At 54.8% G+C, this 57078-nt stretch carries 54 protein-coding genes and 3 pseudogenes (2 of these 57 running past the window's edge); 27 read left to right on the top strand and 30 right to left on the bottom strand.

Annotated features, from left to right (window positions below):
• Nucleotides 1–121 carry the 3' portion of a VOC family protein gene (locus CWR52_RS22670; protein WP_104950832.1) on the top strand. 266 nt of this gene lie to the left of the window's left edge, so only the last 121 of its 387 coding nucleotides appear in the window; the start codon falls outside the window, past its left edge; its stop codon occupies nt 119–121.
• A 2-nt stretch (nt 122–123) separates the two neighbouring features.
• On the opposite strand, the gene CWR52_RS22665 is transcribed toward CWR52_RS22670, so the two are convergent.
• Nucleotides 124–1176, bottom strand: coding sequence for an NADP-dependent oxidoreductase (locus tag CWR52_RS22665; protein ID WP_104950831.1), 1053 nt, complete (start codon nt 1174–1176; stop codon nt 124–126).
• A gap of 88 nt (nt 1177–1264) precedes the next feature.
• Between CWR52_RS22665 and CWR52_RS22660 the strand changes: the two genes are divergently transcribed.
• Complete coding sequence (locus CWR52_RS22660) at nt 1265–1807, top strand: TetR/AcrR family transcriptional regulator (protein ID WP_104950830.1); 543 nt, start codon at nt 1265–1267, stop codon at nt 1805–1807.
• 169 nt (nt 1808–1976) lie between these two features.
• Here the strand turns inward: CWR52_RS22660 and CWR52_RS22655 are convergent, their stop codons facing one another.
• Complete coding sequence (locus tag CWR52_RS22655; RefSeq protein ID WP_104950829.1) at nt 1977–2813, bottom strand: MBL fold metallo-hydrolase; 837 nt, start codon at nt 2811–2813, stop codon at nt 1977–1979.
• Between the two features lie 80 nt (nt 2814–2893).
• Here CWR52_RS22655 and CWR52_RS22650 point away from each other — a divergent pair, with 80 nt between their 5' ends.
• Nucleotides 2894–3823 carry a LysR family transcriptional regulator gene (locus tag CWR52_RS22650; protein WP_104950828.1) on the top strand — a complete coding sequence of 310 codons (930 nt, stop codon included), beginning with the start codon at nt 2894–2896 and terminating at the stop codon, nt 3821–3823.
• Here the strand turns inward: CWR52_RS22650 and CWR52_RS22645 are convergent.
• Nucleotides 3801–4730 (bottom strand): LysR family transcriptional regulator, encoded by a 930-nt coding sequence (locus CWR52_RS22645; protein ID WP_104950827.1) that lies wholly within the window; start codon nt 4728–4730, stop codon nt 3801–3803. The genes CWR52_RS22650 and CWR52_RS22645 overlap by 23 nt on opposite strands.
• A 118-nt stretch (nt 4731–4848) precedes the next feature.
• On the opposite strand from CWR52_RS22645, the gene CWR52_RS22640 reads away from it, so the two are divergent.
• Nucleotides 4849–5778, top strand: a complete 930-nt coding sequence (locus CWR52_RS22640; protein WP_104950826.1) for an aromatic alcohol reductase — start codon at nt 4849–4851, stop codon at nt 5776–5778.
• An 11-nt stretch (nt 5779–5789) separates the two neighbouring features.
• On the opposite strand, the gene CWR52_RS22635 is transcribed toward CWR52_RS22640, so the two are convergent.
• The gene (locus CWR52_RS22635; RefSeq protein ID WP_104950825.1) at nt 5790–6668 is read right to left on the bottom strand and encodes an AraC family transcriptional regulator; all 879 of its coding nucleotides are present in this window, start codon (nt 6666–6668) and stop codon (nt 5790–5792) included.
• A 161-nt stretch (nt 6669–6829) separates the two neighbouring features.
• Here CWR52_RS22635 and CWR52_RS22630 point away from each other — a divergent pair, with 161 nt between their 5' ends.
• From CWR52_RS22630 to CWR52_RS22620, 3 genes and pseudogenes are all read left to right on the top strand, one after another.
• Entirely contained in the window at nt 6830–7585 is a 756-nt protein-coding gene (locus tag CWR52_RS22630) for an SDR family NAD(P)-dependent oxidoreductase (RefSeq protein ID WP_104950824.1), read from the top strand.
• A 114-nt stretch (nt 7586–7699) separates the two neighbouring features.
• Nucleotides 7700–8110: pseudogene (locus tag CWR52_RS22625) on the top strand (arsenical pump-driving ATPase); the annotation flags it as partial.
• Nucleotides 8111–8246: 136 nt separating this feature from the next.
• Complete coding sequence (locus CWR52_RS22620) at nt 8247–8783, top strand: GNAT family N-acetyltransferase (RefSeq protein ID WP_104950823.1); 537 nt, start codon at nt 8247–8249, stop codon at nt 8781–8783.
• On the opposite strand, the pseudogene CWR52_RS22615 reads toward CWR52_RS22620, so the two are convergent.
• The 4 genes and pseudogenes from CWR52_RS22615 to CWR52_RS22600 all read right to left on the bottom strand — a co-directional run.
• Nucleotides 8773–8988 (bottom strand): annotated as a pseudogene (locus tag CWR52_RS22615) (arsenical pump-driving ATPase); the annotation flags it as partial. The gene CWR52_RS22620 and the pseudogene CWR52_RS22615 sit on opposite strands and share 11 nt — an antisense overlap.
• A complete protein-coding gene (locus CWR52_RS22610) occupies nt 8973–9266 on the bottom strand; it encodes a hypothetical protein (protein WP_104950822.1) in 294 nt (97 codons plus the stop codon). The gene CWR52_RS22610 and the pseudogene CWR52_RS22615, both read right to left, overlap by 16 nt.
• The gene (locus CWR52_RS22605; RefSeq protein ID WP_252152174.1) at nt 9263–9580 is read right to left on the bottom strand and encodes a FimD/PapC C-terminal domain-containing protein; all 318 of its coding nucleotides are present in this window, start codon (nt 9578–9580) and stop codon (nt 9263–9265) included. The genes CWR52_RS22610 and CWR52_RS22605 overlap by 4 nt, the downstream gene beginning before the upstream one ends.
• 41 nt (nt 9581–9621) lie before the next feature.
• Nucleotides 9622–11238 carry a peptide ABC transporter substrate-binding protein gene (locus tag CWR52_RS22600; RefSeq protein WP_104950821.1) on the bottom strand — a complete coding sequence of 539 codons (1617 nt, stop codon included), beginning with the start codon at nt 11236–11238 and terminating at the stop codon, nt 9622–9624.
• A 185-nt stretch (nt 11239–11423) separates the two neighbouring features.
• On the opposite strand from CWR52_RS22600, the gene mpaA reads away from it, so the two are divergent.
• Entirely contained in the window at nt 11424–12137 is a 714-nt protein-coding gene (gene mpaA / locus CWR52_RS22595; protein WP_104950820.1) for a murein tripeptide amidase MpaA, read from the top strand.
• On the opposite strand, the gene ycjG is transcribed toward mpaA, so the two are convergent.
• Nucleotides 12128–13093 carry an L-Ala-D/L-Glu epimerase gene (ycjG, locus tag CWR52_RS22590; protein WP_069719076.1) on the bottom strand — a complete coding sequence of 322 codons (966 nt, stop codon included), beginning with the start codon at nt 13091–13093 and terminating at the stop codon, nt 12128–12130. The two genes, mpaA and ycjG, sit on opposite strands and share 10 nt — an antisense overlap.
• Nucleotides 13094–13200: 107 nt before the next feature.
• Between ycjG and tpx the strand changes: the two genes are divergently transcribed.
• Both tpx and CWR52_RS22580 read left to right on the top strand, forming a co-directional pair.
• A complete protein-coding gene (gene tpx, locus CWR52_RS22585; protein WP_023335907.1) occupies nt 13201–13707 on the top strand; it encodes a thiol peroxidase in 507 nt (168 codons plus the stop codon).
• A 275-nt stretch (nt 13708–13982) separates the two neighbouring features.
• Nucleotides 13983–15191, top strand: a complete 1209-nt coding sequence (locus CWR52_RS22580; protein ID WP_104950819.1) for an aldose 1-epimerase family protein — start codon at nt 13983–13985, stop codon at nt 15189–15191.
• Nucleotides 15192–15228: 37 nt separating this feature from the next.
• Here CWR52_RS22580 and tyrR read toward each other — a convergent pair whose 3' ends face one another.
• From tyrR to CWR52_RS22565, 3 genes are all read right to left on the bottom strand, one after another.
• A complete protein-coding gene (gene tyrR, locus CWR52_RS22575) occupies nt 15229–16770 on the bottom strand; it encodes a transcriptional regulator TyrR (protein ID WP_104950818.1) in 1542 nt (513 codons plus the stop codon).
• Between the two features lie 112 nt (nt 16771–16882).
• Entirely contained in the window at nt 16883–17935 is a 1053-nt protein-coding gene (locus tag CWR52_RS22570; RefSeq protein WP_104950817.1) for a YcjF family protein, read from the bottom strand.
• Complete coding sequence (locus CWR52_RS22565; protein ID WP_104950816.1) at nt 17932–19329, bottom strand: YcjX family protein; 1398 nt, start codon at nt 19327–19329, stop codon at nt 17932–17934. Before CWR52_RS22565 ends, CWR52_RS22570 begins: the two co-directional genes overlap by 4 nt.
• 155 nt (nt 19330–19484) lie before the next feature.
• On the opposite strand from CWR52_RS22565, the gene CWR52_RS22560 reads away from it, so the two are divergent.
• The gene (locus CWR52_RS22560) at nt 19485–20495 is read left to right on the top strand and encodes a LacI family DNA-binding transcriptional regulator (protein ID WP_104950815.1); all 1011 of its coding nucleotides are present in this window, start codon (nt 19485–19487) and stop codon (nt 20493–20495) included.
• A 34-nt stretch (nt 20496–20529) separates the two neighbouring features.
• On the opposite strand, the gene CWR52_RS22555 is transcribed toward CWR52_RS22560, so the two are convergent.
• The 15 genes from CWR52_RS22555 to pspA form a co-directional block, all read right to left on the bottom strand.
• Nucleotides 20530–21444 carry an OmpG family monomeric porin gene (locus CWR52_RS22555; RefSeq protein WP_104950814.1) on the bottom strand — a complete coding sequence of 305 codons (915 nt, stop codon included), beginning with the start codon at nt 21442–21444 and terminating at the stop codon, nt 20530–20532.
• Nucleotides 21445–21510: 66 nt separating this feature from the next.
• On the bottom strand, nt 21511–22593 hold the full coding sequence (locus tag CWR52_RS22550; RefSeq protein ID WP_104950813.1) for an ABC transporter ATP-binding protein: 1083 nt from the start codon (nt 22591–22593) through the stop codon (nt 21511–21513).
• 13 nt (nt 22594–22606) lie between these two features.
• A complete protein-coding gene (gene pgmB, locus CWR52_RS22545) occupies nt 22607–23272 on the bottom strand; it encodes a beta-phosphoglucomutase (protein WP_104950812.1) in 666 nt (221 codons plus the stop codon).
• Entirely contained in the window at nt 23262–25541 is a 2280-nt protein-coding gene (locus tag CWR52_RS22540) for a glycoside hydrolase family 65 protein (RefSeq protein WP_104950811.1), read from the bottom strand. Before CWR52_RS22540 ends, pgmB begins: the two co-directional genes overlap by 11 nt.
• Nucleotides 25535–26593 (bottom strand): Gfo/Idh/MocA family protein, encoded by a 1059-nt coding sequence (locus CWR52_RS22535; protein WP_104950967.1) that lies wholly within the window; start codon nt 26591–26593, stop codon nt 25535–25537. The genes CWR52_RS22540 and CWR52_RS22535 overlap by 7 nt, the downstream gene beginning before the upstream one ends.
• Nucleotides 26594–26604: 11 nt before the next feature.
• Nucleotides 26605–27393, bottom strand: a complete 789-nt coding sequence (locus tag CWR52_RS22530) for a sugar phosphate isomerase/epimerase family protein (protein ID WP_104950810.1) — start codon at nt 27391–27393, stop codon at nt 26605–26607.
• A gap of 17 nt (nt 27394–27410) precedes the next feature.
• Nucleotides 27411–28463 (bottom strand): zinc-dependent alcohol dehydrogenase, encoded by a 1053-nt coding sequence (locus tag CWR52_RS22525; protein ID WP_104950809.1) that lies wholly within the window; start codon nt 28461–28463, stop codon nt 27411–27413.
• Nucleotides 28464–28491: 28 nt separating this feature from the next.
• Nucleotides 28492–29334 carry a carbohydrate ABC transporter permease gene (locus tag CWR52_RS22520; RefSeq protein WP_008501243.1) on the bottom strand — a complete coding sequence of 281 codons (843 nt, stop codon included), beginning with the start codon at nt 29332–29334 and terminating at the stop codon, nt 28492–28494.
• On the bottom strand, nt 29321–30202 hold the full coding sequence (locus tag CWR52_RS22515; protein ID WP_045908871.1) for a carbohydrate ABC transporter permease: 882 nt from the start codon (nt 30200–30202) through the stop codon (nt 29321–29323). The genes CWR52_RS22520 and CWR52_RS22515 overlap by 14 nt, the downstream gene beginning before the upstream one ends.
• A 22-nt stretch (nt 30203–30224) precedes the next feature.
• Complete coding sequence (locus CWR52_RS22510; RefSeq protein WP_104950808.1) at nt 30225–31517, bottom strand: ABC transporter substrate-binding protein; 1293 nt, start codon at nt 31515–31517, stop codon at nt 30225–30227.
• 14 nt (nt 31518–31531) lie between these two features.
• Nucleotides 31532–33229: a sugar phosphorylase gene (locus CWR52_RS22505; protein WP_104950807.1), complete on the bottom strand. Its 1698-nt coding sequence runs from the start codon at nt 33227–33229 to the stop codon at nt 31532–31534.
• Nucleotides 33230–33425: 196 nt separating this feature from the next.
• Entirely contained in the window at nt 33426–33650 is a 225-nt protein-coding gene (gene pspD, locus CWR52_RS22500) for a phage shock protein PspD (protein WP_023312043.1), read from the bottom strand.
• Between the two features lie 12 nt (nt 33651–33662).
• Nucleotides 33663–34022, bottom strand: coding sequence for an envelope stress response membrane protein PspC (gene pspC / locus CWR52_RS22495; protein ID WP_023617934.1), 360 nt, complete (start codon nt 34020–34022; stop codon nt 33663–33665).
• Nucleotides 34022–34246 (bottom strand): envelope stress response membrane protein PspB, encoded by a 225-nt coding sequence (pspB, locus tag CWR52_RS22490; RefSeq protein WP_023312045.1) that lies wholly within the window; start codon nt 34244–34246, stop codon nt 34022–34024. The genes pspC and pspB overlap by 1 nt, the downstream gene beginning before the upstream one ends.
• A 49-nt stretch (nt 34247–34295) precedes the next feature.
• Nucleotides 34296–34964 (bottom strand): phage shock protein PspA, encoded by a 669-nt coding sequence (pspA, locus tag CWR52_RS22485; RefSeq protein ID WP_104950806.1) that lies wholly within the window; start codon nt 34962–34964, stop codon nt 34296–34298.
• A gap of 165 nt (nt 34965–35129) precedes the next feature.
• Between pspA and pspF the strand changes: the two genes are divergently transcribed.
• From pspF to CWR52_RS22440, 10 genes and pseudogenes are all read left to right on the top strand, one after another.
• Nucleotides 35130–36107: a phage shock protein operon transcriptional activator gene (pspF, locus tag CWR52_RS22480; RefSeq protein ID WP_104950805.1), complete on the top strand. Its 978-nt coding sequence runs from the start codon at nt 35130–35132 to the stop codon at nt 36105–36107.
• A gap of 76 nt (nt 36108–36183) precedes the next feature.
• A complete protein-coding gene (locus tag CWR52_RS22475) occupies nt 36184–37065 on the top strand; it encodes a hypothetical protein (protein ID WP_104950804.1) in 882 nt (293 codons plus the stop codon).
• A 91-nt stretch (nt 37066–37156) separates the two neighbouring features.
• Complete coding sequence (locus tag CWR52_RS22470) at nt 37157–37372, top strand: hypothetical protein (RefSeq protein ID WP_104950803.1); 216 nt, start codon at nt 37157–37159, stop codon at nt 37370–37372.
• A gap of 193 nt (nt 37373–37565) precedes the next feature.
• Nucleotides 37566–37763, top strand: a pseudogene (locus CWR52_RS23475) (site-specific integrase); the annotation flags it as partial.
• Nucleotides 37764–37829: 66 nt separating this feature from the next.
• On the top strand, nt 37830–39470 hold the full coding sequence (gene sapA / locus CWR52_RS22465; protein WP_045908875.1) for an ABC transporter substrate-binding protein SapA: 1641 nt from the start codon (nt 37830–37832) through the stop codon (nt 39468–39470).
• Nucleotides 39467–40432, top strand: coding sequence for a putrescine export ABC transporter permease SapB (gene sapB, locus CWR52_RS22460; protein ID WP_008501230.1), 966 nt, complete (start codon nt 39467–39469; stop codon nt 40430–40432). Before sapA ends, sapB begins: the two co-directional genes overlap by 4 nt.
• The gene (gene sapC, locus CWR52_RS22455; protein ID WP_045908876.1) at nt 40419–41309 is read left to right on the top strand and encodes a putrescine export ABC transporter permease SapC; all 891 of its coding nucleotides are present in this window, start codon (nt 40419–40421) and stop codon (nt 41307–41309) included. The genes sapB and sapC overlap by 14 nt, the downstream gene beginning before the upstream one ends.
• Nucleotides 41309–42301: a putrescine export ABC transporter ATP-binding protein SapD gene (gene sapD, locus CWR52_RS22450; protein ID WP_008501228.1), complete on the top strand. Its 993-nt coding sequence runs from the start codon at nt 41309–41311 to the stop codon at nt 42299–42301. Before sapC ends, sapD begins: the two co-directional genes overlap by 1 nt.
• A gap of 1 nt (nt 42302) precedes the next feature.
• Entirely contained in the window at nt 42303–43109 is an 807-nt protein-coding gene (gene sapF, locus CWR52_RS22445; RefSeq protein WP_008501227.1) for a putrescine export ABC transporter ATP-binding protein SapF, read from the top strand.
• A 148-nt stretch (nt 43110–43257) separates the two neighbouring features.
• The gene (locus CWR52_RS22440) at nt 43258–44199 is read left to right on the top strand and encodes an ATP-grasp fold amidoligase family protein (protein WP_104950802.1); all 942 of its coding nucleotides are present in this window, start codon (nt 43258–43260) and stop codon (nt 44197–44199) included.
• Here the strand turns inward: CWR52_RS22440 and CWR52_RS22435 are convergent.
• Nucleotides 44180–45244 carry an ATP-binding protein gene (locus CWR52_RS22435; protein WP_104950801.1) on the bottom strand — a complete coding sequence of 355 codons (1065 nt, stop codon included), beginning with the start codon at nt 45242–45244 and terminating at the stop codon, nt 44180–44182. The two genes, CWR52_RS22440 and CWR52_RS22435, sit on opposite strands and share 20 nt — an antisense overlap.
• Nucleotides 45241–45945, bottom strand: coding sequence for a response regulator (locus tag CWR52_RS22430; protein ID WP_104950800.1), 705 nt, complete (start codon nt 45943–45945; stop codon nt 45241–45243). The genes CWR52_RS22435 and CWR52_RS22430 overlap by 4 nt, the downstream gene beginning before the upstream one ends.
• 247 nt (nt 45946–46192) lie before the next feature.
• On the opposite strand from CWR52_RS22430, the gene CWR52_RS22425 reads away from it, so the two are divergent.
• The 6 genes from CWR52_RS22425 to pdeR all read left to right on the top strand — a co-directional run bounded on the left by CWR52_RS22425 (nt 46193) and on the right by pdeR (nt 56337).
• Nucleotides 46193–46603 carry a transporter gene (locus CWR52_RS22425; protein WP_104950966.1) on the top strand — a complete coding sequence of 137 codons (411 nt, stop codon included), beginning with the start codon at nt 46193–46195 and terminating at the stop codon, nt 46601–46603.
• A gap of 95 nt (nt 46604–46698) precedes the next feature.
• Nucleotides 46699–49794, top strand: coding sequence for a multidrug efflux RND transporter permease subunit (locus CWR52_RS22420; RefSeq protein ID WP_104950965.1), 3096 nt, complete (start codon nt 46699–46701; stop codon nt 49792–49794).
• A gap of 270 nt (nt 49795–50064) precedes the next feature.
• Entirely contained in the window at nt 50065–50853 is a 789-nt protein-coding gene (gene fabI, locus CWR52_RS22415; protein ID WP_003856831.1) for an enoyl-ACP reductase FabI, read from the top strand.
• 159 nt (nt 50854–51012) lie between these two features.
• A complete protein-coding gene (locus tag CWR52_RS22410) occupies nt 51013–51999 on the top strand; it encodes a CMD domain-containing protein (protein WP_104950799.1) in 987 nt (328 codons plus the stop codon).
• Between the two features lie 88 nt (nt 52000–52087).
• The gene (locus CWR52_RS22405) at nt 52088–54022 is read left to right on the top strand and encodes an exoribonuclease II (RefSeq protein WP_032647557.1); all 1935 of its coding nucleotides are present in this window, start codon (nt 52088–52090) and stop codon (nt 54020–54022) included.
• 323 nt (nt 54023–54345) lie between these two features.
• The gene (gene pdeR / locus CWR52_RS22400) at nt 54346–56337 is read left to right on the top strand and encodes a cyclic di-GMP phosphodiesterase (protein ID WP_104950798.1); all 1992 of its coding nucleotides are present in this window, start codon (nt 54346–54348) and stop codon (nt 56335–56337) included.
• Here the strand turns inward: pdeR and CWR52_RS22395 are convergent.
• Nucleotides 56334–57078, bottom strand: the 3' portion of a protein-coding gene (locus tag CWR52_RS22395; protein ID WP_032674921.1) for a crotonase/enoyl-CoA hydratase family protein. 125 nt of this gene lie beyond the right edge of the window; 745 of the gene's 870 nt are visible here — the last part of the coding sequence; its start codon lies beyond the right edge, outside the window; it ends in the stop codon at nt 56334–56336. The genes pdeR and CWR52_RS22395 overlap by 4 nt on opposite strands.

Here is a 57078-nt window from a genome sequence, read left to right as displayed (position 1 = left end):
AATTATCAATCCTGTGAAAACTGTGCCCACCGGCTGGAACATGCTGGTTCGCCATCCTGACGGTATGATTACCGAATACGTGGAGCATCAAAGCAAAAACCCGGCGGATGAAATTTTCTGATTTTATTGTTCGGATATGGCTGACATCTCGTCATGGTCAACAACAGAAAGCACGATTTTCCCGCGAATATGACCCCGCGCTGCCCGCTCATGGGCCTGCTGCGCCTGCGTCAGCGGGAACGTGCTGTCGATGGCAACCTGAATCACGCCAGCATCAAGCAGGCTCGCAAGCTGAGCCAATTGCTCGCCACTTGAGCGCACCTGAGTGGTCGAAATGCTCACGCCCAGTTTTGCAGCCTCTTCGGCCCCGGAAAATCCCAGCGGGAAAATCGGAAACAGCGCGCCGCCGGGCCGCAGCGTGCGCAGGAAGCGCCCCGTTGTGGGGCCGCCAACGGCATCAATCACCAGATCGACGTTGCGCACAACCTCCTCAGCGGCGGTTTTCGTATAATCGATAAATTCATCCGCGCCCAGACCACGCAAAAACGCTTCGTGGCCGCCGGAACCCACCGCGATGACCTGAGCGCCCTGCCATTTCGCCAGCTGTACGGCAAAATGCCCCACGCCGCCCGCCGCACCGTTGATCAGCACCGTCTTCCCCGCCAGCGGTACCGGTTGATGGCGGTGAGGCTGAAGCGGGTTGGCGACATCATGCCCCTGCTCAATCATAAACTGCCATGCGGTGAGCAGTGACATAGGCGCACCGGCGGCATGAATGTGAGAGAGATGGCGTGGCTTACGCGCCGCCTCTGTAGCAGGCACGCTGACATACTCGGCATACGCCCGGCTACCGCCCGCCGCCCCTTGCGGAAAGCGCACCATCGCATACACTTCATCGCCAACGGCGAAACCCTGCACGTCATCAGCCACCGCCACAATCACGCCCGAAATATCCGTCCCCAGGATCAGCGGAAACGCGATTTCGGGCTGCCACTCCGGCGGCAGCATGCGGTAGCCATCACGCAGATACCCGTCAGGTGGATTCAGCCCGACGGCATGAACGCGAACCAACACCTCGCCCGGCTGCATTTCCGGCATCGGTGCCTCTTCATAGCGCAGCACCTCCGGCCCGCCAAGGTTATGTTGCAAAACGGCCTTCATTACGTTTATCGACATGACTTTCTCCTCGAGCGAAAATGCGTTACATTTAACGGAACACTGCTCCGAATATATGGAGCAGTGTTCCGCTTGTCAAGGAGACCGCATGCGCGCCGATGCCAGAAAAAATTACGATCACCTGATTACCGTCGCCCGCGATGTCTTTCGCGAGCAGGGAGCCGAAGCGTCGTTACGCGACATCGCCCGCCGCGCTGAAGTGGGGCTGGGGACGCTCTATCGCCACTTTCCCAGCCGTGAGGCATTGCTTGAAGTCCTGCTGCGTTCAGGCTTTGACACACTAACAGCGCACGCGAAAGCGCTGCTAACGGCTGACGACGCCGCCGACGCCTTAATTCAGTGGTTACAGGAAACCATTACCTTTACCCACGCTCATCGCGGCGTCATTACCCCGATGATGAGCGCCATTGACGCCCCCGATTCCGCTCTACATGCGTCATGCGTGACGCTGCGGGCGGCCGGAGCGACGCTCCTTGCCCGCGCACAGGCCGAGGGCAAGGCACGAGCCGATCTGGATGGCGCTGAGCTGTTTGATCTTATAGCCGCCCTCGCCTGGCTACGCGAGCAACCTTCACACGCTCCCCGCGCGGATCGTCTGTTACAGGTGATTACAGAGGCTATTTTGCGTTAATAAAGATCCCACGATGAAAGAGAACGGCCGCGAGGCGGTTGGCATGCAGGAAGACATCGCCGATCCGGCCAGCCTGCTGGACGACTTGCAGAAGATGGATTACGCGCCACTATTATCGCCCCGTTAGTTCCCCTACCCGGCTCCGCTGTTGTGGAGCGGGATGCAAACGCTATACGTCCGCCTCCTGCCAGCGAAAGTTCCCTTTCTCATCCGCCTCCAGCCAGCCGCACGAATGTCCGGCGAAATGAGAGCTAAACCACAGCGCATGGTGTTCCTCGCACCATGCCATCGACCGTCGCCGTGAGGCTTCCGCCTGCGCATGGTCGCCACAGAACACCGAGTTCCATTCCGGGTGGGTAAACTGCAAAGGCGAATGCACGATATCCCCGGCAAAAAAGGCATATTCGCTGGCGGAGGAAAGTATCAGTGATGCATGATCCGGGCTATGTCCGGGCGTTGGTGTATAGCTTATCCTGCCGCCAAACACGGGCTGCGCGGCGACATCCACCGTATCAAGCAAGCCTGCCCCGATAACCGGCAACAGGCTATCCAGCCACAGGTTGCGGTAGCGCTCGCTGTTTTGTACCCGAATCAGTTCTTTCTCAGAGCAGATATAGCGAGCATTAGGGAATAGCGGCACCCAGCGGCCATCCTGCCAGACCGTATTCCAGCCGACATGATCGGTGTGCAGATGGGTCAGCAATACCAGCGTCACCTCTTCCGGCTTAATGCCGGAGGCGAGAAAATTCTCCAGATAAGGCGTATTGAGCTGGTGATATAACGGATTATTGCCGCGATCGCGGTCGTTGCCGGTACCCGTATCAATCACAATGATATCGTCGGGGGTGCGCACGACCCAGCTATGGATTGACAGCGCAACTGGCTGGCGGGCCACTGCGGAATCTTTTGGCCGGAGAGAGTCAGGGTACAAGTCTGCCGCCGGAAGCTGAATTTCACGTTCCGACACTTTAAAAATAACGCTGTCACCTATCTGATAATGTTGCATACCGCCTCCGCACAGGTTGCTTTCTCGGGATGAGATTCACTATGCTTCGGAGATAAATAACATTCAAATTGATTATTATGATGAAGAAAATCATCGAAAATGATATTACCCGCATTGATTTGAATCTGCTGACGGTGTTTACGGTGCTATACCGTGAGGCCAGCGTCACCCGTACCGCAGAGGTGCTGCATTTAGGGCAACCCGCCATTAGCGGTGCGCTGAAAAGGCTGCGCGACATGTTTCACGATCCGCTGTTTGTGCGCGGCGCCAAAGGAATGTTGCCCACGCCGCGTGCCGACGCGCTGATGGCCGATATACACCCGCTGATGGAGAGCCTGCACGCGGCAATTTTTGGTGGGCAGGCCTTTTCGCCCGCGACGGCTAAACGCACCTTCCGGCTGGGAATGAGCGACTGGAGCGAGTACTGGCTGATGTCGAGCCTGTTACCCGCCATCATGCAGGAAGCGCCCGGCGTGGATGTGCAGCTTATCGACGCGGATCCTTTTCAGGTGCGTCGGTTGCTGGAAGAAAACAGCGTGGATATTGCCGTTTCGCTGAATAAACAGAGCAGCGGGGAAATCCTCAGCGAGCCGGTAACAACAATGGGCGTTGCTACGCTCTGGTCGCCACGGCAGATCCCGTGCAGCGGGCCATTGTCGGTCGGTGATTTTATCGCGTATGAGCATCTCCTTGTCTCCTATCGCGGTGCAAACCACGGCGTCATTGACCAACAGCTCGCCCGTCAGGGATTGCAGCGGCGGGTGCGCTACGCCACACCGTATTTTTCGACCTTTCCCCTGATGCTGGCCGCAATGCCGCTCTTCTCCACAGTGCCGCAGGGGCTGGCCCAGCGCTGGCAGCAGCATTTTGACTTACGTGCCAGCGCGACGCCTGTGGATTACCCCACCTTTACGCTGTGCGTTTTGCGCCACAAGCGCCGGGCGCAGGATCCCGCGCTGGACTGGCTGGAAGAAAAGTTAAGACAGGCTATGCGGAGCCAGGAAGGATAAGGTTCGCAATGACATCAGGCTGGCCCAGCGCCCTCCGGCACCAGACATAAAATGCGCGCACCGCAGGCGGAAGATACGAGTTTTGCGGATAAACTAACGAAAGCGGTAATTCGTATGTGAAGTTATCCATGCAGGTGACCAGCGCCCCGCTGTGCACATAGGGCGCGACGAAATAGCTGGCGACGCGAATTAACCCCATCCCCTGAATTCCGGCCTGAATATAGGCGTCCGTATCATCAACAATCAGCGTCTCCTGCATCCGCAGCGTGTAATCCTCACCTTCCCGCGTAAAAAGCCAGTCGGTGGTTCGCCCGGCGCGGTGGTTCTGGTAGCCGACCGCATGGTGTTTTTGTAGATCATCGACACTTTCAGGCTTGCCGTAGCGCTCAATGTAACCGGGCGATGCCGCAATCACCCAGCTAAAACTGGCTAGCGGACGGGCAACCAGCGTGGTGGAATCGTCGATCCTGCCAGCGCGAATCACGCAGTCATACCCTTGCTGGATAATATCCTCCACGCTATCGCTGGAACAGAGTACCAACTCCAGCTCCGGATACTGGCGCAGAAAGGCCGGGAGCGTGGGAATAATGCAATGTCGGGCGAGAGATTGCGGCATCCCCACTTTAAAACGACCTTTGGGCTGCGCCGCTTTGCCGGGAAAGGACGATTCAATCATGGCGATATCGGCCAGCACCCTTTTGCACTCCTGGTAGTAGCGCCGCCCCTCTGTGGTCACGCTAAGTTTGCGGGTCGTGCGTTGCAGAAGCTGAATACCCAACAGGGATTCCAGTTCTTTAACAACCCGCGATACTGTCGAGCGTGGCACGCCCAGCACTTCGGCGGCTCTGATAAAGCTCTGGTTCTCCACCACGCAAACATAGACCTGCATCGCGTCCAGCTTGTCCATTTCGCCCCCACTCATTATCCCATTTATACGAACAGTCTAACCCGTCTTTTGCATCTTATCGAAAGCAGATCGTTGACGTACGCTCTATCTAAAGGCGAATTAACACAGAGAGGTGCAAATGAACCAAACTAATAATCATATGGGTGAGAAAGTATTGGTGCTGGGTGCGGGACAACTGGGAGCATCAGTGCTGGAGTCGCTGGTTCCGGCGGTCACACAGCGCAATGGTTCCGTTTGCGTTATTGTGTCAGCGCGATCCTGGGATAAACAGGGCAAACTGCGTTCCCGCATTCATCAACGGCTGGCGGATGCCGGTGCGCAGTTTATCGCGGTCGACATCGCAGACAGTCCGCTTGAAACGTTAAAAGCGCACTTCCACGATTTTGATACGGTCATCAATTGCATGGGCTTTGTCGCCGGAGCCGGAACGCAGATAAAAATTACCCGCGCGGTACTGGAGGCGGGCGTTAAGCGCTATTTCCCCTGGCAGTTTGGCGTGAATTACGATGTGGTCGGCAAAGGCAGCGGCCAGCCAGTGTGGGACGAGCAGTATGACGTCAGGGCGCTGCTGCGCCAACAGAACACCACGCAATGGGTGATTGTTTCAACCGGGATATTTACCTCTTTTCTCTTCGAACCGGCCTTTGATGTGGTCAATTTAGACAAAAAAACCATCAATGCCCTCGGAGGGTGGGAAACGCAGGTCACCGTCACGTCGCCTGCGGATATTGGTCGCCTGACCACTGAAATTTATCTGCATCAGCCGCGTATCATTGATGAAGTGGTCTTTGTCGCCGGGGAAACGACCTCTTACGCAAAACTGGCGGACACGGTTGAACGCGTGACACAACAAACCTTCACCCGAAGCGTATTGACGCTGCCTGATTTACAAGAGCAGCTCCGTTTAAATCCGCACGACCCAATGCTGCGCTATCGCGTTGCTTTCGCCCGCGGCGACGGCATGTGGTGGCCGATGAGTGACACCTGGAATGCGCAACAGTATCTGCCAACGCAGGATATTGCCGCCTGGTTGAAAACGAACAGATAAGAACTGTTGCCTCAGGCGCTCACTTTTACCCTGCGGACATCGCGTCCCGGCGGCGTGCCGTACATCCGGGCATATTCGCGGGTGAACTGCGACACGCTGGCATAACCAACCGTATACGCCGCCTGCGCAATTCCCGCCCCTTCTGCCAGCATCAGGCGGCGAGCGTGGATCAGCCGCAACTGCTTTTGAAACTGTAGCGGCGAAATAGTGGTGATCGCCCGGAAATGCTGATGGAACACAGAAACGCTCATCCCCGCCACGCCAGCTAACGCTTCAACGCTTATCGGCTGCATAAATTCTTTGCGCAGAATCGCCACCGCGCGGCTGATTCGCCCGGCGTGGCTGTCCACAGCGCCAAGGGCGCGGATCGCGGGGCCATGCACGCTGCGTAACAGCCAGTAATGCAGCTCCCGCCGCAGCCCTTCTCCCAGCACCGCCATTGCCCCTGGTTGCTCAAACAATCTTGCCAGACGGTAAGCGGCGTCCGTCACATCGCCCTGCATCGGTTCAATGCCGATGCAGGGCGTCTCCCCTACCGCCACGGGCAGCGCCTCCTGAAGCTCACGCAGGATAGCGGTATCGAACTCCAGCACCAGAGAATAATAGGGATGCCGCAGGCTTGCCTGGGTGATCTGGCTGGTCGTCGGGACGTCGGCGGCAATCACCATCGCCTCGCCGGCGCCATATTCAAAACTTTCACTCCCGGTGGTGACCCGTTTGCGCCCCTGCAACAGCATCGCAATCAGCGGTCGGTTAATCGCCGCAGGTAATTCGCCGGGGTGTAACGCGCGAATAAGGGTCAAACCCGGAACCGGCGTCACGGCAATTCCGTGACGGTCAGCATGCGTATCGGCATACCGACGGCAAAGGTCGAACAAGGCAGCGTGCATATGAGCCATCCTTTCAGGCAAGTTTTAAGCAATAGTATGCGGTAACTGGCGCTAAAATGATCCAGTAAAAGAGAAATGGGCAAAAAATAACAAGAATCAGGCAATGCGGGCAGGTGCGTTCCCCCTATTGTAAGGACACAACCCAACAGAGAGGATCGACCATGAGTAAAATCGCACTTGTCACCGGCGCTAACCGGGGTCTTGGCCGCAACACCGCGCTTTCCATCGCACGCCAGGGGGGCGATGTGATTGTCGCTTACAGAGAAAACGCGGACCAGGCGCAAGCCGTGGTGGCAGAGATCCGCACGCTTGGCCGCCAGGCTGTCGCGCTCCGGCTTGATATGGCGCAGACGGCGAGCTTTCCGGCATTCGCCGCCACGCTACGCGAACAGCTTGCCGAAGTCTGGGGACGCGACACGTTTGATCACCTGATTAACAACGCCGGTCACGGTGAATTTGCCACCGTTGATGATACGACCGAGGCGCAGTTCGACGGGCTGTTCAGCGTGCATGTTAAAGGGGTCTTTTTCCTGGTGCAGGCGCTTTTGCCGTTACTGGCTGACGGCGGGCGGATCGTCAACTTTTCGTCCGGCCTGACCCGCGTCTCCTACCCCGGATTTTCCGCTTACGCGGCAGCCAAAGCGGCCGTTGAAATGCTGAGCGTTTACATGGCGCGTGAACTGGGCTGGCGCGGCATTACCGTCAATACCATTGCCCCCGGCGCGATTGAAACCGATTTTGGCGGCGGACTGGTCCGTGACAATGCCGATGTCAACGCGCAATTTGCCGCGATGACCGCGCTCGGGCGCGTCGGTGTTCCCGACGATATCGGCCCGATGGTCGCCAGCCTGCTGCGTGATGACAACCGCTGGGTGACCGCACAGCGTATCGAGGTTTCGGGCGGACAAACCATCTGACAGATGCCTCCAGGGTCTGGCATTAATGTGGAGGTCACTGTTCCAGTGCCAGACCCGTCTTCCAGTAAGCTTCGCGATGTGTCGTGTGAACGAAGCGCGCTTTGCGCACTCCGAGTTTCCCATACGCAGGATGAGCTGTCTGCTATCGGTTTGCAGCATCAACACCTTGCCATTAATGGCGTGCTGTCGCCGTTTGCGGGTGAAAATGCTCCACTGACACAAAGTATTCTGGCTCGGGAAGAAAAAGCGCTACTGGCTATGCCAGAGAATCTGGCCAACCTCCCCCGCTCACAGTTGTATCTGAAGCCATTTAATCTGGTCGGTCTGGAAGCCCTGCGGGAGCTATTCACAGAGAGTAATGCCTCACTGCCCCCCACGACAACGCAGAACACTCTGGATTTACCGAAACTTTCCTCTCTGGAGGAGGAACTCAGCCTGACAGGAAAAGGGCTGGTAATGACGATGGGTAAAGGTGGCGTGGGCAAAACGACCGTTGCGGTATCGGTGGCGGTATCGCTGGCAAAAATGGCGGGCTAATCAATGGGGCTGCGGCCCCATTCCCTGCAGCCAAACTTTTGCTTATACAGGTTATAAGTTTAAACACTTCCCCCGCTGTCGCGAATTCCGGTAGTTTATAAAACACCGTTACTGGAGTAATACAATGCACATTATTAATGCTGAAGAACAGCACATTACCGCGATACGCAATATCTATGCTCACCATGTCCTGCATGGTACGGGTAGCTTCGAAACCGCCCCCCCGGATACGCAGGAAATGCTTAACCGGCTGACGAGCATTCAGTCTCGGGGATTCCCATGGTATGTCGCCCTGCAGGGCGATACGGTCATCGGCTACTGTTATATTTCCCGTTACCGCGAACGCCATGCCTATCGGTTTACGGTTGAAAATTCGATATATATTGATCCGGCTTATCAGCGACAGGGCGTCGGAAAAGCACTGCTCGATCATGCATTAAAATGGGCCGAGTCACAGGGCTATCGTCAGATGATTGCTGTCGTGGGTGACAGTGCTAACGTCGCTTCTGTCGCGCTGCATATTCGTGCAGGATTTACTGAAATAGGCACATTAAAGGACATTGGTTTCAAACATGGTCGCTGGCTTGACACGGTTTTGCTGCAACTGAAACTTGGTGAGGGGAATAGTACTCTGCCAGAAGACTCAGAGCTTATGCTCTGAGTTTTTCAATACCGGCTGGCTCAGATGCCAGTACCGGAACAAGTGCGATACGACTGGCGTGCTGGTGTTTAACAGCCTCAATCTGAGGCTGTTCCTGTCGGGCGCGCTGGCAAAGCAACGGAGAACGCGTATCCGCAATGGAAAGGCAGTTATTGATAATCCAGCCCCACGGATGGATTCCCGCACGTTCTACGCTGGTTTGAACACCGCCTCGCCATTCCAGGTGACGCTGGCTTTTGCGCCCGTGTTTTTGATACCGGCCCTGATGGTGTATTGCGTCGTACCATCATAGTTACAGTTCTGGTAGGCCACCCCTTCGTTTGACATCAGCCAGTCGCTGATGGGCTGCCCCACCACCGCGTCCCGCTGGACCACCACCGTGCCGGGACTGATTGAAAAACTTCCCGTCACCGAGCAAAACGCCCACGAGGCCTGGCAGAACGCCATGCCCGCCAGCAGGATAATTACGCGCCATACCGTCATTTCACTGCCTCCTGGCATTCCTGTGTCACCGTCATTACCGGCGACGGGTTTTGCTGTTCCGCCAGGCGGTAATGCACCACGCACTGCTGCGCCCCGTTCCAGCTCACCGCAATGTCCCCTTCCTCCGGCACGCCGGTGAGGTAGACCTGCCCATCGTCACCGACAATCCCGCTACCGCCTTCTTTCAGCTTCGCCTGCGCGCCGAACGGTACCGGCAGCCCGCGGTAAAGCAGCGTCATCAGCACGCGCCGCCCAACGCGGGTGTTGAAGTCCGCCATGACCACCGCGCCCTGCGTTGGCGTCACGGTCTGCACGGCGGTGTCGATACCTTAAGTTAACTGGAAACCAGTACTGATTAGTGCTTCTCAATATACATCGTCCGGCTATACGCCACGTCTTCCGGGTTATTAATCGGGTACCCTTTCACCCACGGCTTAATCAGTCGACCGTTGGTGTACTGGTAAATAGGCGCGATGGGTGCTTTCTCCATGAGGATTTTCTCCGCCATGTTGTAGTCCGTGTTACGCGCTTTCGCCGTGGTTTCGAGCGTCGCCTGGTGGATAATTTTATCGTAAGCCGGGTCGTTGAAACGCGAGATATTGCCGCTGTGGGTTGAGGTCAGCAGGGACAGGAAGGTCGAGGGCTCGTTGTAATCCCCCACCCATGACGCGCGGATCACATCAAAATTGCCGGTGTTGCGGCTGTCGATGTAGGTTTTCCACTCCTGATTTTGCAGCTTGACATCCACACCGAGATTTTTCTTCCACATGGACGCCACCGCAATGGCGATTTTCTGGTGGTTTTCCGACGTGTTGTACAGCAGGTTCAGCTTCAGCGGACGCTGAGGGCCGTAGCCTGCGGCCTGGAGCAAGGTTTTGGCCTGAGCGTTCAGCTCCTGCTGGGACATCTGCTCGAACGGCGAAGGTTCAGGCGTGAAGCCCGCCGTCACGTCAGGAGTAAAATGCCAGGCCGGTTTTTCGCCGGTACCCAGTACCTTTTCCGCCATAATGCGGCGATCGATAGTCATACTCAGGGCAAGACGAACCCGGGCATCGGCCGTCGGCCCCTTTTGCGTATTAAACGCGTAGTAGTAGGTCCCGAGCTGAGGCGGCGTATACACCTGCCCCGGAATGTCCTTCAGGAGCTTCTGATACATGTTTTTCGGGAACGATTCGGTAATATCGATATCCCCTGCCAGATAACGTTTCGTGGCGGACGATTCCTGGTTAATCGGAATAAAGGTCACTTTTTGCAGGACAGTTTTCGCATTGTCCCAATAGTGGGTGTTCGGCACGACAACCAGTTTTTCATTCACCACGCGGTCGTTCAGGACGTAGGCGCCATTACCGACCAGCGCTCCCGGACGCGTCCACTCTTTCCCGCTTTCAACGTTCGCTTTTTGCACCGGATAGAAGGCGAAGTTTGCCGTCAGGTTACTAAACCACGGTAGCGGTTTATCCAGCTGGACGCGCAGCGTCCTGGCATCCACCGCCGTCACGCCCAGGGTATCAGGTGCTGCCTTACCGTCGATGATAGCCTGCGCATTGTTGATACCTGCCAGCGCTGCAAACCAGGCAAACGGAGAGGTCGTTTTTGGGTCAACCAGACGCTGCCAGCTGTAGACAAAATCCTGCGCGGTGACCGGCGTACCGTCAGACCATTTTGCGTTATCACGCAGGGTGAACGTCCAGATACGGTTATCGTTGCTCTGCCAGCGCGTCGCCACGCCCGGAGTGAGCTCTCCTTTCTCGTTCTGATTCACCAGCCCTTCGAAAAGATCGCGAATCACCTGAATCTCGGGCAACCCCACCGCTTTTGCCGGATCGAGCGAAGCCGGTTCATCTTTAATATGCCTGACCAGCTCCTGTTTTTGCGCCAGCACCGTGCCCTGCGGCACATCAGCAGCGTATGAGAGTGTAGAGAGCCCGCACAGGCACAGTGCGGTGAAAAGACGCGAAACAGGATGCTTCATAAGATCCCCTTTAAAAAATTCAGGTAACAAGCAGATGCGTAATTATTTGTTTCGACAATAAGAAATGCAAATAACTTACGCCTGAATAGTGATTTAAGGCAATTCTCAGCCGCTACGGAAACTATTTGATTAACAGCGGCTTTTGCACAACACTGCCAGTAGAGACTTCTTTATCAGGATTTCGTATGGCAACCACCCGACCCCGCGCGGAACGCGGCGCCTTCCCTCCGGGCGCTGAACAATATGGCCGCTCATTTTTAGGCGCATCGCTGATCTGGTTCCCGGCACCCGATGCCGATCGCGACAGCGGTTTGATTATTGCCGGCACACACGGTGATGAAAACTCCTCTGTCGTCACGCTCTCGTGCGCGCTGCGGACATTGACCCCTTCATTACGACGTCATCACGTGATTCTTGCCGTCAATCCGGATGGCTGTCAGCTTGGATTGCGGGCGAATGCGCGGGGCGTCGACCTGAACCGTAATTTCCCGGCAGCAAACTGGCGCGCTGGCGAAACGGTTTATCGCTGGAACAGCTCCGCCGAGGAGCGAGACGTGGTGCTGCTGACGGGCGACAACCCTGGCTCAGAGCCGGAAACGCAGGCGCTGTGCCAGCTTATCCATAAGATCCACCCCGCCTGGGTTGTCTCCTTCCACGACCCGCTGGCCTGCATTGAAGATCCGCGCCACTCTGACCTGGGCGCGTGGCTGGCCCGGGCGTTCGACCTGCCGCTCGTCACCAGCGTGGGGTATGAAACACCCGGCTCATTCGGAAGCTGGTGTGCCGACTTAAGCCTGCCCTGCATCACCGCTGAATTCCCGGCGATCTCCTCCGACGAAGCCAGCGAAAAATACTTAAAAGCCATGATGGAGCTTCTGCGCTGGCAACCTCAGAGATGAAGCACGCCGCTGGTAAATTTCAGGGCCGGTGAAACGTCAACCGCCAGCCACGTCGGGCCATCCAGATCGGCGAAACGAACCTGATTGACCAGCGGCAGCGCCGCGCCGATCGCCCGGGAGGTGCAAAGCATGCATCCCAGCATCAGGGCGAACCCCTGCGCCCGGGCGTCCGCCGCCAGAGCCAGGGCTTCAGTCAGTCCGCCTGCCTTGTCGAGCTTGATATTGACCATGTCATAGCGGCCCTTAAGCTCGCTCAAATTCTCGCGGGTATGGCAGCTTTCATCCGCGCACACGGGCAACGGATGGATAAAATTCTTCAGCGCCGCATCCTCTTTTACCGGCAGAGGCTGTTCCAGCATCGCCACCCCCAGGTCAGCCAGCAGCTGGCATCGCGCTGCCAGCCCTTCGGGATGCCACGACTCGTTGGCGTCCACAATCAGCGTGGCTGAGGGCACCGCCGAGCGAATAGCGACCATCCGCTCGCTGATCAGACGATCGTCTAGCTTCACTTTTAACAGCGTGGCTCCGGCGTCATAGAGCGCTTTCGCACTGGCGGCCATCTGCTCCGGCTCACCAATCACGACCGTTTGCGCGGTCACGATCGATTCGGGCACGACCACGCCCAGCAATGACGTCAGCGATTTTTGCTGCTGAGCGGCTTCAAGGCTCCAGAGCGCACAGTCGATGGCGTTGCGCGCCGCCCCGGCGGGTAAACGCTGCTGTAATGCCTCGCGCGTGAGCCCTTTTTGCAGGTCAGGTACCAGGGTCATGATCTGCGCCATCACAGATGCAAGGCTTTCCCCATAGCGCGGATAAGGCGTACATTCTCCGACGCCTTTCACCCCCTCTTCTTCAATTTCAACCACGACCACGCTGGCTTCACTTCGGCTGCCACGAGAGATCACAAACGGGGTATGCAATGGCCAGGCTTCTTCATAGACCTTAACGCTTCTCATCACTGACTCCTTGCGGCCCGGAAAGGCGAAAAATTTGGTTTGCCGTGTTATCTGCTGATGGCATACACTAGCCACGACGTTAACTATATGTAAACAGGAAGATATCTATGTCACAACTCGTTCATTTCCAGGGCAACCCGGTTGCTGTAGCAGGTTCCATTCCGCAGGCTGGCAGCAAAGCGCAGGCATTTACCCTGGTGGCTAAAGATCTGTCTGACGTCACACTGGCTCAGTTTGCGGGCAAACGCAAAGTACTGAACATTTTCCCAAGCATTGATACTGGTGTTTGTGCCGCATCCGTGCGTAAATTCAACCAGCTGGCGACTGAAATGGACAACACCGTTGTGCTGTGCATTTCCGCTGACCTGCCATTTGCCCAGTCCCGTTTCTGCGGTGCCGAAGGCCTGAGCAACGTTATTACCCTTTCCACCCTGCGCAGCGCAGATTTCCTCGAGAAATACGGCGTTAGCATTGCGGAAGGCCCACTGAAAGGTCTGGCAGCACGTGCTGTACTGGTTCTGGACGAAAACGACACTGTCGTCTTCAGCGAACTGGTTAACGAAATCACCACCGAGCCGGACTACACTGCCGCGCTGGACGTGCTGAAAGCATAATAAGTCCTTAGCATTCTATACAACTTATTCTCAACCTCGCTTCGGCGGGGTTTTTTATTATTTCAAAGCTGAATCGTTAAAGCTTAAACGCTCGTATGTCACATTAATCCTGCAATAATAAGAGCAACATGTAACATGATCGTGATCAACAACGCATAATAATCGTTAAAATCCCCTATTTTCATCCCGAGTGAAGCCCATCACATTTCCCTTTTTGTCTAAACATTAGATTTGCTTACGAAAGAAAATAATCGTTTCAGCAAAAAGGATAAAATATGAAGATCAAATTCGCTTTTACGCTCCTTGCGGTTCTGGTTTCTGGCCATGCCGCGGCTAAAACCTGGGTGCTGACAAGTGCTGAAAGCAGCGTAGAGAAAGGAAACTGGAAGATTTCCAGTGATGAGCTGAAAGTTAAAGATCAGACGTTCAGCATTGAGCAAAAAATCTTACACGGCGGCAAGCAGGAAGGCAGTAAAGTCATCATTATTAGCAGTAAAGATGGCCTGACGATTACCCTAAGCCCGACACGCGGCATGAACCTTCTGCACGTTGAAGGGTTTGGCACCCGGCTGGGATGGAATTCACCCGTCAAAGAGGTCGTCAATCCTGCCTATATCAATCTTGAAAGCCGAAACGGTCTCGGCTGGCTGGATGGTTTCAACGAGATGATGGTGCGCTGTGGCTACGAGTGGACAGGTCATCCGGTCACCGCAGATGGACAAATTTATACCCTTCACGGCAGGGCCGGAAATACACCGGTATCGCAGGTGGAAGTTGAGGTGGCGGATACCGCCCCGCATGAGATCCGCGTTCGGGGTTTGATCAAAGAGAGCACGTTCAAAAAAGCGGATCTGCAAACCATGACCGAACTGCGCTACGTTCCCGGAACTAACCACTTCAGCCTGCATGATGTTCTGACCAACCATGCCGATTACCCTCACGATTATCAAATCATCTATCACAGCAACTTCGGGACACCGATCCTCGAAGAAGGCGCACGTTTCCTTGCGCCAGCGGCGAGCGTGAGCCCATTCAATGACTACGCCAAAGCGGGCGTTAACGACTGGCAAACCTACGCCGGGCCGACAAAAGGCTTTGATGAGATGGTCTTTAACATTCAGCCGCTCGCCGACAACAACCATGAAACGCTCGCGGCAGTGGTCAATAAAGCCGGCGATAAAGGCGCATCCATCCAGTTTGATACGCGCCAGCTGCCCGTGCTGACCTTATGGAAAAACACCGACACGCTGAAGCAGGGTTATGTCACGGGCATTGAACCGGGCACCAGCTACGCCTACCCCGTCACGATTGAACGCGAACAGAAGCGGGTTAAGCAACTGGAGCCAGGCGCCAGCGCGCAGTTTGATCTGACCTATACCCTGCTGCACAGCCCGCAGCAGGTGAAAGAGGTCGAAAACAGGATTGCGTCGATACAGGGAGAGACAAAAACAGAAATCGTTAACACGCCGATGGCGAAGGAATAAACGTAAAGTAAAAAGCCTCTTTGCAGAGGCTTTTTTGTTATTCGTCACCTTTCTTATGATTCAAACCGTACTCACGCAGCTTATTCGCGATCGCGGTGTGCGAGACGCCAAGACGTTTTGCCAGCTTGCGGGTGCTGGGATAGCTGCGGTACAGCTGCGTCAGTACAGAGCGCTCGAAACGGCTGGTGATATCATCCAGCGACCCTTCCATCGCCTCTTCGCCTACGGATACCGTCCCGGCGTCGTAATCTGGCAACAGGATATCCTGCGGACGCAGCTCATACCCTTCAAGCTGGGTCAGCGCGCGATAAACGGCGTTTTTAAGCTGACGAATGTTGCCCGGCCAGCCGTAGCGCATGAGCACCGTGCCCAGATCGGCAGACAGCTTCGGACGCGGCACACCCTGCTCGTCGGCAAAGCGGGCGACGAACAGCTCCGTAAGCGGCATGATGTCCTGCGGGCAATCGCGCAGCGGCGGAATGTTCAGCGTCAGGACGTTAAGGCGGTAATAGAGATCCTCGCGGAAGATCCCCTTTTGCACCAGTTCCACCAGATTCTTCTGGGTGGCGCAAATGACGCGCACGTCCACATGTACTTCGTGATCCTCACCGACGCGGCGGAACGTGCCGTCATTCAGGAAACGCAGCAGCTTAGCCTGCATACGCGGCGACATTTCGCCGATCTCATCCAGCAGCACGGAGCCGCCGTTAGCCTGCTCGAAGAACCCTTTCTTGCCCTCCGGCGCGTGACCAAACAACTCGCTTTCAACGGCATCTTCCGGAATCGAGGCGCAGTTAAGTGCCAGATAAGGCTTGGCCGCACGCGGGCTCGCCAGATGCACGGCGTGAGCCAGCAGGTCTTTCCCGGTGCCGGTATCCCCGGTAATCAACAGCGGCGCGGTCAGGCTTGCGAGCTTACGCGCCTGATCAACCACATGACGCATTTTCGGGCTGACGGCAATAATCTGGCTGAACGCGCCAAGGTCCTGACTGGAGAGGTTTTGCAGCTGACGACCCATGCGTAGCGTCGAGCGCAGCATGATCACCGCCCCGGTCAACACGCGGGTATTCCCTTCCCCTTTCAGATAGACCGGCGTGATCTCCATCAGGAAATTCTGCCCGTTAATCACCACATGCTCGCTGTGCGTGTTCTGCGGATTGCTGTCCAGCCAGCGCTGGAAGTTAAAACCGGGGATCAGCTGCGCGGCGTGATGATTGCTCAGCTTCTCCTGACTCTGTGCGAAAAGCTGGCAGCTCGCGTGGTTAACGCGCTCAACTTTGCTTTTCAAATCCAGGGAGAGGAACGGCTCAGGCATGGCTTCCAGCAGCGCGCTCAGCGCCAGATGCTCACGCTCGGACGGCATCCAGGGAATGGTGCGCACATCCGTAACGCCAGCGATACGGCGGATTTCCGCCATCAGGCTGCTGAAGGTATTAAATTCAATTTCGGCAAAATTGAGGTAAATTCGCCCGACAGGATCGATCTCAATGCCACGTAAATCAATGCTACGTAAAACAAGAAGATCGAGTAATTCGCGGGTCAGACCGAGACGGTCTTCACAGAAGACTTCAAGACGCATGGGAAATTCACCGTTTTAAGCCAATAACAGTAAAATGATATGTCAGAACACGGTGATCCGGAAGATGGCTGTCAACAAATATTGACAGCCAGCACGATTAGTGAACAAAACCTCACGGAGCAGGTTTTTTATTGAGCGTCTCTTTGAGCTGGCCGATCAGTTCACGCCTGAAATCCCCCAGCCGGGGCTTATCGCCGTCAATCCAGGGCAGCGGACGGCAGACTTCCATCGCTTTAATCCCCAGGCGTGCGGTTAATAATCCCGCACCGATGCCCTGAGCCGCACGGGCAGAGAGACGCGCCGCCAGATCCTGCGACATCCAGTCCATTCCCACTTCGCGCACCAGCTCACTCGCCCCGGCAAACGCGATATTGAGCAGGACCAGCTTAAACAGTCTGAGCCGACTGTAGTAACCCAGCTCTATACCGTAAAGGTTCGCAATACGGTTGATCAGACGCAGGTTACGCCATGCGATAAAGGCCATATCGACCAGCGCCAGCGGGCTGACGGCAATCATCAGGGTGGATTCCGCCGCAGACCGGCTGATTTCGCGCCGCGCCTGAGCATCCAGCACCGGCTGAACCATGTGGGAATAGAGCGTCACCACTTCCCGGTCATTCTGGGTCTCGTGGATGGCGGCGTACCAGCGCTGAAGCGCCGGGTGCGACTGATCGATTCCCGCCTGACTGGCCAGCTTTTCACAGAATGCGCGACCTTTCCCGGTGCCGTGGCTGTGGAGCAGATCCCGCGCTTCATCACGCTCGTGCGCGCGCTGGCGCAAACGCCACAGCCGACGCCACTCGGTGGCAACCGACCCGACGCCCGCCCCCACAATCAGCGCGCCCGCGGCGCATCCGCCCAGCACGACCCAGTCCTGAGTTTGCCAGGCATTCATCGTCCACTGCACGCCCTGAGCCACCACGCTTACGCCAAACAGCCCCAGACCGGCGGTAACCATCCTGCGCCACAGGCTGCGTTTTGGACGCAGCGCGGCGTCCACGACCGCCTCCGCCGGACCGTCCTCAACAGCGGGCTCGTCCTGCAGCGCCGGGGCAAAGTTATCGGCCTGGGTTCCGCTGAACGTCTGCGCCGTTTTGAACGCCTCCTGAGCGTCCTGCTCAAGCGTTCCGGTAAAGTCAATGCGCGGTTTTAACGGTTCCGTCATCGCAATTTATCTCCAATCAAAAACTCCAGCGCCGCATCCAGACGGATGTGCGGTAATGGCCTGTCGACGCTCATTGTCTGCGGGCGGAAGGCTTCAAACTGGAAGCCCTGATTCTGCCAGAAGGCCTGACCCGGCAGCCGCGCAGGCACTTCGCCCGGATACACGGTAAGCGGTTCACCGTCGCTGAGTCGGTTCCCGCGTAATGCCGGTATTTTCTCGCCGTTAAGGTCAATCAGCCCACTTTGCGTCGCCTGCACCGATGCGAGCCCAAGGCAATCCATGCTGATCCCTTCGAAGGCGGCGTTTTGCCAGGCGTCCTGCACCAGCTGCTGCAGCAGCGACATCATATTGGCATGCTGATCGACCGTGACGTGATCGGCTTTTGTGGCCGCAAAGAGCAGTTTGTCGATCACCGGTGAGAAAAGACGGCGGAACAGCGTCCGCTGCCCGTAGTGAAAACTTTGCATCAGCTGCGTCAGGGCAAGGCGCATATCGTTGAATGCCTGTGGCCCGCTGTTGAGCGGCTGCAGACAATCCACCAGCACAATCTGACGGTCAAATCGTAAAAAGTGGTTCTTATAAAATCCCTTAACCACTTTTTCACAGTAGTAATGGTAACGCTCGCGCAGCATCCCGGCGTTAGTGTGCTTATCAGCCTGCGCCAGCGTCGACTCGCCAACCCCGTCCACATCTGGCCAGGGGAAAAACTGAAGCGCAGGCGCGCCTGCTAAATCACCCGGCAGAACAAAGCGCCCCGGCTGAATGAAGTGTAACCCTTCCTGTTTACACTGGTGTAAATACGCCGTCCAGGCGTCGGCAATGGCCGCCAGGCGGTTTTCATCTGCTGGGGCAAGCGGATCCAGCCCTTCACACAGCTGGCGCCATTTGGCTGACCACCCGGCGCGCTGCCCCTGCAGCAATCCCGTCATCTGGCGTGACCAGCTGAGGTAATCCTGCGCCAGCATTGGCAGGTCGAGCAGCCATTCGCCGGGGTAATCGACGATTTCAAGGTATAGCGTGGAGGTATCCTTGAAATGGCGCATCAGGGATTCATTCGAGCGGAAACGCAACGCAAGACGAATTTCACTGACCCCTCGCGTCGGCGTCGGCCACGCGGGCGGATCGCCATAAAGCTGCGCCAGCCCTTCGTCATAGGTAAAACGGGGAATACCAAAATCGCGCTGAGGGACGCGCTTAACGCCCAGCAAACGCTCTTCCCGCACCGCGCCAAGCAACGGCAGACGCGCCCCGGCGTGCAGGTTCAGGAGCTGGTTCACCATCGCGGTGATAAACGCCGTCTTACCGCTGCGGCTCAATCCTGTCACCGCCAGTCGCAGATGACGGTCAACGCCGCGGTTTACCAGTGAATTGATTTCGTTTTTAAGTCGCTTCATCGCCGTCCTTCGTTGCCTGGAAGCCTTGAATGCATGGCTTCAGAATACAATAAATGGGGGCAGATCGTTGATTATCAATTCTTATTTATTGCTATTGCCGTTTTTTCTCCAGTAAGATGAACGACATTGCTGTCAGTTCTGAGTGAGTAAGGTGTATGTCACCCACCATTTATGATATCGCACGGGTTGCGGGCGTATCGAAATCAACCGTTTCCCGCGTTCTGAATAAACAAACGAATATTTCTCCCGAAGCACGTGACAAAGTGCTGAAGGCGATTGATGAATTAAATTATCAGCCCAACAAACTGGCTCGCGCCCTGACCTCTTCAGGATTCGATGCCATTATGGTTATTTCGACCCGTTCAACCAAAACCACTGCCGGCAACCCTTTTTTCTCCGATGTTCTTCATGCCATTACGGCAAAAGCGGAAGAAGAAGGATTCGATGTTATTTTACAAACCTCAAAAAGCAGTGAAGACGATCTGCTGAAATGCGTGAGTAAAATAAAACAGAAGATGATCAAAGGGATCATCATGCTGAGTTCGCCCGCAAATGAATCCTTTTTCACCACGCTGGATGCGTATGGCGTACCGGTAGTGGTTATCGGTAAAGTGGAAGGTGAGTATCAGAATATTTACTCCGTCGACACGGATAATTTTCATGACAGCGCCACGCTGACGGAAACCTTTATTAAAAACGGCCGCAAGAAAATTGCCTGTCTGCATGCGCCGCTTGATTATCATGTTTCGATCGATCGCCTGGCGGGTTATAAAGCCAGTCTGGAAAAGCACCATATTGCCATTAACCCGGACTGGATCATGGACGGCGGTTATACCCATGAGAGTGCGCTTAAAGCGGCTCTGGAATTGCTCTCATCACCCACGCCGCCTGATGCCGTATTTGCTACCGACAGCATGAAATTACTCGGCCTTTATCGCGCGGCGGATGAGTTGAATCTGATGATTCCGGAACAGGTGGTGATAGCCGGATACAGCGACCCGATGCTGTCTCTCATTTTAACGCCCGCCCCTGGCGGCTTTGATATCCCTACCCGAAAACTCGGGGAAGAGAGCTGCGATCTTCTCTTCAGGCGTATCGCGGGCCATCCCGCCCCGCAAAAAGTGCTTGTCGATACCCATTTTTTACTGGCGGCCTCGCTGCGCTAAAACCAGGGGCTTGTAGCCCCTGGAAGCCCCTTGGTCAGAACGCGTAATTTACCCCAACGCCCGCATAGTGGAAGCGGTCGTTTTCGCCCTCGTCATGGTTTTCCCATTCATAGGCGTATTCAAGCGTCATGGATAAACCGTTGTTGAAGTCATAGGCGTACTGCATACCCAGGCGGTTGAAATCATGTCCTTCCCGCTCAGGATCGTCCTGCCAGTCCCAGTTCGACCAGCGATCGAGCCCCAGTCGCGTGTAAGGCGTTAAGGTCGTCTGGCCCAACGAAATAGGGAGATAGGCGCGAATTTCCTGGGTGGAGAACTCGCCGTTATTACGTGAACCGTCCATATTGAAACCGCGCTCTAAATAGTAATTTACTTTAGCGGCAAAGGTTTCATTAATGGTCCAGGTAAAGCCCGTTTCGGTTTCGACGCGGCTGTCTGAATAGCCGGTTTTTTCCAGATCGTTGGCAAATTGATACATGGCAAACCAGCCGCCAAAACGCCAGTCGTCGGTTAATTTTATATCCCAGTCAGGCTGAATTTTATAGCGCTGCATATTTGCGCTGCCGTCTCTGGCACCGTGTTCATCTTTAAAGTGATAACCATAATTACGGAAGCCGCCGGTCAGACCAAACGTAAAATCATCGGTTCCGATAAAGCGATAGCGTAATTCAAATTCAGGACGGTCAAAATAAGTTCCACGGGTCATACTGCTGTAATCAACCGGCCCTTCCTGATACATTGCCAGCGAAATAGTCCAGGCATCCCAGGTTGCATTAAACCACACGGAAGGTTCATATAACCCGTCTTTATCCTCCCCCTGGCCTTCGACGTTTTCTATTTCATACATCGCGCCAATATTAAATTCCCACTGTTTAGCCGTTTCTGTTGCATGTGCACAGCTAACCCCTGCGCACAGCACGAGCGCAGCACTTTTTAGTAGAGTACTCATCAAATATTCCCTTTATAAGTAACAAACAAAAAAACCGGAAATGGGTATTTCCGGCGAACACCTTTCTTATCTAATAGCCGCTTCGGTTTCAGCGTCGAAGAAATGGCACTTATTCATATCGAACTGGATGCCGATATTATCCCCAGCGGCATAATCATTCGCGGCTCCCGCGCGAACAACCAGTTCATGGCCGCCAACGGTGGCGTAGAGCATGAACTCTGCACCAGTCAGTTCGGCCACGCTGACTTTTGCCGCGATATTTTCATCGCTACTGTGCTGGGTGAGAATATCTTCCGGGCGGATCCCAAAGACCACGGCTTTACGCTGATACCCTGCGGCATGCAGTGACGCGAGCTTGTCTTCGGGGATCGCCAGGCGCAGCGTTTCCGTGACGAAATAGCGGTCGTCGATGGCGCCGCGAACAAAGTTCATGGCTGGCGAGCCAATGAACCCCGCAACAAACATGTTTGCCGGCTCGTTGTATACCTGCTTCGGTGCACCAACCTGCTGAATAATGCCGTCTTTTAAGATCACAATGCGGGTCGCCATCGTCATGGCTTCCGTCTGATCGTGGGTCACGTAAATCATCGTCGTATTGAGCTTCTGATGGAGCTTGCTGATTTCAGCCCGCATCTGCACACGAAGCTTGGCATCGAGGTTGGAGAGCGGTTCATCCATCAGGAAAACGCCCGCTTCCCGAACTATCGCCCTGCCCAACGCCACGCGCTGACGCTGGCCACCGGACAGCGCGCCGGGTTTACGCTTGAGGTACTCCCGTAAGCCGAGGATCTGTGCCGCCCAGTTAACGCGCTCTTCGATAACCGCCGGGGCGATTTTCTGCATCTTCAGGCCAAACGCCATGTTGTCGTAGACCGTCATATGCGGGTAAAGCGCATAGTTCTGGAACACCATGGCGATGTCGCGTGACTTGGCGGGCACGTCGTTCATGCAAACGCCGTCGATGACCAGTTCGCCGGCGGAGATCTCCTCCAGCCCGGCAATCATGCGCAGCGTTGTCGATTTACCGCAGCCAGACGGACCGACAAAAACGATAAACTCCTTGTCCTCGATTTCGAGATTAAAATCCTTCACCACGTGGACCTGGTTATCGTAAATTTTCTGAATATGTTTCAGTGACAGTTGTGCCATTTTTAATTCCTTATCAATACGCCCGGGAGGCCCAGAAATTGGTCAGGCATTTCCAGGTCAGTTCCTGCGTTGAGTGAAGCTGTAATCCCGCATGGGTCAGGCCTGAGCCAATCCCGACCGACAGCATGCCCGCCGCGTTGATCGCCGCCACGCCTGCGGGTGCATCTTCGACCCCGATGGCCGCACCAGGGCGGACGTTCAGGCCAGCACACGCGGCGAGGAAGATCTCCGGATCCGGTTTTGAACAGACAATGCGGGAGGCATCAGCGCAAAAATCAAAGGCGTCATGAATACCCAGGGCATGCAGTATTCCAGGTGCATTGAGGGAAACGGAGGCGAGCCCAATTTTGACCTCTGCCGTCCGAATGTCCGCCAGCACCTCCCGGATACCCGGCAGCAGCGACGCCTCGGTCAATGACGACAGCGATGCGACGTAGAGCGCATTTTTCTTCCCCGCCAGCGCCAGACACTGTTTATCATCAAACACCCCCTCTTTCCCACCGTGTCGCAGGATCCGCTGCAGGGATTCCATGCGGCTAATTCCCTTCAGCTCCTCGTTAAACACCTCATCGATAGTGATGCCGATCTCCTGCGCGACCGAACGCCAGGCGAGAAAGTGCAGATGTGCGGTATCGGTGATAACCCCATCAAGATCGAATACAACGGCTTCAGGCTTCATCGCCGGCCTCCGTGGTAGCGGTCCCATTAAAAGATGTAAGAAATTCCCTGCGAGAGAATGCCTGCCGCTCCGATACGCAAACCGTTTTTCCCCACAGCGTTAACGTGACGGGCTCGGAGGTATCGAGGGTTAAAACGTCATTTTCAAACGTGAAGCGCAGGCGAGCGTTCTGCCAGCGCAGCGGGAAGGTAAGTTTTCGCCAGTGAGCGGGGAGCTTCGGCGCAAGGTGCAGCTCGCCCTCAACAATCTGCATGCCGGCAAACCCCTGAATGACGCCGGACCAGATGGCTCCCGTGGCCGCGGCATGAATGCCGTCATCACTGCTGTGCGGATCGTCGCCCAGATCGATAGCCACGCCAGCGCGCCAGAAGGCGTAAGCTCCTTCCGTATCACCATAGCGGGCGGCCACAATGCCGTGAATAGCCTTGCTCAGCGAAGAGTCATGGATCGTCCGCGGCTCGTAAAACGCCAGGTTGGCCGCGCACTGGGAGGGGGTAAATTTCTCCGGCAACAGGTAGTTAAGCATCACCACGTCAGCCTGCTTGAGGATTTGCATCTCGTTAACTTCCGCGCGAGAGTAATCCAGCAGGATGGTCTGCTTACCCGCTTTGGCTTTATAGCGGCTTAAATCGATGGCGGATTTCGCCATGAACGAATCGTCCTGCGGGATCACTCCCCCGGCGTCGGCTTCCGGCAGCCACAAGCGGGCCAGGAAGGTGGTCGCCTTCTCCATGAAGCAGGCCTCTTCACGCTCAAACATCGACATAAACCGGCATGCGCTGGCCACGTTGTGCCAGGCCAGATAGTTGGTGTAGGCGTTGTTATTCACATGCTCGGTGTATTCGTCCGGCCCAATCACATCATGAATTTCCAGGCGCCCGTTGACCTCCGTGGCGCGGCCCATCCAGAACGTTGCCGTCTCCACCAGCAGGGTCAGCCCTTCATTACGCATAAACGCGTCATCGCGCGTGGCCTGCCAGTAGGTCACAACGGCCCAGGCAATGTCCGCCACAATGTGGTGTTCGGCCTGGGCGGAGGCCACTTTCTGCCGCATGCCCGTACGGATGTTGATAGCCGCAAACTCCGGCGTCTCCTCTTTGCCGCTCGCGGCGCTCTCCCACGGGAACAGCGCGCCCGGCCAGCCGTTGCGGCGGGCTTTTTCCCGGGCCCCGGCCAGGTTCAGCCAGCGATAGCGCAGCAGACTGCGGGCCACCTGCGGACGAGTGAAAAGATGGAAAGGCAGCAGGAATATTTCAGTGTCCCAGAAGACATGGCCTTTATACCCCTCGCCGGTCAAGCCCTTAGCGGCAATGCTGCTCCGCTCATCATGGGCTGGCGTCATGGTGGTCAGATGCCAGACGGCATAGTCCAGCACCATCTGATCGTCAGGTGATGCAGAAGCCACTTCCACGCGGGCATCACGCCATACGTCTTCCCATGCGCAGGCTGAACTTTCCAGCAGCGAGGCATAACCCCTTGCTGCACAAACCTTGAGATCCGCCAGCGCGCCGCGCGCGAAAGATTCCTGCGACAGGGCTTTATCGCTGCGATGGACCACCCAGACAAACTTATCCATCGTGACAGTGTCACCCTGCGGTATCGTCAGGGAATAGTGGGCAGAGAGCCGACGATTTTTAGCGGTAAAGCAGCTTTCGCTGCCGGCTGATAGCTGACAAAAGGCTGAGATGACAACATCAGCGGCCCGGTCCTGCGTTTCATACACACCCTGCATATAGTGCTGGTCGAACACCCTGACGGAAATTTCATCCAGATGTTGCCGGCCCGTATTGGTTTGTGTCGCATCAATGCCGGTTTTCATCACCACCTGCGAGGCATCATCAAGCGGGGTGATCGCAAGCTGCATGGCCACAAGCGGCAGTTGATCCAGTGAGACAAAACGACGACTTTCCAGGCGATAACGCTTTCCGTTAGGCGAACGCCAGACGACGCGGCGATGCAGTTCGCCGTTGGCAAACGCCAGCTCGCGCTGCCACTCAAGAATGTCCCCGGCCAGAAGGGTGTAATTCACCCCGTCCAGCTCAACCTCGATACCGGTGATATCGGGCAAATTGATCAGCTCAGTGGTCTCGTTACGTCCCGCCTGATGATAGAGGCCCGCAAGATACATCCCTCGGGTTTGCTGGGTGTAATCTTCTTCATGCGCAGCGCGAATGCCCATGTAGCCGTTACCGCATGCCATAATGGACGCGTACTTATTCAGACTGTGCGGACAAAAGCCCGGATCGGTTAATACAGACACGCTCAGCATAATGTTACGCTTTCCCCTGTTTCTGCCGATTGATAAAGCGCCGCGACAAGCTGCTGAATCACCAGCCCCTGTTCAGCATCTGCAATCATTACGGGCTCTCCCTGCAGGTGGCGGACAAAGGCCTCCATGCTGCGTAAATGGCGCTGGTCGTCAGCCTCTTCACGCTGAACCAGGGTTTGTAACGCCCCGGCGTCATCCTGATAAACGTGGGCCGGAAAAAGCGTCGCCCCCGCCTTTTCACCGCAAAAGGCGACATTCATGATCGACTGCTCGCGGATATTCAGCGCGAACGAGGTGTCCAGACGCAAAATGCCGCCGTTGCAGAATTCGATAGTGCCAAACAGGGCATCTTCCACCGTAAACTGTGCGGGATCCCACGCGCCGAACTGGCCGCTGCTTTTTTGGGTTCCCAGCCTCTGGAAGCCGTGCGCCGTGACCCTTTTGACCGCCGGGAAACCCAGTACGTACATCGCGGCATCCAGCATGTGAATGCCAATGTCAATCAGCGGCCCACCGCCCTGCAGTGCTTTGTTTGTGAAGACGCCCCAGCCCGGCACGCCACAGCGCCGCAGCGCCTGCGCCGAGGTGAAGTAGATTTCGCCCAGCGTTCCGTTCATCACGGCCTCGCGCAGCAGCTGCGTGTCGAGCGCGAAGCGGTGATGAAAATCATATGCCAGCACCTTCCCCGCCTTGCGGGCAGCTATCCGCATCTCATCGGCCTCTTGTGGCGTCATGGCGGGCGGTTTTTCGCACATCACATGACAGCCAGCCTCCAGCGCCGCCATCACATGCTCAAAATGAAATCGGTTTGGCGAACAAACGCTCACCACGTCCGGCTTAACCGCCTCCAGCATGGCGCACGCATCCTGCCACACCGACGGTATGGCATGACGCTCCGCAAAAGCCTGTGCCTGTTCGAGGCGGCTGTCCATGACAGCCACCATCTGAACATCACTGCGCGTGGCGTAATACGAGGCATGCACTTTGTCCGCAACCTGCCCGGCGCCAATGATGGCGACGCGCAGTGGCGACGTTGTTGAAGCACTCATCACGCTCGTCATCCTTAGCATTCACGTAAATAAGTGAGGGAATCCCGATAAGCCTGAGCGGGATCTTCAGCACGTACGCGGCACTCGTATACCACATAGCCCTGGTAATTATCCGCACGCAGCTGATCGAACAGGCTGGCAAAATCGAGGCTACCGCTTCCCGGCTGGTAACGATGGTTATCAGCGATGTGCACGTGGCCCAGCAGATCGCGATGCTGATGCAGCGCCTCCGTCAGCGAATCTTCTTCAATGTTCATATGATAGAAATCACCGATGATCTGCACGTGTTTGAGGCCGTTCTCTTCGATATAGCGTCGTGCGTCAGCCAGGGTGTTGATCATGTGATCCTGGTAGCGGTTCAGCGGCTCCAGATAGACGGTGGTTCCGGTGCGCGCTGCCACCTCATCCAGCCAGCGCAGCGAAGCACTTACCGCTTTGCGGTCGCCTTCGAGGCTGCGTGGTGAAGTCATTGGCGGTAAACGGAAGGTGAACATGCCCCAGGCTGCAGGCACGATAATGCCCTTGCCGCCCACTTCGGCCAGCGCTTCCAGAATGCGTTCAATCTGCGCTATGCCGTTCAGACGACGCTCTTCGATAAAGTCACCAATCCAGCCATCGTATCCGCCGCAGGCGGTCGTGACCGGCAGGCCGGTGGCCTTAATCGCCGCTTTCACCTCGGCGAGGTTTTCCACCAGCAGTTTGCCGTCAATTTCATAGCCATCAAAACCCATCGCTTTGATGTACTCGAATTTCTCCAGGATATTGCCCGGGAAAAAGGCCTGATTTTGTGTTGCGATTTTCATGAGTTGCTTTCCTTAGCTTAAAAAGTGACGCCCATTTTGATGCTCAGTTCCGGATGCTGATCCACATATTTCATGTAGCTTTCAGCGCTGCTGGTGAAGGTCACGACCGGGTCGATCAGATCTTCACAATTCAGATAACCGTTCATCAGCAGTTCCCAGCAGGTCTCTTCAATACGCTTGCGGCTCCAGCGCGGGTAATCCGGGTTTGGCTCACTGCAGGCGCGGGAGAAGACAATCTTAGCGTTGTTGAAATGCGCTTCACGCCCCAGGTTAAAGCCTGCTGAGAACGGTTTAGCGAAGGCAACGTAGGAGATGGTGCCGCCGTAGGCGAGGCCGCGCAGCGCGGACTGCAGCGCATCGGCAAAGCCGCTGGTCTCGATGATCACGTCCGCGCCCTGCTTCCCGGTCAGCTTTTTAATTTCCAGACCAACGTCTGTGCCGATTGGGTTGAGGCAATGGTCCGCGCCATGACGGCGGGCAATGTCGCAACGGTGTCCGATAGGATCCACGCCGATGACGACTGACGCGCCGGCTTTTTTCGCCAGTTGGATCGCAATCTGCCCAATCGCGCCGAGGCCTACCACCACGACAAAATCCCCGACCCGCACGTTGGCATCACGCACGCCGCTCATGGCAAACTGTGCCGGATCGTAGCAGACGGCATTCTTCCAGGATGCACCCTGCGGCATTTTGCGCAGCTTGTAGTTGTTGACGGCATTCACAATGACCGTCTCCTGGAGCGGCCCGTAACAGCAGACGCGATCGCCCGTCTGGTATTCCGTGACGTCAGCGCCGCATTCGATAATGTCACCAACAATCATATTGCCCAGCTGGAACTTACCGAATTCGATCCCGCGGGCCGCCCCCTCTTCACGCGGGGTAAACATCTGCCACTCCGCATTGAACTCTTCATCGATAAACGGACTGGCGGCGCGAAAATCCACCACTTCGGTACCGTGTTTCGGCGCGCCAAAGCGGGCGCGAATTTTCACTTCATGTGCTTCCACAGCACGATCTTCATATTCCACCAGCGCCGCCACGCGTGGCGCTGTCGCAACTAATTTTTTCATGATTGACTCCTTGTTAAAATTGGCCGCCTCAGCCCTTCACGCCACCGGCGGTCAAACCACTTTTAATAAAACGTTCAGACAGGGCGTACATGATGACCACCGGAAGCGCCGTCACCAGCGATGCCGCCATCATGCGACCCCAGATATAATCGGGTGTGCTAAAGAGCGTGTTCAGCCCGACCGGCAAGGTGAAGTTGCTGGCGCTGGACAGGAAAATGGACGCAAACAGATAGTCGTTCCACGCCACCATGAAGCAGTAGACAAACACCGACACGAGCCCGGATATCGCCAGCGGCACGGTAATACGGAAGATGATTTGCAGGCGGTTAAGGCCGTCCATCATTGCGGCTTCTTCTATTTCGTCCGGAATGGTGTCGAAGTAGCTGCGCAGCATGAACACCGCCGTCGGTAACGTCTGCGTCACCATGGTGATAATCAGCGCCAGCTCGGTGTCGTAGATCCCAAGGGCAGTGATGATTTTGAACAGCGGCACCACCAGCAATATTCCGGAGAACATGTAGACGGTGTAAAAACTCGCATTGATCGTCGTGCGGCCCTTAAAACGCAGTTTGGACAAGGCGTAAGCGCCCAGCGTACCGAGAAACACGGCAATCACCGATGAGGTCAGCGACACCACCATGCTGTTTCTGAAGTAATCCACAAACGGGAAGATCAGCGGGTTAAAGATGTCGATGTAATGCTGCAGCGTCCACGCCTGCGGCAGAATGGTCGGATGGAGCGAGATCGCCTCTTTGGCGCTCTTGAATGACGTCATCAGCATCACGAAGAACGGGAAAAGCGTGATGATCAGAAATACCGCCAGCCCCAGATAAAAACCAATACGGCTCAGTACGCGTTTATTTGTTGCCATTGAGGTTCACCCTTTTTCTGGTCAGCAGAATCACAGCGAAGATGATCACGAACAGCACCACAGAGATCGCCGCTGCTTTACCCAAATCGTTGAAAGCGAATGCGGTTTTGTAGAGATAGACGCCCAAAATATCGACCTTCGTGGTCAACAGATAGACGTCAGCAAACATGTAGAACATCCAGATGGTGCGAAGCGTGACCACCGTGGCCAGCACCGGCATAATCGCGGGCAGCGTGACGATACGAAAACGCTGCCAGGCATTTGCGCCGTCCATTTCCGCCGCTTCATACAGGGATTTATCAATGGTCTGTAAAATCGCCAGGAATGAGATAAATGCGTACGGGAAGTAACGCCAGATCGCGAACAGCACCACCAGTACGAAGCTGCTGTTCGGGTTGTCAAACCACAGCGGCGCCTGGTCATACAGGTGCAACAGGTCTACGCCCAGATAGTTCACGATGCCGTAGCCGTTGTTGAACATGTATTTCCAGGCAAACACCAGCGAAATAGACGGCGTGACGTAGGATAAAATCACCAGTGAACGTGCCGTCTTGCGCAGGCGAAACTCGCGATTAAAGAAGATGGCGACGGCAAGGCCCAGCACCGTGCTGCCAATCACGACCAGCGCCGTGTACCAGAAGGTCATCCACAGCGAGTGCCAGAAAGCGGCATCGCTGAGAATGCGAATGTAATTGTCCAGTCCGACAAACACGGCGCTAATGCGCGGATTGAGCGGCAAGCGTAAAAAACTGATTTCAATATTGGAAATCATTGGCCAGGCCACCAGGCCCCCCAGCAGAATCAGGCTGGGGGCCAACAGCAGCATGGCGAAAGGCATATCTGAACGACCAGAAAACAACGTCTTCATAATTTCCTTCCGCAGAGCGCTCCTATCGTTGTGTAATGAGATCAGTCAGTCGCTTCTGGCTGCTGCTTAACGTTGTGTTAAGGTCCTTCTGCCCCACCGTGACGTTATGCACCATAGAACTGATAATGCCGGAGCCCGTCACGTCGCCCATGCGGGTGAAGTTTTTATCCCCCACGGCGCCAAACACCTGTACGTTCGGGAACTGCGCAATCAGCTCATAAGGCAACTGCCCAAACGCTTTAATCACGTCGTTGTTTTTCCAGGTCTCCGTGCCCACCACCAGTTTGTTTACCGGCAGCGCCGCGCCCGGCGACATCATGACCCAGTCGGTTGCGTTTTGAGCCTGTTCCATCCAGGTAACAAACTTCTCGGCCGCTTTGGTCTCCGCTTCGGTTTGTCCGGTGGTGATCGTGAGCGAGGTGATCATGCCGTACACCGCCGATGACGTTTCAGTCGGGACAACGAAGCCCAGATTAGAAGGGTTTCCGTCCTTGTAGACGGCAGGCAGGATGTAGGTGGAGTAAACCGCCATCGGCGCAGAACCGTTCATGAAGGCGTCTTTGATCTCCATGACATCGTTCGAACCCGGCATGGTGGTCGCCGCCAGCGCTTTATAAAACGCCAGCGCTTTTGCCATTTCCGGGGTATCGATATCGACATTGCCTTTTGCATCAAACACGTTCGCGCCACCGGAAAGGGCAAACTGGGAGAATGACTGCTCGGTCATCACGCTTTCCGCCGTCGGCAGCGCGATGCCGTAATGCTTTTTAGCCGGGTCGTTCAGGCGCTGGCTGGCTTTTAGTAGCTGTTCCCAGTTATGCGGCTCCTCAATGCCCGCCGCGGCCAGCGCATCTTTGTGATACCAGACGCCGGATAGCCAGGCACTGACTGGCACGCCCGTCCAGGCTGCGCCATCTTCCGTGCGAACTACGCGTAAGATTCCGTCATAGAAGGTGTTTTCCCCCACCGCCTTAACGGCTTCAGCGATAGCGTCACGATCCAGAAGCTGTTCTTTATCCATGACTTTTGCGTAGTCATGGCTCACCTCAATCACTTCAGGCAGCGCGCCGGTTCTTGCCAGCGTTATCACTTTGGTGTTGTAGGCATCCTCTTCCACCGGTACCTGTTTTATCGTGATGTCAGGGTTCTCTTTCTCGAATTTTTCGATCAGTTTCGTAATAACGGCCTGACGCTCCTGCTCTACCGACGAGTGCATAAACTCAATGGTGACAGAGGACGCTTTGTCATCCTTACAGCCTGATAACAGGGCGCACGAAACCAGTGCTGATATCAGCACAATTCTGGGTGTTTTCATGTTTAAGGTCCTTTTTAGTTTTCTTTAATCCACAAAACCTGCCATGGATTTAGGGTCAGAGTCGTATCGGTAATATCTTCTTCGCTTATCAATTCCCTTCCTGCGTGAATATCAGATTCAACCGTTTGAGGAGCATCACTAAAATTAAATAGCGCTGTTATTTTTTCACCACAATCCGCCACGCGAACAATTTTTAAAACATGCTCACCTGACGTACTAAAATAAGCCTGGCTTTCAGGGTGGAATGATTTTTCCGCACGACGCATCACGATTAACTGGCTTAACGCACAATAGACCTGATAACGCAGACTGCTTTTATCTTCAAGCACGCTATCAATTTGTCCTGCGGTATATTTTTCGCGATTTATCGCACGGTTATATCCCAGGCGCTCTACGCCGCCATAATCATTACGGGAGCCGAGAATACTCTGAATATAAATCGCAGGCACACCGGGAAAGCTTAAAAGGACGGCATGGGCCAGAATAAACCGGGCAATGCGATCGCTATCATGGCTTTCTCGCGTACTTAATGCATCCAGATAGGTCACATTAATTTCATAAGGGCTTCGTGTGCCATCCGGGTTATTTTTCCAGTTAACCAACGCACCTTCAGACTGAAGCTTCTCTACAAGCGAGAGGATCTCCGACTCAGGTAATATTCCGCGTAATGGGTTAAGACCGATGCCATCATGCGAGGCCAGGAAGTTAAACCAGGTGGTTTTCGTCGAAGGCAGCGTCAGAGATGCTGCCCACTGGCTCAGCGTGCGCACATCCTGACAATGCACCGCATGCAGCACCAGCGGGGGCAAAGAGAACTGATAAACCATCTGCGCTTCATTTTCGCCGTCACCGAAGTAAGCGACGTTATCTTTATGCGGAACGTTCGTCTCGGTGATTATCACCGTGCCGGGGGCAACCGCCTCGGTAATGGCGCGGAAAAGCTGGATGAGCTGGTGGGTTTGCTCAAGGTGAATGCAGGTCGTTCCCGGTATTTTCCACATGAAGCCCACAGCATCCAGACGAATATATCGCGCCCCTTCAATAAGGTAATGCAGCAGCACGTCGACCATCGCAATCAGCACCTGCGGAGAGGCGAAGTTGAGATCAACCTGGTCCTCACTGAAGGTGGTCCACAGGTGTCGTACGCTGCCATCATGAAACGTGAAAGGCGTAAGAAGCGGTAAGGCACGAGGACGCGTCACCGCGGATAAATCTGTTTCAGGATCGACAGAAATAAAGAAATCATCATACCCTGGCATTTGCTTCAGGTAATTAGCAAACCAGGCACTTTTGGCCGACATATGATTGCAGACGAAATCAAACATCAGGCTGGCTGACTGTTTTAATTCAGCAACATCTCGCCATGTTCCGGTTTCAGGCGCAACTTCATGATAATCAATGACAGAAAAGCCGTCGTCCGAGGACCACGGATAAAAAGGCAAAAGATGGACATGAGAAAAAGAACGCGAAAGCCATTTGTTATAAAAACGTGTAAAAACAGGGAGTGCTTTCTCCCCTTTCGCTGAAAACTGGTCGGCATAGGTTATCAGAACGACATCTTTTTCATCCCAGCCCATTTTACGCTTTTCTGTAATAACAGAGGCGGCCTTTACAATATTTTCCAGCAGCACATGAAGATGTGCTTCAGAAAACGTTTTTCCATAAACAAGATCAATGAGTGCTTTAATTTTTTCGTTCACTTTATTTTCCATGGTAGCGGTCCCACGGAGTGGCAATCTACTCCCATGAAAAATATCTGTCAACGGACCGGGCAGGAGAAAAACACGATTGCAAAGCAGCTCAGAACAATATTGTGAGCTGCCGCAAAGAAAGCAGGGTAAACGAGGAAGTGCGGTTAATCATCGCCAGCCCCCCTCCTGGAAGAGTAAGGGCTAACGCGTGAGGGAATTATTGGGACAAGTAGCGGCGCGACAGCCGTTTTGCCACCTTTTGCAACAGCGGTTCGAGCGCCACGGCCAGCACCATTCTGACCGGCTTGCGGGCAACGGATTTTATCGCCCACCCCGCCACGCCTGCCGGGCCGAAACGTAACGCGGTCAGCAGGACCAGTTTACCTGCGATTTTCAGGCCGGGTTTAACCTTCTGACCGGCCTGTTGCCAGTGTTGTTTCATCTCTTCTCTCTCTTAAAGCTGACGAAAACGACTTCTCAGCGTAAAGGTATCCGACGTGACATAGCGTTCCATTTCCCGTAACCGCTTCTCCCCGGCAGCGAGTTGTTCATCAACAGCATTAAGGAGATCGCTGCTGGTGGGTGCGCCTTCCGCCGCCAGTTCTCCTTCCGGCATCGGGTCAAGAACAAACGACAGCACGATGTACGCGACCAGGGTAATAAATGCCAGACCAAAGAAGATCGACAACACCGTCACCACGCGTACCAGCTTAACCGGGACGTCAAGATAATGAGCTAGCCCGGCACAGACGCCGCGTACCATGCCCTGCTGTGGAATTCGCCACAGCTTTTTGTTCAGATTCAGTCCAGACATTAACGGTCCCTCCAGTTTGGATGTTCAGCATCCAGGATGGCTTCCAGCGCCTGAATGCGTTCGCGCATTTTGTTCGCCTCGTCGGAGAGCTGTACCAGACGCTGTTGTTCACTCTGGGAGAGTTCGCCCCGTGAGGAACGGTTGCTGTAGTGCAGCCATAGCCAAATCGGCAAAACGAACAGCACGAAAATAGTCAGGGGAATAGCCAGAAAAAGCGCGCTCATGTGTACTCCTTGTCTTACGATGCGGCACGTTCAGGTGCCGCACGAATTATTATTGGTTATCTTGCTTCATTTTGGCTTTCAGTGCCGCCAGCTGCTCGCTGATTTCATCATCGGCCTTGAGGTCAGCAAACTGCTGATCCAGCGACTTCTGCTTACCGATACCGTGACTTTCAGCTTCCGCTTCCATCTGGTCGATACGACGCTCAAACGACTCAAAACGGGCCATCGCTTCATCCAGCTTACCGCTGTCAAGCTGGCGACGCACGTCACGGGAAGAGCTTGCCGCCTGATGACGCAGGGTCAGCGCCTGCTGACGCGCGCGGGTTTCGCTCAGCTTGTTTTCCAGCTCGCCAATCTCTTTCTTCATGCGGGTGAGCGTGTCATCCACCAGCGTCACTTCATGCTCGAGCGTCGCGACCATGTCTGCCAGCTTCTGTTTTTCGATCAGCGCCGCACGGGCCAGATCCTCTTTATCTTTGCGCAGCGCAACTTCCGCTTTTTCCTGCCATTCGTTCAGCTGAGCGGTAGCTTGTTCAATACGACGCGTAAGCTGTTTTTTCTCCGCCAGCGCACGGGCGGAGGTAGAACGCACTTCAACCAGCGTGTCTTCCATCTCCTGAATCATCAGGCGAACTAGCTTCTGCGGATCTTCCGCCTTCTCAAGCAGTGAGTTGATGTTGGCGTTCACGATGTCGGCAAAACGAGAAAAAATACCCATAATCAAATCCTCATAGTTCTGTTATCGGGCTATGCCCTGCTGTACAGATAATACAAACATCATGCCAACTTTTATCTTATTGATTTCACTGAGACTGATTGATTTTCATGCAGTAAAGATCTATTCTTTCCTGGTGAATATCGCTAAGGAGTGGTTAATTTCATCATGCCTGGATATAAAGACAATTTAGTCGGCGAAGCAAACAATTTTCTGGAAGTGCTGGAACAGGTTTCTCGCCTGGCGCCGCTCAACAAACCGGTACTGATCATCGGTGAACGCGGAACGGGGAAGGAATTGATAGCTAACCGTCTGCACTATTTATCCGGGCGCTGGGACGGCCCCTTCATTTCCCTTAACTGCGCGGCGCTGAATGAAAACCTGCTCGACACCGAGCTTTTCGGCCATGAAGCGGGCGCGTTTACCGGTGCCCAGAAGCGCCATCCCGGACGCTTTGAGCGCGCCGACGGCGGTACGCTGTTTCTTGATGAGCTGGCCACCGCGCCCATGCTGGTGCAGGAGAAACTGCTGCGCGTGATTGAATACGGCGAGCTGGAGCGCGTCGGCGGTAGCCAGCCGCTGCAGGTCAACGTGCGCCTGGTGTGCGCCACTAACGCCAACCTGCCGGAGAGGGTGGCGGAGGAGACATTCCGTGCCGACCTGCTTGACCGCCTGGCCTTTGACGTCGTTCAGCTTCCTCCGCTGCGCGAGCGTAAAAGCGACATCATGCTGCTGGCAGACCAGTTTGCGATTCAGATGTGCCGCGAGCTCGGACTGCCGCTGTTCCCCGGCTTCAGCGATTATGCACAGGAGACGCTGCTTGCTTACCACTGGCCGGGCAATATCCGCGAGCTGAAAAACGTCGTGGAGCGTTCCGTCTATCGCCACGGCAGCAGCGAGACGGAGCTGGACAACATCATTATCGATCCTTTTCAGCGCAGCGCCCCGCCCTTGCCCGCACCAGCATCTCCAGGCGACGCCCCTGCTCTTCCCCTTGATTTGCGCCAGTTCCAGCACGACCAGGAGAAACAGCTGCTGGAGCAAAGCCTGAAGATGGCGAAATACAACCAGAAACGGGCGGCTGAACTGCTGGGTTTGACCTACCATCAGTTAAGGGCATTGCTTAAAAAGCATCAAATGCGCTAACAATATCAGCATTTAACAGCAGACATTTTACAAAACCAAGCCTGGATAACTGCTCTACTCCTCAGGACAACAAACAATGCCATTCAATAATAAAAACCTATTTATTACTCTCCTATCCCTCTGCTCATTTCAGACTTATGCAGCACAATGCACAGCGGAAACTTTCGCTAAAAACAAACTGAACAACTTCATCCTCCTGAACCAGCAGACAAGAACCGAAATCCCTAAGTCAGTCGAAATCACTGTTGATAGCCCTGATGGGTATATCCGCGCATCGGCTCAAAGCAACTTTGATCAATGCGGTGCTCTGACTGGCAGCACTGTTAAAGAGGTCAAAACCTCACCGGGACCGAAAAATGTTTTCACGACTACCAATGAAATTCAGTTAAACAGAACGGAATTTGGCTGGCGCATTCAGTTGGATGCGAACGGCGTAATAGTCGATAACAACAGTCAGAAGGCCACACAATTATATCGGCAGACGCTGGAGGGGATGTACCAGCTGAACAACAATGGACTTATCAGCCACGTGGTTAATCGTTCGATTATTGCGGCCACAAAACCAGGAGATAAAGATAAAACCACAGTGGGCACAATAGACTACGTATTCAATTCATCAGGGTTGCTGGCAAGGGTGGTAAGCAAAGGAAGTTTGGCGATAGATAACTATACAACTGTATACAGCTATGATGACAATGATCGCCTGATCAAAACCAAGTCCCCCTCAACCATAGAAGAGTATACCTACGATAACGAGGGCCGTGATCTGTCCCTGAGCAAGACCCAGACGTATTTCACCATTGAAAAAAACCTGACAACGTGTGAGGAGTGGAACTCGCATGGAGAATGCATACGCGCCAATATGGATACCACGATTGTCCCAGCCGATCGGACGGGTAAACAGTATGTGGAAAAACATAAGGCCGTAATGACGACGAAATATGAATACTGGAACTGACCCTTCAACCCGCCAAATAGGGTAGCCAAAATGGTATTGGAATCGAAATTGATGTTCGTGGTGTACCTGACTTCAGTAAATGTGGTGTGAAATGAAAATCATAATATTCGTTGTTTTACTTATTGCCAGTTTTATCCTCGTCCCGGACAGCTGGATTAATGATGTTTTCATGCAACATATCCAGATATCAGGCGATGGTGAAGAAGCCATGAATAACTATGATTTCACAGTAATCCTGATCAATTTTGGCCTGTCTGCAATGATAGCGTTTGTACTGATGATGCTTATGAAAGTGCTGAAAAAATGAACCAGGGTGGCAGGTACGCACGTAACAACAAAGTGAGCATTTTTACTCTATGCTATTTAGACTGTTCGTATGCCCTTGCCTTACCCGTACTTGATCTGCTCTCAGATCTGGTGATAAACGGCCGCATTTTACCGGCTATTTTTCTTCAGAAAGTATAATCCCAGATCTGAGCGACAACATGTCTTCCTGTCATTCACGGCATACATTCACAAGCTTGATGCTATCCGCCGGAGCGAATCCTTCGTTTATAGCGAGTCAGATGCGCCACGAAAATGCTAAGATAGTCCATGAGGTATATTCAAAGTGGATTGCAGGTATGAACGTGCATCGGGTTGTGACGCTGAGTGACCGACTGCAAACGTTACTGCCCCCATTATGCCCTCAGGCTTAAACGACACTGGATAATGTCGTTTAAAATTAGTAGGATAGCCACTTCATATATAATACCTTAAAAATTATGCGTCTGGTTTTATCGTCCTTTTTTGCACTTGGTCTGTTTAGCAGCCAGGCCTTTGCCGCGCCCGGGCAAACGCCTCAGCCTGACATTCGTGACAGCGGCTTCGTCTATTGCGTAAGCGGCCAGGTGGATACCTTCAACCCGCAAAAAGCGGGCAGCGGCCTGATTGTGGATACCCTTGCCGCACAGCTTTACGATCGTCTGCTGGATGTTGACCCGTACACCTACCGTCTCGTGCCCGAGCTTGCGGAAAGCTGGGAAGTGCTGGATAACGGCGCAACCTACCGTTTTCACCTGCGCGATGATGTCGCGTTTCAGCGTACGCCGTGGTTTACCCCCTCGCGCAAGCTGAACGCGGATGACGTAGTCTTCACCTTCCAGCGTATCTTCAACCGCAACCATCCGTGGCATAACGTTAACGGCAGCAATTTCCCCTATTTCGACAGCCTGCAGTTTGCCGACACCGTGAAAAGCGTACGTAAGCTGGACAACCGCACGGTTGAATTCACGCTGACGCGCCCGGATGCCTCCTTCCTCTGGCACCTGGCAACACACTATGCGTCCGTCATGTCGGCCGAATACGCGGCTCAGCTGACGAAAAAAGATCGTCAGGAACTGCTTGACCGCCAGCCGGTCGGCACCGGTCCGTTCCAGCTGGCCGAATATCGCGCCGGGCAATATATTCGTCTGCAGCGCCATGAACACTTCTGGCGCGGTACGCCGCTGATGCCGCAGGTGGTGGTCGATCTCGGCTCTGGCGGAACGGGACGGCTCTCGAAACTGCTCACCGGGGAATGTGACGTGCTTGCCTGGCCCGCGGCCAGCCAGCTCACGATTTTGCGCGACGATCCGCGCCTGCGTCTGACGCTACGCCCGGGGATGAATATCGCGTATCTGGCCTTTAACACAGATAAACCGCCGTTGAATAACCCTGCCGTTCGGCACGCTCTGGCGCTGGCCATTAACAACCAGCGTCTGATGCAGTCGATCTATTACGGCACGGCGGAAACCGCCGCCTCAATTTTACCGCGCGCCTCGTGGGCCTACGACGGTGAGGCTAAAATTACGGAATACAATCCGGCAAAAGCGCGTGAACAGCTGAAAGCGCTGGGGGCAGAAAACCTCACGCTGCAGCTTTGGGTGCCCACCAGCTCCCAGGCGTGGAACCCCAGCCCGCTCAAGACCGCCGAACTGCTGCAGGCAGATATGGCGCAGGTGGGCGTCAAAGTGATCATCGTACCGGTAGAGGGCCGTTTCCAGGAGGCGCGCCTGATGGATATGAATCATGATTTAACCCTCACCGGTTGGGCCACCGACAGCAACGACCCGGACAGCTTCTTCCGGCCGCTGCTGAGCTGTGCGGCGATCAACTCGCAGACCAACTATGCGCACTGGTGTAACCGGGAGTTTGACGCCGTGCTGCAAAAAGCGCTGGCTTCCCAACAACTGGCCTCGCGCATCGACGCCTATGATGAAGCGCAGAAGATCCTTGCTCAGGAACTGCCGGTGCTGCCGCTGGCCTCTTCCCTGCGCCTTCAGGCGTATCGCTATGATATTAAAGGCCTGGTGCTGAGCCCGTTTGGCAACGCCTCGTTCGCCGGCGTGTCGCGTGAAAAAGAACAAGAGGTGAAAAAACCATGATTATTTTTACCTTGCGTCGGCTTCTTTTGCTGCTGGTGACGCTCTTTTTCCTGAACTTTGTCGGCTTTAGCCTGAGCTATTTCACGCCCCACGCCCCGCTCCAGGGCTCGTCGCTGTGGGATGCCTGGCTCTTCTGGTTTAACGGGCTGCTTCACTGGGATTTCGGCGTATCCAGCATTAACGGACAGCTGATTTCCGAGCAGTTGAAAGAGGTTTTCCCGGCCACGATGGAGCTGTGCATTCTGGCCTTCGGTTTTGCCCTGATGGTCGGCATCCCCGTGGGCATGCTGGCCGGGATCTATCGCAACAAATGGCAGGATAAGTTTATCAGCGCCCTCGCCCTGCTCGGCTTCTCCATTCCGGTCTTCTGGCTGGCGCTACTGCTGACGCTTTTCTTCTCGCTAACGATGGGCTGGCTCCCGGTTTCGGGACGTTTTGACCTGCTCTATACGGTTAAATCGGTGACGGGCTTTGCCATTATCGACGCGTGGCTGTCCGATTCGGTGTGGCGGCATGAGATGATCGTCAGCGCCCTGCGCCATATGGTGCTGCCGGTACTGACGCTGGCGGTTGCGCCAACAACTGAAGTGATCCGCCTGATGCGCCTGAGCACCATTGAGGTGTTTGACCAGAACTATGTCAAAGCCGCCGCCACGCGCGGACTGTCGCGCCTGACCATCCTGCGCCGCAACGTCCTGCACAACGCGCTGCCGCCGGTTATTCCGCGTCTGGGATTACAGTTTTCCACCATGCTCACCCTGGCCATGATCACCGAGATGGTCTTTAGCTGGCCTGGTCTTGGACGGTGGCTGATTAACGCTATCCGCCAGCAGGACTACGCTGCAATTTCCGCAGGCGTGATGGTGATTGGTTCGCTGGTGATTATTGTCAACGTGTTGTCCGATATTCTGGGTGCCATGGCCAACCCATTGAAGCATAAGGAATGGTATGCCTTACGATAGCGTATACAGTGAAAAGCGCACGCCCGGTGTGCTGCGTACCGTGTGGCGTAAATTCTATGGCGATACCACGGCAATGATTGGCCTTTATGGCTGTGCCGGTCTGGTGTTGCTGTGCGTCTTTGGCTCCTGGTTTGCGCCGTATGGCATTGACCAGCAGTTCCTTGGCTATCAGCTGCTGCCGCCGTCCTGGTCCCGCTACGGGGAAGTCTCTTTCTTCCTGGGAACGGACGACCTCGGACGCGACGTATTGAGCCGCCTGCTGAGCGGTGCGGCCCCGACGGTGGGCGGCGCGTTTGTGGTGACGCTCGCGGCCACGATCTGCGGGCTGGCGCTGGGTATTTTTGCGGGATCCACGCATGGCCTGCGCTCGGCGGTGCTTAACCACATTCTGGATACGTTGCTGTCGATTCCGTCTCTGCTGCTGGCGATCATTGTGGTTGCCTTTGCCGGTCCGCACCTGTCGCATGCCATGTTCGCCGTCTGGCTGGCTATCCTGCCCCGCATCGTGCGCTCGGTTTACAGCATGGTGCATGACGAGCTTGAAAAAGAGTATGTCGTCGCTGCGCGTCTGGACGGCGCGACCACCTTCAACATTCTATGGTTTGCCGTGCTGCCTAACATCGCGTCTGGTCTGGTCACCGAGATCACCCGCGCCCTGTCGATGGCGATTCTGGACATCGCAGCGCTCGGCTTCCTCGACCTCGGCGCGCAGCTGCCGTCGCCTGAATGGGGTGCGATGCTCGGTGACGCGCTGGAGTTAATTTACGTGGCGCCGTGGACGGTTATGCTGCCGGGTGCGGCCATTATGGTGAGCGTGCTGCTGATCAACCTGCTGGGCGACGGTATTCGCCGTGCAATTAACGCGGGGGTGCAATAATGCCGCTTCTTGATATTCGCAACCTCACCATTGAATTCAAAACCGGTGAAGGTTGGGTTAAAGCCGTCGATCGCATCAGTATCACCCTCGCGGAAGGTGAAATCCGCGGGCTGGTGGGGGAATCCGGCTCAGGCAAAAGCCTGATCGCCAAAGCCATCTGCGGCGTGGCGAAAGATAACTGGCGCGTGACCGCCGACCGTATGCGGTTTGATGATATCGACCTGCTGCGCCTCTCTCCCCGCGAGCGGCGTAAGCTGGTCGGTCATAACGTCTCGATGATTTTCCAGGAGCCGCAGTCCTGTCTCGACCCGTCCGAACGCGTGGGCAAACAGTTGATGCAGAACATCCCCGGCTGGACCTATAAAGGCCGCTGGTGGCAGCGCGTTGGCTGGCGCAAGCGTCGTGCCATTGAGCTTTTACACCGCGTCGGGATCAAAGATCACAAAGATGCGATGCGCAGCTTCCCGTACGAGCTGACCGACGGTGAATGTCAGAAAGTGATGATTGCCATCGCGCTGGCTAATCAGCCGCGTTTGCTGATTGCGGATGAACCGACGAACGCGATGGAACCCACCACGCAGGCGCAAATCTTCCGCCTGCTGTCGCGTCTCAACCAGAACAACAACACCACCATTTTGCTGATCAGCCATGACCTGCAAATGCTCAGCAAATGGGCGGATAAAATTGACGTGATGTACTGCGGACAAACGGTCGAAACCGCGCCGAGTGAAGACCTGATCACCGCGCCGCACCACCCGTATACACAGGCGCTAATCCGCGCTATTCCCGATTTTGGCAGCGCCATGCCGCATAAGAGCCGCCTGAATACCCTGCCCGGGGCGATTCCGCTGCTGGAATCGTTGCCGATAGGCTGTCGTCTGGGGCCGCGTTGTCCGTATGCGCAGCGTAAATGTATCGAGACGCCACGCCTGACCGGGGCCAAAAATCATCTTTACGCCTGTCATTTCCCGCTGAACATGGAGAGAGAGTGAAATGGTCGAAACCTTGCTGGAAGTCCGCAACCTGAGTAAGACCTTTCGCTACCGCACGGGGCTGTTTCATCGTCAAACTGTCGACGCGGTAAAACCACTCAGCTTTACCCTGCGTGAAAAACAGACCCTGGCGATCATCGGCGAGAACGGTTCCGGGAAATCGACCCTGGCGAAAATGCTTGCCGGCATGGTTGAACCCACGGCTGGTGAAGTATTGATTGACGATCACCCTCTGACGTTCGGGGATTACTCTTTCCGCAGCCAGCGCATCCGCATGATCTTCCAGGATCCGTCGACCTCACTCAATCCGCGCCAGCGCATTTCGCAGATCCTCGATTTTCCGCTGCGTCTGAACACCGACCTGGAGCCCGAGGCGCGCCGCAAGCGTATCTTCGAAACCCTGCGCATGGTTGGGCTGTTACCGGACCACGAAAGCTACTACCCGCACATGCTGGCCCCCGGCCAGAAACAGCGTCTGGGTCTGGCACGCGCGTTGATTTTACGCCCGAAAGTGATCATTGCTGACGAAGCGCTTGCCTCGCTGGATATGTCGATGCGTTCGCAACTGATTAACCTGATGCTGGAGCTGCAGGAAAAACAGGGCATCTCGTATATCTACGTCACCCAACATCTGGGGATGATGAAACACATCAGCGATCAGGTGATGGTTATGCACCAGGGTGAAGTGGTCGAACGCGGCAGCACGGCGGATGTGATGGCCTCCCCGCTTCACGAGCTGACAAAACGGCTGATAGCCGGTCATTTCGGTGAAGCACTGACAGCCGATGCGTGGCGCAAAGACCGGTAAACAAACGTTGCACCGCTTAATAAGGATTAAATAGCCTTAATACGCTGTTTAATCCTTAACTTTTTCATCTCCATTGCTGCTCCATACTCTCAGCAAAATACATCAACAGTTCTTCTCCAGAATATCCGGACATTACGGAGGAGAAGAAATGAACACCGCCACTTACATTCTCAAATATACCGAGTATCTCATCAGAAAATGTCGTTCATTTTTAATGACAGACCTGTACTTTCATACTGTGAGGCTCAAGAAAAAATCGGGGAAGCATCCTGACATTAAATCCCCCACGACGTTGAGTGAAAAAATATGTCATCGTCTGGTTTATGACCACAATAACGTCTATACCCTGCTTGCCGATAAACTCGCCGTTCGGGAATACGTAATCTCCAGAACAACGCGAGTCAAAACGGTGCCATTACTCGGCGTCTACAGTAAGGTGTCCCAGATTGATTTTTCGACGCTCCCTGAAAAATTCGTCCTTAAGTGCAACCATGACAGTGGCAGCACAATAATATGTACAAACAAAGCGCAATTTAACGTCAGGGAAGCGTGTAAAAAACTCAGTCTCGCGTTAAAGAAAAATATGTACTACACCACGCGCGAATGGCAGTACAAAAACATTACGCCAAAAATACTTTGCGAACCGTTTGTCGATCTCTTTGATGATGCAGACAGGAACACAGCCCCCGAAATGCTGAGGATCCATTGCTTTCATGGCGTTGCCCACTATGTTGAAGCGGATTTTACGGATGACAGCGGAAAAGGTTTCATCAACGTTTACGACAGGTACTGGAACTTACAACCCTTTCAGATGGAATATCCGAATACACCGTTGGCGCCAGGCGAACCGGCCTTGTTCCGACAAGCGTTGCTGGCATCCCAGGAGCTGGCGGATGGCATTGACTACTGCCGCGTTGACCTCATGCTAAAAAATGATGAAATCTATTTCAGTGAAATAACCTTAAGCCCGAGACGCGGTAAACTGTCGATTACCCCGCAGGAATGGGATGCTAAGCTAGGAAAAATATGGCATTTACCGCCGGCAGGCACATTTGACCTGTCGCTGACGCTCACGAGTCGGGCCAGGTGAGTTTAAATATCGAGTGGTTTTGCGTGGATAAGGTATAGGTAACATCGCCACCATGCGCCAGCATGATGGCTTTTACCACCGACAAGCCCAAACCACAGCCTTCCGGGTTCAGCTGTCTGGCGCCGTTATCGCGCTGAAAGGGCTGAAACAGGAAGTCATGAAACTCCCTGGGAATACCCGGTCCCCCATCCTGAATCAGGATAAAATTGCCTTTATCCGAAACACCATTTTTTACCGTGAGCTTGCGCGAAGTTGAATAGTGTAAGGCATTGTCAAATAAAACGGTCAGACACTGATTGATGCGTAAGGGATCGAATACGCACTGCTGCTCCCTCAGTTCAGTATGGACGGTAAATGCCTTACGGTTGAACTCGGGCATGAAGGTATCGAGCGCGTCCTGTATTGTCCCTTTCAGATCCGTTCTGGCCTGGTATAACGTGTATCCTGCCCCGCCATCCGAACTGATAACCCGGAGATCTTCAATCAGACGGGTTAATCCTTCCGTCTGTTTGAGGAGGTTAGTAAACAGCACCGGGTCCGGGGTAAACACCCCGTCAACCAGCCCCTGAAGCCTTCCGCGTAAAATGGTGACCGGGGTTCTGAGTTCATGCGCAATCGCAGCATTCCAGGATTTCCGCTGGATATCCAGCGTTTGCAGCTTTTCTGCCATTTCATTGAAATCCGTAACCAGGTGATTGATCTCTCCCAGCCGGGAGCTGGCACAGAATGCCCTGGCGTCCAGATCGCCCTGAGAAATTTTTTTCAGGCTAGACGCGACCGCGTTTAGCGGGGTGAGTATTCGCGATGAAAGTTTGACCGTAAAGAATACGGCAATGATCAGGCTGATCGTTGTCGCGGTCCCAATCCATACCCAGTCCCACATCGTCATCTGCTCGTCATCGCCCGCAGCAGGGCCGCCCGGGAGGTGATCCAGAATAAAGGAGTAAAAAAACCAGGAGCCGAGTATGGCGATGGCAATGATCGTAAACGTGAGCAATAGCATATACGTTAAGATCTGACGACTCAGGACAGAATCTTTATTCATTTCTTTTCCCCAAGCCGGTAACCCATGCCCCTGATGCTCTCGGGAACGCCATAAAGACCGGCCAGCTCCAGTTTTTTTCGCAGCTTGCTCATATGGCTGTCGACGGTTCTGTCGAGCGTATCGCCTTCCGGCAAACACGCGTTGAGCAACTCTTCACGGGAACAGACCTTGCGCGGATACCGCACCAGGTAAGAAAGCAACTTAAATTCGGTCGTCGTTAAGACCGGGGAGATAACCTCGGGCCCCGCAGTAACCTCCACGTAGAAATCATCCGGATAGACCGTAATGAATGGCGTTCTGAGCGGCAGGGCCCCCGCCTGCTGAAGCGAAGGCTTTGTTCTACGCAGCACCGCCTCAACCCGTGCGACAACTTCCGAAGGGTTGAAGGGTTTGATGACGTAATCATCCGCGCCGAGCCTCAGACCCATAAGTTTATCGACGTCCTGATCGAGAGCGGAAACCATAATGACGGGGACAGCACTTTCATGGCGAAGTGTGGTAAGCACACTCCAGCCGTCACACACGGGCAGGTGAATGTCCAGCAAGATGAGATCCGGTTTATGGAGGCGATTGAGCGTTATCGCCTGCTCGCCCTGCCTGGCCCTGAGCGTTTTCATTCCCGAACGCTCTAAGTAGCTCATCAGTATATCGGCGATTTCGTCTTCATCTTCAACAACAAGGATCAGCGTATTTTTGTTCATATTATCTCCGCGGGTGAAATCCCTTTAAGCACGCTATCAGATATCTTGAGCACAATAAGACACAGCCTCCGGGAAAAAGTGCCGTAGTCACGAAAATTTCCCGGTTGATTTAAATGCCCGGTTATTTCTCCACACAGCCTACACATTCAGTCAATAAAGACTCGACAATGTCCGTTCAAAATCGCTAATGAGGCATAACGCGTTGTGCATTGCGCGCTGCAAATTACCACTGTTTCTTAAAGATTTTATGAAGTTGGCTGAAGTAATGAACATGGAACTTTCTAAATATTTTTCTCCTAAAAAACTGGGTATATATTCCCTGTTTCTGCTGCTGTCATGGGGATTACTTTATACCTGGCTGGTGCTGGTACACAGAATGGATGAGAAAGTCGCCTCGACGCTGCTCTCTTCACCCCTTATCTATGGCTGCATCGCATTGTCAGTGATTTTTCTGGTCATACAAAATAAAGCCGGCGCGTTCATTGAGCTACTTATCATCGCCTTCTGGCTGATGGTGATTTTTGTTTATCTCATTATTACGTTCACCGTGCTGTTAAACGCGATACCCGATATTGAGGACCTGATCTTTTACTATGAATGTTATTTGATCATTTTTTTTGGTGGAGCACCGCTGTACCTCATTATGAGAATGATCTGAGCCCTTGCTCCACACGGCCTCCATAAACCGCCCACTTCCGCTAAACAGGTGCGCGGTAGAGTCTCTGCCTCACTCTTTTGCACAAAAATAACCCAATGCCTCATTTTTTTATCGAACGTCCCATTTTCGCCTGGGTTGTGGCGCTGTTTATCGTCCTGACGGGTCTCCTGTCTATTCCTCGTTTGCCGGTGGCGCAGTATCCGGCGGTGGCTCCGCCAGGCATCATTATTTCCGTCAGTTACCCGGGGGCCAGCCCCGATATCATGAATACGTCGGTAGTATCGTTAATCGAGCGCGAAATCTCTGGCGTAGACAATTTGCTCTACTTCGAATCATCCAGCGACACAACTGGGTCGGCATCGATTACCGTCACGTTTAAACCCGGCACGGACATCAAGCTGGCGCAGATGGATCTGCAAAATCAGATTAAGATCGTCGAGCCTCGCCTACCTCAGGCGGTAAGGCAAAACGGGATTAACGTCGAGGCCGCTAACTCTGGCTTTTTAATGATGGTGGGGCTGAAGTCCGCGACTGGTCAATTTGAGGAAGCCGATTTAAGCGACTATTTTGCCAGAAACGTCAGTGACGAGCTTCGTCGCGTGCCCGGCGTAGGGAAAGTTCAGCTGTTTGGCGGCGAAAAAGCGCTGCGTATCTGGCTGGATCCGATGAAGCTCCACAGCTACGGCCTTTCGGTGAGCGATGTGCTTACTGCTGTTGGCCAGCAAAATGCCCTGGTTTCGCCCGGCAAAACGGGAGATGAGCCAGCATCTGCGGGACAAGGCGTAACATATCCCATCACCGTGAAGGGGCAACTCACTTCGGTAGAGGCGTTCAGAAACATTACCCTGAAATCAGATGCATCGGGCGCGAGGCTGAAACTGTCCGACGTCGCGCGCATTGAGTCCGGCCTGCAAAGTTACGCTTTCGGTATCCGCGAAAATGGCGTGCCCGCAACGGCTGCGGCAATCCAGCTCTCGCCGGGTGCCAACGCAATGAGTACGGCTTCAGGCGTACGCGCGCGCATCTACGAGCTTTCCCAGGTATTACCGGAAGGAATGGCGTTTACGGTTCCCTTCGACACCGCGCCGTTTGTGAAACTTTCTATCATGAAGGTTGTTCAGACATTTGTGGAAGCGATGGTCCTCGTCTTCCTGGTTATGCTGCTGTTTCTGCACAAAATTCGCTGTACGCTTATCCCGGCGATTGTTGCTCCCGTCGCCCTTCTTGGCACCTTCACGGTGATGCTGTTGAGCGGCTACTCCATCAATATTCTGACGATGTTCGGCATGGTGCTGGCGATAGGCATTATCGTTGATGATGCCATCGTGGTCGTGGAAAACGTTGAACGTCTTATGGAGGAAAAAAGCCTGTCCCCGCGTGACGCCACGCGGCAAGCCATGCAGGAAATCACCCCGGCGATTATTGGCATCACGCTGGTGCTGACCGCCGTCTTTATCCCCATGGGGTTTGCGGAAGGATCCGTCGGGATTATCTACCGACAATTTTGTATTTCCATGGCGGTCTCCATACTGCTGTCCGCGTTTCTTGCCCTGACGCTGACGCCTGCCCTGTGCGCAACGCTACTCAAGCCGCACAAGGCAGGAAAGAGCGGAGGCGGAAGGTTCGCGGTCGGGTTTAACGCGCGCTTTCATTCGCTCACCGCCAGTTACGAAGCCGGGCTGGGTGCCGTTCTGAAGCGAACCGGGCGTATGCTGCTCCTGTACGCTGCGCTTTGTGCTGCGCTGTTTCTGGGATTGTCTTCGCTACCGTCGTCTTTTCTGCCGGATGAAGATCAGGGCTACTTTATGTCCTCAATCCAGCTGCCTTCTGATGCCACGATGCAGCGCACCCTCAACGTAGTTAAAAAATTTGAAGAGGAAATTGCGGCCCGGCCGGATATTGAAAGCAACATTATGATCCTGGGCTTTGGATTTTCAGGTTCAGGACCAAACTCGGCTATGGCCTTCACCACGCTGAAGGACTGGAAAGATCGGCAGGGCTCGACGGCCCAGGGGGAAGCCGACCGGATACAGGCCAGCATCGCAAACGTCTCTGATGCCGTCACGATGAGCCTGCTCCCGCCCGCCATTTCGGATATGGGCTCCTCGTCGGGCTTCACCTGGTACGTGCAGGACAGAGCGGGACTGGGCTACAAGGCGTTAAAGCGCGCTGCCGACGCGCTGGTACTGCAGGCCAACCAGCGCCCTGAACTGAGTGACGTTTATATAGACGGGCTTCCGGAAGGAACAAGCCTTGCGCTCCAGGTGGACAGAGAAAAGGCGGAAGCAATGGGCGTCTCATTTGATGAAATCAACCAGACGCTCTCCGTCACCCTGGGCTCAAATTACGTCAATGACTATACGAACAACGGCCGCGTTCAGCAGGTGATTATTCAGGCCGATGCGCCCTACCGAATGCAGCCTGAGCAGATACTGACATTATCAGTGAAAAACCGGATGGGACAGATGGTGGCGGTATCGACGTTTGCCACGCTTTCCTGGCACGTTGCGCCGCAGCAGTTGACGCGTTATCAGGGATATTCGGCTATTCGCATTACCGGAAATGCGGCGCCGGGAGAGTCCAGCGGCACCGCAATGAAGGTTATGGAGAGTTTGTCCAGAGATTTACCTCAGGGCATGGCTGGCGAGTGGGCCGGGAGCTCATTGCAGGAGAGAAAATCGGAATCTCAGCTTCCAGGCCTTATCGTCCTGTCGATACTGGTCGTGTTTATGGTGCTGGCCGCCCTGTATGAGAGCTGGTCTATTCCATTTGCGGTCATGCTGGTCGTTCCGCTGGGTCTTATTGGCGCGGTGATCGCGGTGTCCGTTGCCGGCATGACAAATGACGTTTTCTTCAAGGTCGGCCTGATTACGCTTATCGGCCTGTCGGCCAAGAACGCCATCCTGATTGTGGAGTTTGCCAGGCAACTGCATCGCGAAGGGCAACCCCTGCTGGCGGCGACCATTCATGCCGCCAGTCAGCGCCTGCGCCCCATTCTGATGACATCGTTAGCCTTTACCTTAGGGGTTGTTCCTCTGATGCTGGCCAGTGGTGCAAGCGACAGTACGCAGCATGCCATCGGTACCGGCGTATTTGGCGGCATGATTAGCGGTACGCTTCTCGCGATCTTCTTCGTACCGGTTTTCTTTATCGTTATTGCGCGCTTCATCGGCAACATCAGGAAAGCGTGAACACCCTTGCGGGATCGCGCCTCCTCGCTGGTTGGATGAGGCGAAGCTGTTGCCGGGTGATATACTGGACGAATGCTGAAATTTCGCGCCCCCGCGTGTCCGCGACGCATTCTTCGGGGCATACGACTTCGGAGAAGTGCGAGAAATATCGTGACACAAGGGGCTGTGAGTGGGCTATAATTTCGAGCTAATTTCGAATGATTTTGAAATACTGCCTGTAACGCTATGAATTACAAGGCAAAATAAGCAATGAATATAAGGATTAAAGCTATGGGTTTTCTTTCCGGTAAGCGCATTCTGGTGACTGGCGTTGCCAGCAAACTGTCCATCGCATACGGCATCGCACAGGCAATGCATCGCGAAGGCGCTGAGCTGGCGTTCACCTACCAGAACGACAAGCTGAAAGGCCGTGTTGAAGAGTTTGCCGCGCAACTGGGTTCCAGCATTGTTCTGGAATGTGACGTTGCACAAGACGAAAGCATCGACGGCATGTTTGCTGAACTGGCAAAAGCATGGCCGAAATTCGACGGTTTCGTTCACTCCATCGGCTTCGCGCCTGGTGACCAGCTGGACGGCGACTACGTGAACGCGGTAACCCGTGATGGCTTCAAAATCGCGCACGACATCAGCTCCTACAGCTTCGTTGCGATGGCGAAATCCTGCCGCGCGATGCTGAACCCGGGCGCAGCCCTGCTGACCCTGTCCTACCTGGGCGCAGAACGTGCGATCCCTAACTACAACGTAATGGGTCTGGCTAAAGCGTCTCTGGAAGCGAACGTACGCTACATGGCGAACGCAATGGGTCCTGAAGGCGTGCGCGTTAACGCCATCTCTGCGGGTCCTATCCGCACCCTGGCCGCTTCCGGTATTAAAGATTTCCGTAAAATGCTGGCACACTGCGAAGCGGTTACCCCGATTCGTCGTACTGTTACCATTGAAGATGTGGGTAACTCTGCAGCATTCCTGTGCTCTGACCTTTCCGCGGGTATCTCCGGCGAAGTGGTTCACGTTGACGGCGGCTTCAACATCGCTGCAATGAACGAGCTGGAAATTAAATAAGCTGTGACTCTCTTCCCGCCCGGGAAGAGAGTATTCCCCCCCCCCCCGCGTCCCCCCTTCGTTATTCCGTTCTGCTATTTGTTATCACCTAACAATATTTTTCCCTTTATCTGCCTTACGCCAGGATATTGATCGCCATTTTGAGATCAAGGAACGCACATGGAACAACGCCGTTTTTCCGGCAAAGGCCACTGGTATCACGAAACCCAGTCAAACCACGCGCAGACGGATGTTCTGCCCCTGGTGCCCGAAGCCGCTAACGTCGACGATCGTTTTTTGCTCGATTTAGCCTTGCCTGATGAGATTTTCGCCGCCTGTTCTGGCTGGCTTACCCCTGCCAGAGCCTTATGCCACCAGCTGTTTCCGCTCTCAATTCCCGTGAACCGCCTGCATACGCTCAGCGCTTACGATCGGCTCAGTACCGCGCTAACGGTCGCACAGGCCTGCGGCGTTCAGCGGCTCTGTAATCACTACGCCGCCCTCCTCGCCCCGCTTCCCGGCCCGGACTCCTCGCGCGAAAGCAACCGCCGCCTGGCACAGATCACCCAGTATGCCCGCCAGCTCGCCAGTTCGCCTGATGTCATTGATGATAAAGCCCGGAACCAGCTTGATGAGGTGGGCCTGTCCACGTACGACATCGTGGTGATTAACCAGATTATCGGCTTTATCGGTTTTCAGGCGCGCGTGGTCGCGATTTTCCAGGCCCTGTTGGGACATCCTGTTCGCTGGTTGCCGGGGCATCATATTCAGCCGCACACGATCCCCGTGAGCCACGATGCGTGGATGCCGCTTTTACCCGTCGTCGAGCTGCGCTACGCGAATGCGCATCAGCTGGAGTCCCTGTCCCGCTGGCAGGCCGAACCCGCGCTCGAGGCGTTGACGCCGGTGCTTTGTCATGAGCCGACGCTGCTCGACCTGACCGGAGAGATCCTGTTAAACAGCCGCGCAGAGATCCCGCAGACGTCCCCCGCGCTTTCGGCGGCGGTCGAACTGCTGACCCGCTCTCCGGACCGCTTCAGCGCCGCGCAGTTTACCCCGCTCATGGATCAAGGACTCCAGGGCGAATATGCCATCACGCTGCTTACCCAAAGTGCGTTTGATGGCTGGCTCAATCGCCTGAAAGTGGCGTTTGGTAAAGAGGAATAACCACACTCATTACCCAAAGACCGCTTGCTGAGACAGTGAGAATCGCGTAAAACTGTCAGCCGCTCAATGGCTACGAAAATAGAACATTATGTTTCAGGACAACCCGCTGCTAGCGCAGCTTAAACAGCAACTGCATTCCCAGACGCCGCGTGCAGAAGGGGTCGTAAAAGCCACGGAAAAGGGCTTTGGCTTCCTTGAAGTTGACGCGCAGAAAAGCTACTTCATTCCGCCACCGCAGATGAAGAAAGTGATGCATGGCGATCGCGTCATGGCCGTCATTCATACCGAGAAGGATCGCGAGTCCGCCGAACCGGAAGAACTGATCGAACCGTTCCTGACCCGTTTTGTGGGTAAGGTGCAGCGAAAAGACGATCGTCTTTCTATTGTGCCGGATCATCCTCTGCTGAAAGATGCCATTCCCTGCCGCGCCGCCCGTGGTGTTGAGCATGATTTTAAAGAAGGTGACTGGGCCGTAGCAGAAATGCGCCGTCATCCTCTGAAAGGCGATCGCGGTTTTTATGCGGAACTGACCCAGTTCATTACCTTTGGCGCCGATCATTTCGTGCCATGGTGGGTCACGCTGGCACGCCACAATCTTGAAAAGGAAGCGCCGAACGGCGTGGCAACCGAGATGCAGGACGAAGGTCTGACGCGTCGCGATCTTACCGCGCTGGAGTTTGTCACCATCGACAGCGCCAGCACCGAAGATATGGACGATGCGCTGTACGCTGAAGAGAGTGCCGACGGCAAACTGCACCTGACCGTTGCCATTGCCGATCCCACCGCCTGGATTGTTGAAGGCAGCAAGCTTGACGAAACGGCGAAAATCCGTGCGTTCACGAACTACCTGCCGGGCTTCAACATCCCAATGCTGCCGCGTGAACTGTCAGACGATCTCTGCTCGCTGCGTCCGAATGAAGTGCGTCCGGTCCTTGCCTGCCGCATGACCATTGCTGCGGATGGCGCGATTGAAGACGATATCGAGTTCTTTGCCGCCACCATCGAGTCGAAAGCCAAACTGGCCTACGATAACGTCTCCGACTGGCTGGAAAATACCGGTAGCTGGAAACCTGAATCAGACGCCATTGCCGCGCAGATCCGTCTGCTGCATCGCATCTGTCTGAACCGCGGCGAGTGGCGTCAAACCCATGCGCTGGTGTTCAAAGATCGCCCGGATTATCGCTTTGTTCTGGGTGAGAAAGGCGAAGTGCTGGATATCGTGGCCGAACCGCGACGCATTGCGAACCGCATCGTTGAAGAGGCGATGATCTCCGCCAACATCTGTGCCGCACGCGTGCTGCGAGACAAGCTGGGCTTTGGCATTTACAACGTTCATACCGGCTTTGATCCGGCGAATACCGAAGCGCTGGCAGCCCTGCTGAAGAATCACGACGTGCACGTCGATCCGGAAGAAGTGTTGACCCTGCCGGGCTTCTGCAAGCTTCGCCGCGAACTGGACGCGCAGCCATCGGGCTTCCTGGACAGCCGCATTCGTCGCTTCCAGTCCTTCGCAGAAATCAGCACCGAGCCTGGCCCGCACTTTGGTCTCGGCCTCGAAGCCTACGCGACCTGGACGTCACCGATCCGCAAGTATGGCGATATGGTTAACCACCGTTTGCTGAAAGCGATTATCAAAGGCGAAACCGTTGCCCGTCCTCAGGAGGACACTACGCTGCAGATGGCCGATCGCCGTCGTCTGAACCGCATGGCGGAACGTGACGTTGGCGACTGGCTGTACGCACGCTTCCTGCAGGATAAAGCCGGTACGGATACCCGTTTCGCCGCAGAAATCATCGATATCAGCCGCGGGGGGATGCGCGTCCGTCTGGTCGATAACGGTGCTGTCGCGTTTATTCCTGCGCCATTCCTGCATGCTGTGCGCGATGAAATGGTCTGTAGTCAGGAAAACGGTACGGTGCAAATTAAAGGTGAAACAGTTTACAAAGTCACCGACGTGATTGACGTCACCATTGCTGAAGTCCGTATGGAAACCCGCAGTATTATCGCGCGTCCTGTCGCCTGATAACCTGTTCAATTGTCGGTCATTTCCTTTCCGGAAGGGCCGACAATTTTTCTTTTTACCTCCGCCACAAAGGCATTATTTTTTCTTCCTATTTTCAGTCTCCCTTCGCCCAAATTCGCCATAATTATCTACAGTAAAAGAGTGTTGTTATATTCGGTTACGTGAATTTTTATACGCTCAGTATCCTTTTTAACCTGACTCGTTTTATTATCATAAATCAGGGAAAAACAATAAGTTCACTTCGGTTTTACCGCTGTTTCTCAACGGAAAAGTCGACTGCAAATGAATAATTTGTGCGCTAATGAACAGCTGCGGGAGAAAACATGATGGACGATCTGGAGCAGAATTTGCTGTTTCGCTACATGGGGACTCACAGCCCATGGTGGCGTTTGTCAGCTGACAGCAATGCTCTGCACCTTGCCGCCAGTGAAAATGCCGATGTCACTCAGGTGATTGCGCTGGACGACGATCAGGCCGATCTTATCCGTCACTTAACCGTGATTACCTCCAGCATTTCCATGACGCTCTCGTTATTCGGGGAAGACCTCCCGGTTCACCTTGTTGGGCGGAAAATTACCCGTAACGAGTGGGCTGGTACCGCTTCCGCCTGGCATGATACCCCCTCCGTGGCGCGCGATCTGGCGCAAGGGCTCTCGTTCGCGGAACAGGTCGTTTCAGAGGCTAACTCCGTCATTGTTATCCTCGATCAGAACGGCAATATTCAGCGCTTTAACCGACTGAGCGAAGAGTATACCGGCCTGAAAGAGCAGGAAGTGATTGGTCAGAACGTGTTTAAGCTGTTTATGAGCCGCAGTGAAGCGGCAGCCTCAAAGCGCAATATTACCGGTTTCTTCCGCAACGGCAGTTCCTATGAAGTCGAGCGCTGGATCAAAACGCGTAAAGGGCAACGACTGTTTCTGTTCAGAAACAAATTCGTTCACAGCGGCAGCGGTAAAAATGAAATTTTCCTTATCTGTTCCGGTACCGATATTACCGAGGAACGCCGTGCTCAGGAGCGACTGCGCGTGCTGGCCAATACCGATACCATCACCGGCCTGCCAAACCGCAATGCGATCCACGACCTGATTTCTGACGCCATCGACAACCGCGGCGACACGCAGGTGGGCGTGGTGTATCTCGATCTGGATAACTTTAAAAAGGTCAATGACGCTTACGGGCATATGTTTGGCGACCAGCTGTTACAGTCTGTAGCGCTCGCCATTTTGAGCTGTCTGGATGAGAATCAGGTGCTGGCGCGACTTGGTGGTGATGAGTTTATCGTCATGGCCACCAATACCTCTCAGGGCTCTCTGGAAGCGATGGCGTCGCGCATTTTAACCCGCCTGCGCCAGCCGTTCCGAATCGGTCTGATTGAAATTTACACCGGCTGTTCCCTGGGCATCGCCCTCGCCCCGCAGCATGGCAACGACCGGGAAAGCGTCATTCGTAACGCCGATACCGCCATGTACACCGCCAAAGAGAACGGTCGAGGCAAGTTCTGCGTCTTCTCGCCCGAGATGAACCAACGCGTGTTTGAGTATCTCTGGCTGGATACCAACCTGCGTAAAGCGCTGGATAACGATCAGCTCCTGATCCACTACCAGCCCAAAATCACCTGGCGCGGCGAGGTCAGAAGCCTGGAAGCGCTGGTCCGCTGGCAATCACCCGAACGCGGTTTGATCCCACCGCTGGAGTTTATCTCTTATGCCGAGGAGTCGGGGTTGATCGTGCCGCTGGGTCGCTGGGTGATGCTCGATGTGGTTCGCCAGGTGGCAAAATGGCGCGATAAGGGAATAAACCTGCGCGTGGCCGTGAACGTCTCTGCGCGTCAGTTGGCCGACCAGACTATCTTTAGTGACTTAAAGCAGGCGCTGAAGGATCTAAACTTTGAATACTGCCCGGTGGACGTCGAATTAACCGAAAGCTGTCTTATCGAGAACGAAGAGCTAGCGCTCTCCGTGATCCAGCAGTTCAGCAGGCTGGGGGCGCAAATTCATCTCGACGATTTTGGTACCGGCTACTCCTCCCTTTCGCAGTTGGCCCGCTTCCCTATTGACGCCATAAAACTCGATCAATCGTTTGTCAGGGATATTCATAAGCAGTCCATCTCCCAGTCACTGGTGCGCGCCATCGTCGCGGTGGCGCAGGCGTTAAACCTGCAGGTGATTGCCGAAGGGGTCGAAAATGCAAAAGAAGACGCCTTTCTGACCAAGAACGGCGTCAACGAACGGCAGGGTTTTCTGTTTGCTAAGCCGATGCCCGCTGCCGCATTCGAGCGATGGCTAAAACGCTATCAGGCGCGAAAACAGCATTAACTGGCTTTACGCAAGCCCGCCGCGTGATGGCGGTTTTGCAGCATCACCAGACGCTCCATATAGGCGATATCTTTCGGTTCAAGGCAGAAAGCCGCGTCTACCCAGTCCTCCGTGATGTCCATCAGTTCACTGCGCGGCAATTGCAGAACGCGTGTCCGGGCGCGCAGCATCGCCCTCACGCCATTCAGTTTTGGCCGTAGCGTGTCGATGAAGGTTCGGGTGGAGACATAGCTTTGTCCGGGTTCAAACAGGAGATCCACCAGGCCGTGCTGTTCGTACCATTCCGCCGTATGGGATTCCCCTTTGTAGATGAGCTCCTCTGCCAGTTTCATGCCTGAACGGCGTGCAACCAGGGAATATCCCCCCATGCCCGGAAACAGGTTAAAGGCAATTTCGGGGAAACCTAAGCGGGCGTCGCGCTGAGCCAGAACGAAATGGTGCGCAAGAGCGGCCTCAAACCCACCCCCTAACGCGCTGCCTTCGACCATGGCCAGAGAGATGGCCCCCGTATCAAATCCCCGCGAGGCCGCATGCACGCAATCAACGCAGGCGCGCGCATAGGCCCGTAACGCTTCACGTCGACCGTGCTGAATGCACTCAACGAAGAACTGCAGGTCACCGCCCGCGTTATACATTTCGGGAACCAGCGATCCGGTCACCCAAAAATCAACCGCAAAACCAGACTGGCGGACGAGCCATGAAAAATTCATGATCTCCTCTATCAACGCATGGTTGAAGCAA

The sequence above is a fragment of the Enterobacter sp. SGAir0187 genome (assembly GCF_002952735.2).
In the GTDB taxonomy this organism is placed as follows: domain Bacteria; phylum Pseudomonadota; class Gammaproteobacteria; order Enterobacterales; family Enterobacteriaceae; genus Enterobacter; species Enterobacter quasiroggenkampii.
This window is presented reverse-complemented; position numbering and strand designations above follow the sequence as displayed.

Bases quoted from the DNA above. Each gene is read 5' to 3' on its own strand.
- CWR52_RS22525 (WP_104950809.1), bottom strand. From the start codon at position 28,463: ATGAAAAAATTAGTTGCGACAGCGCCACGCGTGGCGGCGCTGGTGGAA.
- CWR52_RS22660 (WP_104950830.1), top strand. From the start codon at position 1,265: ATGCGCGCCGATGCCAGAAAAAATTACGATCACCTGATTACCGTCGCC.
- pspB (WP_023312045.1), bottom strand. From the start codon at position 34,246: ATGAGCGCGCTTTTTCTGGCTATTCCCCTGACTATTTTCGTGCTGTTC.
- pdeR (WP_104950798.1), top strand. From the start codon at position 54,346: ATGATGGACGATCTGGAGCAGAATTTGCTGTTTCGCTACATGGGGACT.
- CWR52_RS22630 (WP_104950824.1), top strand. From the start codon at position 6,830: ATGAGTAAAATCGCACTTGTCACCGGCGCTAACCGGGGTCTTGGCCGC.
- pgmB (WP_104950812.1), bottom strand. From the start codon at position 23,272: ATGAAGCCTGAAGCCGTTGTATTCGATCTTGATGGGGTTATCACCGAT.
- sapF (WP_008501227.1), top strand. From the start codon at position 42,303: ATGGTCGAAACCTTGCTGGAAGTCCGCAACCTGAGTAAGACCTTTCGC.
- CWR52_RS22655 (WP_104950829.1), bottom strand. From the start codon at position 2,813: ATGCAACATTATCAGATAGGTGACAGCGTTATTTTTAAAGTGTCGGAA.
- pspF (WP_104950805.1), top strand. From the start codon at position 35,130: ATGCCTGGATATAAAGACAATTTAGTCGGCGAAGCAAACAATTTTCTG.
- CWR52_RS22425 (WP_104950966.1), top strand. From the start codon at position 46,193: ATGAAGTTGGCTGAAGTAATGAACATGGAACTTTCTAAATATTTTTCT.
- CWR52_RS22515 (WP_045908871.1), bottom strand. From the start codon at position 30,202: ATGAAGACGTTGTTTTCTGGTCGTTCAGATATGCCTTTCGCCATGCTG.
- tyrR (WP_104950818.1), bottom strand. From the start codon at position 16,770: ATGCGTCTTGAAGTCTTCTGTGAAGACCGTCTCGGTCTGACCCGCGAA.
- CWR52_RS22550 (WP_104950813.1), bottom strand. From the start codon at position 22,593: ATGGCACAACTGTCACTGAAACATATTCAGAAAATTTACGATAACCAG.
- CWR52_RS22505 (WP_104950807.1), bottom strand. From the start codon at position 33,229: ATGGAAAATAAAGTGAACGAAAAAATTAAAGCACTCATTGATCTTGTT.
- CWR52_RS22420 (WP_104950965.1), top strand. From the start codon at position 46,699: ATGCCTCATTTTTTTATCGAACGTCCCATTTTCGCCTGGGTTGTGGCG.
- CWR52_RS22410 (WP_104950799.1), top strand. From the start codon at position 51,013: ATGGAACAACGCCGTTTTTCCGGCAAAGGCCACTGGTATCACGAAACC.
- CWR52_RS22570 (WP_104950817.1), bottom strand. From the start codon at position 17,935: ATGACGGAACCGTTAAAACCGCGCATTGACTTTACCGGAACGCTTGAG.
- sapA (WP_045908875.1), top strand. From the start codon at position 37,830: ATGCGTCTGGTTTTATCGTCCTTTTTTGCACTTGGTCTGTTTAGCAGC.
- CWR52_RS22665 (WP_104950831.1), bottom strand. From the start codon at position 1,176: ATGTCGATAAACGTAATGAAGGCCGTTTTGCAACATAACCTTGGCGGG.
- pspC (WP_023617934.1), bottom strand. From the start codon at position 34,022: ATGTCTGGACTGAATCTGAACAAAAAGCTGTGGCGAATTCCACAGCAG.
- CWR52_RS22520 (WP_008501243.1), bottom strand. From the start codon at position 29,334: ATGGCAACAAATAAACGCGTACTGAGCCGTATTGGTTTTTATCTGGGG.
- sapC (WP_045908876.1), top strand. From the start codon at position 40,419: ATGCCTTACGATAGCGTATACAGTGAAAAGCGCACGCCCGGTGTGCTG.
- CWR52_RS22440 (WP_104950802.1), top strand. From the start codon at position 43,258: ATGAACACCGCCACTTACATTCTCAAATATACCGAGTATCTCATCAGA.
- CWR52_RS22600 (WP_104950821.1), bottom strand. From the start codon at position 11,238: ATGAAGCATCCTGTTTCGCGTCTTTTCACCGCACTGTGCCTGTGCGGG.
- CWR52_RS22560 (WP_104950815.1), top strand. From the start codon at position 19,485: ATGTCACCCACCATTTATGATATCGCACGGGTTGCGGGCGTATCGAAA.
- CWR52_RS22430 (WP_104950800.1), bottom strand. From the start codon at position 45,945: ATGAACAAAAATACGCTGATCCTTGTTGTTGAAGATGAAGACGAAATC.
- CWR52_RS22540 (WP_104950811.1), bottom strand. From the start codon at position 25,541: ATGCTGAGCGTGTCTGTATTAACCGATCCGGGCTTTTGTCCGCACAGT.
- pspD (WP_023312043.1), bottom strand. From the start codon at position 33,650: ATGAAACAACACTGGCAACAGGCCGGTCAGAAGGTTAAACCCGGCCTG.
- CWR52_RS22555 (WP_104950814.1), bottom strand. From the start codon at position 21,444: ATGAGTACTCTACTAAAAAGTGCTGCGCTCGTGCTGTGCGCAGGGGTT.
- CWR52_RS22565 (WP_104950816.1), bottom strand. From the start codon at position 19,329: ATGAAGCGACTTAAAAACGAAATCAATTCACTGGTAAACCGCGGCGTT.
- CWR52_RS22475 (WP_104950804.1), top strand. From the start codon at position 36,184: ATGCCATTCAATAATAAAAACCTATTTATTACTCTCCTATCCCTCTGC.
- pspA (WP_104950806.1), bottom strand. From the start codon at position 34,964: ATGGGTATTTTTTCTCGTTTTGCCGACATCGTGAACGCCAACATCAAC.
- CWR52_RS22650 (WP_104950828.1), top strand. From the start codon at position 2,894: ATGAAGAAAATCATCGAAAATGATATTACCCGCATTGATTTGAATCTG.
- CWR52_RS22405 (WP_032647557.1), top strand. From the start codon at position 52,088: ATGTTTCAGGACAACCCGCTGCTAGCGCAGCTTAAACAGCAACTGCAT.
- ycjG (WP_069719076.1), bottom strand. From the start codon at position 13,093: ATGAGAAGCGTTAAGGTCTATGAAGAAGCCTGGCCATTGCATACCCCG.
- CWR52_RS22620 (WP_104950823.1), top strand. From the start codon at position 8,247: ATGCACATTATTAATGCTGAAGAACAGCACATTACCGCGATACGCAAT.
- tpx (WP_023335907.1), top strand. From the start codon at position 13,201: ATGTCACAACTCGTTCATTTCCAGGGCAACCCGGTTGCTGTAGCAGGT.
- CWR52_RS22640 (WP_104950826.1), top strand. From the start codon at position 4,849: ATGAACCAAACTAATAATCATATGGGTGAGAAAGTATTGGTGCTGGGT.
- mpaA (WP_104950820.1), top strand. From the start codon at position 11,424: ATGGCAACCACCCGACCCCGCGCGGAACGCGGCGCCTTCCCTCCGGGC.
- CWR52_RS22635 (WP_104950825.1), bottom strand. From the start codon at position 6,668: ATGCACGCTGCCTTGTTCGACCTTTGCCGTCGGTATGCCGATACGCAT.
- CWR52_RS22435 (WP_104950801.1), bottom strand. From the start codon at position 45,244: ATGAATAAAGATTCTGTCCTGAGTCGTCAGATCTTAACGTATATGCTA.
- fabI (WP_003856831.1), top strand. From the start codon at position 50,065: ATGGGTTTTCTTTCCGGTAAGCGCATTCTGGTGACTGGCGTTGCCAGC.
- CWR52_RS22510 (WP_104950808.1), bottom strand. From the start codon at position 31,517: ATGAAAACACCCAGAATTGTGCTGATATCAGCACTGGTTTCGTGCGCC.
- sapB (WP_008501230.1), top strand. From the start codon at position 39,467: ATGATTATTTTTACCTTGCGTCGGCTTCTTTTGCTGCTGGTGACGCTC.
- CWR52_RS22580 (WP_104950819.1), top strand. From the start codon at position 13,983: ATGAAGATCAAATTCGCTTTTACGCTCCTTGCGGTTCTGGTTTCTGGC.
- CWR52_RS22530 (WP_104950810.1), bottom strand. From the start codon at position 27,393: ATGAAAATCGCAACACAAAATCAGGCCTTTTTCCCGGGCAATATCCTG.
- CWR52_RS22470 (WP_104950803.1), top strand. From the start codon at position 37,157: ATGAAAATCATAATATTCGTTGTTTTACTTATTGCCAGTTTTATCCTC.
- CWR52_RS22645 (WP_104950827.1), bottom strand. From the start codon at position 4,730: ATGGACAAGCTGGACGCGATGCAGGTCTATGTTTGCGTGGTGGAGAAC.
- sapD (WP_008501228.1), top strand. From the start codon at position 41,309: ATGCCGCTTCTTGATATTCGCAACCTCACCATTGAATTCAAAACCGGT.
- CWR52_RS22610 (WP_104950822.1), bottom strand. From the start codon at position 9,266: ATGACGGTATGGCGCGTAATTATCCTGCTGGCGGGCATGGCGTTCTGC.